The 51997-nt window shown below is 70.1% G+C and carries 72 protein-coding genes (1 of these 72 cut by a window edge); 19 read left to right on the top strand and 53 right to left on the bottom strand.

Annotated features, from left to right (window positions below; translation table 11 throughout):
- From MFF54_RS06205 to MFF54_RS05960, 51 genes are all read right to left on the bottom strand, one after another.
- Window positions 1–1388: the 5' portion of a phage tail sheath protein gene (locus MFF54_RS06205; RefSeq protein WP_238301754.1), read on the bottom strand. The gene continues 187 nt to the left of window position 1, outside the view; the window shows 1388 of its 1575 coding nt (coding positions 1–1388); its start codon is at window positions 1386–1388; the stop codon falls past the left edge of the window.
- Window positions 1389–1507: 119 nt separating this feature from the next.
- On the bottom strand, window positions 1508–5218 hold the full coding sequence (locus tag MFF54_RS06200; RefSeq protein ID WP_238301753.1) for a WD40/YVTN/BNR-like repeat-containing protein: 3711 nt from the start codon (window positions 5216–5218) through the stop codon (window positions 1508–1510).
- Window positions 5219–5229: 11 nt separating this feature from the next.
- Window positions 5230–5580 (bottom strand): phage tail protein, encoded by a 351-nt coding sequence (locus tag MFF54_RS06195; RefSeq protein ID WP_238301752.1) that lies wholly within the window; start codon window positions 5578–5580, stop codon window positions 5230–5232.
- A gap of 241 nt (window positions 5581–5821) precedes the next feature.
- A complete protein-coding gene (locus tag MFF54_RS06190; RefSeq protein ID WP_238301751.1) occupies window positions 5822–6445 on the bottom strand; it encodes a DUF4376 domain-containing protein in 624 nt (207 codons plus the stop codon).
- On the bottom strand, window positions 6445–7689 hold the full coding sequence (locus MFF54_RS06185) for a hypothetical protein (protein ID WP_238301750.1): 1245 nt from the start codon (window positions 7687–7689) through the stop codon (window positions 6445–6447). Before MFF54_RS06185 ends, MFF54_RS06190 begins: the two co-directional genes overlap by 1 nt.
- A 3-nt stretch (window positions 7690–7692) precedes the next feature.
- Complete coding sequence (locus tag MFF54_RS06180; RefSeq protein ID WP_238301749.1) at window positions 7693–8016, bottom strand: hypothetical protein; 324 nt, start codon at window positions 8014–8016, stop codon at window positions 7693–7695.
- On the bottom strand, window positions 8016–8729 hold the full coding sequence (locus MFF54_RS06175) for a hypothetical protein (protein WP_238301748.1): 714 nt from the start codon (window positions 8727–8729) through the stop codon (window positions 8016–8018). The genes MFF54_RS06180 and MFF54_RS06175 overlap by 1 nt, the downstream gene beginning before the upstream one ends.
- The gene (locus MFF54_RS06170) at window positions 8726–9775 is read right to left on the bottom strand and encodes a phage tail protein I (protein ID WP_238301747.1); all 1050 of its coding nucleotides are present in this window, start codon (window positions 9773–9775) and stop codon (window positions 8726–8728) included. The genes MFF54_RS06175 and MFF54_RS06170 overlap by 4 nt, the downstream gene beginning before the upstream one ends.
- Complete coding sequence (locus MFF54_RS06165) at window positions 9768–10694, bottom strand: baseplate assembly protein (RefSeq protein WP_238301746.1); 927 nt, start codon at window positions 10692–10694, stop codon at window positions 9768–9770. The genes MFF54_RS06170 and MFF54_RS06165 overlap by 8 nt, the downstream gene beginning before the upstream one ends.
- Before the next feature lie 27 nt (window positions 10695–10721).
- Entirely contained in the window at window positions 10722–11126 is a 405-nt protein-coding gene (locus tag MFF54_RS06160) for a GPW/gp25 family protein (protein WP_238301745.1), read from the bottom strand.
- A gap of 9 nt (window positions 11127–11135) precedes the next feature.
- Window positions 11136–11420 (bottom strand): hypothetical protein, encoded by a 285-nt coding sequence (locus MFF54_RS06155; RefSeq protein ID WP_238301744.1) that lies wholly within the window; start codon window positions 11418–11420, stop codon window positions 11136–11138.
- Window positions 11421–11423: 3 nt separating this feature from the next.
- On the bottom strand, window positions 11424–12512 hold the full coding sequence (locus MFF54_RS06150) for a phage baseplate assembly protein V (RefSeq protein WP_238301743.1): 1089 nt from the start codon (window positions 12510–12512) through the stop codon (window positions 11424–11426).
- Window positions 12509–13369, bottom strand: a complete 861-nt coding sequence (locus MFF54_RS06145) for a hypothetical protein (protein WP_238301742.1) — start codon at window positions 13367–13369, stop codon at window positions 12509–12511. The genes MFF54_RS06150 and MFF54_RS06145 overlap by 4 nt, the downstream gene beginning before the upstream one ends.
- Before the next feature lie 4 nt (window positions 13370–13373).
- Window positions 13374–13784: a hypothetical protein gene (locus MFF54_RS06140; RefSeq protein ID WP_238301741.1), complete on the bottom strand. Its 411-nt coding sequence runs from the start codon at window positions 13782–13784 to the stop codon at window positions 13374–13376.
- 3 nt (window positions 13785–13787) lie between these two features.
- Window positions 13788–14147 (bottom strand): hypothetical protein, encoded by a 360-nt coding sequence (locus MFF54_RS06135; RefSeq protein ID WP_238301740.1) that lies wholly within the window; start codon window positions 14145–14147, stop codon window positions 13788–13790.
- 3 nt (window positions 14148–14150) lie between these two features.
- Window positions 14151–15185: a major capsid protein gene (locus MFF54_RS06130; protein WP_238301739.1), complete on the bottom strand. Its 1035-nt coding sequence runs from the start codon at window positions 15183–15185 to the stop codon at window positions 14151–14153.
- A 6-nt stretch (window positions 15186–15191) separates the two neighbouring features.
- The gene (locus MFF54_RS06125; RefSeq protein WP_238301738.1) at window positions 15192–15581 is read right to left on the bottom strand and encodes a head decoration protein; all 390 of its coding nucleotides are present in this window, start codon (window positions 15579–15581) and stop codon (window positions 15192–15194) included.
- 13 nt (window positions 15582–15594) lie between these two features.
- Complete coding sequence (locus MFF54_RS06120) at window positions 15595–16857, bottom strand: S49 family peptidase (protein WP_238301737.1); 1263 nt, start codon at window positions 16855–16857, stop codon at window positions 15595–15597.
- A gap of 46 nt (window positions 16858–16903) precedes the next feature.
- Window positions 16904–18514, bottom strand: coding sequence for a phage portal protein (locus MFF54_RS06115; RefSeq protein WP_238301736.1), 1611 nt, complete (start codon window positions 18512–18514; stop codon window positions 16904–16906).
- Complete coding sequence (gene gpW, locus MFF54_RS06110; protein ID WP_238301735.1) at window positions 18514–18741, bottom strand: gpW family head-tail joining protein; 228 nt, start codon at window positions 18739–18741, stop codon at window positions 18514–18516. Before gpW ends, MFF54_RS06115 begins: the two co-directional genes overlap by 1 nt.
- A gap of 2 nt (window positions 18742–18743) precedes the next feature.
- Window positions 18744–20717 carry a phage terminase large subunit family protein gene (locus tag MFF54_RS06105; RefSeq protein WP_238301734.1) on the bottom strand — a complete coding sequence of 658 codons (1974 nt, stop codon included), beginning with the start codon at window positions 20715–20717 and terminating at the stop codon, window positions 18744–18746.
- 11 nt (window positions 20718–20728) lie between these two features.
- Window positions 20729–21403: a hypothetical protein gene (locus tag MFF54_RS06100; protein ID WP_238301733.1), complete on the bottom strand. Its 675-nt coding sequence runs from the start codon at window positions 21401–21403 to the stop codon at window positions 20729–20731.
- 372 nt (window positions 21404–21775) lie between these two features.
- On the bottom strand, window positions 21776–22342 hold the full coding sequence (locus tag MFF54_RS06095; RefSeq protein ID WP_238301732.1) for a hypothetical protein: 567 nt from the start codon (window positions 22340–22342) through the stop codon (window positions 21776–21778).
- Window positions 22343–22375: 33 nt separating this feature from the next.
- On the bottom strand, window positions 22376–22675 hold the full coding sequence (locus tag MFF54_RS06090) for a hypothetical protein (RefSeq protein WP_238301731.1): 300 nt from the start codon (window positions 22673–22675) through the stop codon (window positions 22376–22378).
- Between the two features lie 4 nt (window positions 22676–22679).
- On the bottom strand, window positions 22680–22883 hold the full coding sequence (locus MFF54_RS06085; RefSeq protein WP_238301730.1) for a hypothetical protein: 204 nt from the start codon (window positions 22881–22883) through the stop codon (window positions 22680–22682).
- A 9-nt stretch (window positions 22884–22892) separates the two neighbouring features.
- A complete protein-coding gene (locus tag MFF54_RS06080; protein ID WP_238301729.1) occupies window positions 22893–23510 on the bottom strand; it encodes a magnesium transporter CorA family protein in 618 nt (205 codons plus the stop codon).
- A gap of 86 nt (window positions 23511–23596) precedes the next feature.
- Complete coding sequence (locus MFF54_RS06075; RefSeq protein ID WP_238301728.1) at window positions 23597–24451, bottom strand: recombinase family protein; 855 nt, start codon at window positions 24449–24451, stop codon at window positions 23597–23599.
- Between the two features lie 351 nt (window positions 24452–24802).
- Complete coding sequence (locus tag MFF54_RS06070) at window positions 24803–25021, bottom strand: hypothetical protein (RefSeq protein WP_238301727.1); 219 nt, start codon at window positions 25019–25021, stop codon at window positions 24803–24805.
- The gene (locus tag MFF54_RS06065; RefSeq protein WP_238301726.1) at window positions 25018–25191 is read right to left on the bottom strand and encodes a hypothetical protein; all 174 of its coding nucleotides are present in this window, start codon (window positions 25189–25191) and stop codon (window positions 25018–25020) included. The genes MFF54_RS06070 and MFF54_RS06065 overlap by 4 nt, the downstream gene beginning before the upstream one ends.
- The gene (locus tag MFF54_RS06060) at window positions 25188–25349 is read right to left on the bottom strand and encodes a hypothetical protein (protein WP_238301725.1); all 162 of its coding nucleotides are present in this window, start codon (window positions 25347–25349) and stop codon (window positions 25188–25190) included. Before MFF54_RS06060 ends, MFF54_RS06065 begins: the two co-directional genes overlap by 4 nt.
- A complete protein-coding gene (locus tag MFF54_RS06055; protein WP_238301724.1) occupies window positions 25349–25726 on the bottom strand; it encodes a hypothetical protein in 378 nt (125 codons plus the stop codon). Before MFF54_RS06055 ends, MFF54_RS06060 begins: the two co-directional genes overlap by 1 nt.
- Window positions 25726–25884, bottom strand: coding sequence for a hypothetical protein (locus MFF54_RS06050; RefSeq protein WP_238301723.1), 159 nt, complete (start codon window positions 25882–25884; stop codon window positions 25726–25728). The genes MFF54_RS06055 and MFF54_RS06050 overlap by 1 nt, the downstream gene beginning before the upstream one ends.
- Window positions 25884–26060, bottom strand: coding sequence for a hypothetical protein (locus MFF54_RS06045; protein ID WP_238301722.1), 177 nt, complete (start codon window positions 26058–26060; stop codon window positions 25884–25886). The genes MFF54_RS06050 and MFF54_RS06045 overlap by 1 nt, the downstream gene beginning before the upstream one ends.
- Before the next feature lie 289 nt (window positions 26061–26349).
- Window positions 26350–26610, bottom strand: coding sequence for a hypothetical protein (locus MFF54_RS06040; RefSeq protein ID WP_238301721.1), 261 nt, complete (start codon window positions 26608–26610; stop codon window positions 26350–26352).
- 446 nt (window positions 26611–27056) lie between these two features.
- Entirely contained in the window at window positions 27057–28055 is a 999-nt protein-coding gene (locus tag MFF54_RS06035; protein ID WP_238301720.1) for a hypothetical protein, read from the bottom strand.
- A gap of 79 nt (window positions 28056–28134) precedes the next feature.
- Window positions 28135–28494: a hypothetical protein gene (locus MFF54_RS06030; protein ID WP_238301719.1), complete on the bottom strand. Its 360-nt coding sequence runs from the start codon at window positions 28492–28494 to the stop codon at window positions 28135–28137.
- A 40-nt stretch (window positions 28495–28534) separates the two neighbouring features.
- A complete protein-coding gene (locus tag MFF54_RS06025; RefSeq protein ID WP_238301718.1) occupies window positions 28535–29272 on the bottom strand; it encodes a hypothetical protein in 738 nt (245 codons plus the stop codon).
- A 272-nt stretch (window positions 29273–29544) separates the two neighbouring features.
- Window positions 29545–31209 (bottom strand): hypothetical protein, encoded by a 1665-nt coding sequence (locus MFF54_RS06020; RefSeq protein ID WP_238301717.1) that lies wholly within the window; start codon window positions 31207–31209, stop codon window positions 29545–29547.
- Window positions 31206–31829, bottom strand: coding sequence for a hypothetical protein (locus MFF54_RS06015; protein ID WP_238301716.1), 624 nt, complete (start codon window positions 31827–31829; stop codon window positions 31206–31208). The genes MFF54_RS06020 and MFF54_RS06015 overlap by 4 nt, the downstream gene beginning before the upstream one ends.
- Window positions 31826–32341 (bottom strand): hypothetical protein, encoded by a 516-nt coding sequence (locus tag MFF54_RS06010; protein WP_238301715.1) that lies wholly within the window; start codon window positions 32339–32341, stop codon window positions 31826–31828. The genes MFF54_RS06015 and MFF54_RS06010 overlap by 4 nt, the downstream gene beginning before the upstream one ends.
- Window positions 32342–32349: 8 nt before the next feature.
- Entirely contained in the window at window positions 32350–33471 is a 1122-nt protein-coding gene (locus MFF54_RS06005; protein ID WP_238301714.1) for an ATP-dependent DNA helicase, read from the bottom strand.
- The gene (locus MFF54_RS06000) at window positions 33468–33776 is read right to left on the bottom strand and encodes a hypothetical protein (RefSeq protein WP_238301713.1); all 309 of its coding nucleotides are present in this window, start codon (window positions 33774–33776) and stop codon (window positions 33468–33470) included. Before MFF54_RS06000 ends, MFF54_RS06005 begins: the two co-directional genes overlap by 4 nt.
- Window positions 33777–33780: 4 nt before the next feature.
- Window positions 33781–34503, bottom strand: a complete 723-nt coding sequence (locus MFF54_RS05995) for an SAM-dependent DNA methyltransferase (protein ID WP_238301712.1) — start codon at window positions 34501–34503, stop codon at window positions 33781–33783.
- Window positions 34500–34736, bottom strand: coding sequence for a hypothetical protein (locus tag MFF54_RS05990; RefSeq protein ID WP_238301711.1), 237 nt, complete (start codon window positions 34734–34736; stop codon window positions 34500–34502). The genes MFF54_RS05995 and MFF54_RS05990 overlap by 4 nt, the downstream gene beginning before the upstream one ends.
- Window positions 34733–35167: a RuvC family protein gene (locus MFF54_RS05985; protein ID WP_238301710.1), complete on the bottom strand. Its 435-nt coding sequence runs from the start codon at window positions 35165–35167 to the stop codon at window positions 34733–34735. Before MFF54_RS05985 ends, MFF54_RS05990 begins: the two co-directional genes overlap by 4 nt.
- A 185-nt stretch (window positions 35168–35352) precedes the next feature.
- Entirely contained in the window at window positions 35353–35532 is a 180-nt protein-coding gene (locus MFF54_RS05980) for a hypothetical protein (RefSeq protein ID WP_238301709.1), read from the bottom strand.
- Window positions 35529–35795 (bottom strand): hypothetical protein, encoded by a 267-nt coding sequence (locus MFF54_RS05975; RefSeq protein ID WP_238301708.1) that lies wholly within the window; start codon window positions 35793–35795, stop codon window positions 35529–35531. Before MFF54_RS05975 ends, MFF54_RS05980 begins: the two co-directional genes overlap by 4 nt.
- Window positions 35796–36439: 644 nt before the next feature.
- The gene (locus tag MFF54_RS05970) at window positions 36440–36826 is read right to left on the bottom strand and encodes a hypothetical protein (RefSeq protein WP_238301707.1); all 387 of its coding nucleotides are present in this window, start codon (window positions 36824–36826) and stop codon (window positions 36440–36442) included.
- Window positions 36827–36918: 92 nt separating this feature from the next.
- A complete protein-coding gene (locus tag MFF54_RS05965; protein WP_238301706.1) occupies window positions 36919–37086 on the bottom strand; it encodes a hypothetical protein in 168 nt (55 codons plus the stop codon).
- Window positions 37083–37205 (bottom strand): hypothetical protein, encoded by a 123-nt coding sequence (locus MFF54_RS27610; RefSeq protein ID WP_283206256.1) that lies wholly within the window; start codon window positions 37203–37205, stop codon window positions 37083–37085. Before MFF54_RS27610 ends, MFF54_RS05965 begins: the two co-directional genes overlap by 4 nt.
- Window positions 37205–37438, bottom strand: a complete 234-nt coding sequence (locus MFF54_RS05960) for a helix-turn-helix domain-containing protein (protein WP_238301705.1) — start codon at window positions 37436–37438, stop codon at window positions 37205–37207. The genes MFF54_RS27610 and MFF54_RS05960 overlap by 1 nt, the downstream gene beginning before the upstream one ends.
- 91 nt (window positions 37439–37529) lie before the next feature.
- On the opposite strand from MFF54_RS05960, the gene MFF54_RS05955 reads away from it, so the two are divergent.
- From MFF54_RS05955 to MFF54_RS05880, 16 genes are all read left to right on the top strand, one after another.
- Window positions 37530–38240 carry a helix-turn-helix domain-containing protein gene (locus MFF54_RS05955; RefSeq protein WP_238301704.1) on the top strand — a complete coding sequence of 237 codons (711 nt, stop codon included), beginning with the start codon at window positions 37530–37532 and terminating at the stop codon, window positions 38238–38240.
- Window positions 38241–38361: 121 nt separating this feature from the next.
- On the top strand, window positions 38362–38604 hold the full coding sequence (locus MFF54_RS05950) for a hypothetical protein (RefSeq protein ID WP_238301703.1): 243 nt from the start codon (window positions 38362–38364) through the stop codon (window positions 38602–38604).
- 193 nt (window positions 38605–38797) lie between these two features.
- On the top strand, window positions 38798–39130 hold the full coding sequence (locus MFF54_RS05945) for a helix-turn-helix domain-containing protein (RefSeq protein ID WP_238301702.1): 333 nt from the start codon (window positions 38798–38800) through the stop codon (window positions 39128–39130).
- On the top strand, window positions 39130–39330 hold the full coding sequence (locus tag MFF54_RS05940) for a hypothetical protein (protein WP_238301701.1): 201 nt from the start codon (window positions 39130–39132) through the stop codon (window positions 39328–39330). Before MFF54_RS05945 ends, MFF54_RS05940 begins: the two co-directional genes overlap by 1 nt.
- On the top strand, window positions 39327–39626 hold the full coding sequence (locus MFF54_RS05935; protein ID WP_238301700.1) for a hypothetical protein: 300 nt from the start codon (window positions 39327–39329) through the stop codon (window positions 39624–39626). Before MFF54_RS05940 ends, MFF54_RS05935 begins: the two co-directional genes overlap by 4 nt.
- Complete coding sequence (locus MFF54_RS05930) at window positions 39623–40297, top strand: helix-turn-helix domain-containing protein (RefSeq protein WP_238301699.1); 675 nt, start codon at window positions 39623–39625, stop codon at window positions 40295–40297. The genes MFF54_RS05935 and MFF54_RS05930 overlap by 4 nt, the downstream gene beginning before the upstream one ends.
- A gap of 5 nt (window positions 40298–40302) precedes the next feature.
- Window positions 40303–41277, top strand: coding sequence for a PD-(D/E)XK nuclease family protein (locus MFF54_RS05925; RefSeq protein ID WP_238301698.1), 975 nt, complete (start codon window positions 40303–40305; stop codon window positions 41275–41277).
- The gene (locus MFF54_RS05920) at window positions 41274–42197 is read left to right on the top strand and encodes an AAA family ATPase (RefSeq protein WP_238301697.1); all 924 of its coding nucleotides are present in this window, start codon (window positions 41274–41276) and stop codon (window positions 42195–42197) included. Before MFF54_RS05925 ends, MFF54_RS05920 begins: the two co-directional genes overlap by 4 nt.
- Window position 42198: 1 nt before the next feature.
- The gene (locus MFF54_RS05915; protein WP_238301696.1) at window positions 42199–42402 is read left to right on the top strand and encodes a hypothetical protein; all 204 of its coding nucleotides are present in this window, start codon (window positions 42199–42201) and stop codon (window positions 42400–42402) included.
- A 149-nt stretch (window positions 42403–42551) separates the two neighbouring features.
- Window positions 42552–42875 (top strand): hypothetical protein, encoded by a 324-nt coding sequence (locus MFF54_RS05910; RefSeq protein WP_238301695.1) that lies wholly within the window; start codon window positions 42552–42554, stop codon window positions 42873–42875.
- On the top strand, window positions 42872–43084 hold the full coding sequence (locus tag MFF54_RS05905) for a hypothetical protein (protein ID WP_238301694.1): 213 nt from the start codon (window positions 42872–42874) through the stop codon (window positions 43082–43084). The genes MFF54_RS05910 and MFF54_RS05905 overlap by 4 nt, the downstream gene beginning before the upstream one ends.
- Window positions 43085–43086: 2 nt before the next feature.
- Complete coding sequence (locus tag MFF54_RS05900) at window positions 43087–44991, top strand: ParB/RepB/Spo0J family partition protein (RefSeq protein ID WP_238301693.1); 1905 nt, start codon at window positions 43087–43089, stop codon at window positions 44989–44991.
- Window positions 44992–44995: 4 nt separating this feature from the next.
- The gene (locus MFF54_RS05895) at window positions 44996–45160 is read left to right on the top strand and encodes a hypothetical protein (RefSeq protein WP_238301692.1); all 165 of its coding nucleotides are present in this window, start codon (window positions 44996–44998) and stop codon (window positions 45158–45160) included.
- 31 nt (window positions 45161–45191) lie between these two features.
- Window positions 45192–45551, top strand: a complete 360-nt coding sequence (locus tag MFF54_RS05890; RefSeq protein ID WP_238301691.1) for a helix-turn-helix domain-containing protein — start codon at window positions 45192–45194, stop codon at window positions 45549–45551.
- A gap of 74 nt (window positions 45552–45625) precedes the next feature.
- Window positions 45626–46615, top strand: coding sequence for a tyrosine-type recombinase/integrase (locus MFF54_RS05885; RefSeq protein WP_238301690.1), 990 nt, complete (start codon window positions 45626–45628; stop codon window positions 46613–46615).
- A 710-nt stretch (window positions 46616–47325) separates the two neighbouring features.
- Window positions 47326–47595, top strand: coding sequence for a hypothetical protein (locus tag MFF54_RS05880; RefSeq protein WP_238301689.1), 270 nt, complete (start codon window positions 47326–47328; stop codon window positions 47593–47595).
- A gap of 516 nt (window positions 47596–48111) precedes the next feature.
- On the opposite strand, the gene MFF54_RS05875 is transcribed toward MFF54_RS05880, so the two are convergent.
- Both MFF54_RS05875 and MFF54_RS05870 read right to left on the bottom strand, forming a co-directional pair.
- Window positions 48112–48354, bottom strand: a complete 243-nt coding sequence (locus MFF54_RS05875) for a hypothetical protein (RefSeq protein WP_238301688.1) — start codon at window positions 48352–48354, stop codon at window positions 48112–48114.
- A 105-nt stretch (window positions 48355–48459) separates the two neighbouring features.
- On the bottom strand, window positions 48460–48735 hold the full coding sequence (locus MFF54_RS05870) for a hypothetical protein (protein WP_238301687.1): 276 nt from the start codon (window positions 48733–48735) through the stop codon (window positions 48460–48462).
- Window positions 48736–48971: 236 nt separating this feature from the next.
- Here MFF54_RS05870 and MFF54_RS05865 point away from each other — a divergent pair, with 236 nt between their 5' ends.
- The 3 genes from MFF54_RS05865 to MFF54_RS05855 form a co-directional block, all read left to right on the top strand.
- Entirely contained in the window at window positions 48972–49202 is a 231-nt protein-coding gene (locus MFF54_RS05865) for a hypothetical protein (protein ID WP_238301686.1), read from the top strand.
- 98 nt (window positions 49203–49300) lie between these two features.
- Complete coding sequence (locus MFF54_RS05860; RefSeq protein ID WP_238301685.1) at window positions 49301–49546, top strand: hypothetical protein; 246 nt, start codon at window positions 49301–49303, stop codon at window positions 49544–49546.
- 349 nt (window positions 49547–49895) lie between these two features.
- Window positions 49896–51997, top strand: a 2102-nt coding sequence (locus tag MFF54_RS05855; protein ID WP_238301684.1) for a PAS domain-containing protein, incomplete at its 3' end; no start/stop codon positions are given.

Raw genomic sequence — 51997 nt, 5'->3', positions numbered from 1 at the left:
GTGAGGTAGCCGATGATGTGCTCGTCGGTCTGGAGCCGCGACAGGATCACGTCGCAGTCGTTCTCGAAGGCCTGGATCCCGGTCCGGGTGATGTTCGTGATGCCGAGCCGCGCCCGCCACGCCCGCAGGATCTGCAGCAGGGCGTAATCCCGGGTGCGGGTCACGTTGAAGAAGCGGTTGAGCTTCACCGTTCCGGCATTGGCGTAGCAGATCAGCACGAAGCCGGACGACACCGCGGCCGTGTCCACGCCGGTCTCACCGCGCTGGATGATACCGATGTCGTCGGCCAAGAGCTGCTGGCCGTCGTTGGCGCCGTCCGAGAGCGAGAAGGTGTCGTAGCGCTTGAGCGCCGTGATCCCGTAGACCGCTTGGTTGGCGAAGGACTGCGAGGGCACGCCGATCTTGCCCTTGGTCTGAGCATCGACCCGGACACCGATGCCGGCCGCGACCGGGCCCGGCTCGATGAAGGTGCCCTCCGACATGCCGACCGCGGTCACCCAGGTCGAGACCGGGATCAGGCGCTCGTGGGACAGGGTCTCGCGCCAGTCGCGGTCGTCCTGCACCGTGGTCCCGGGGCCGGACACGATCGCGTTGGCCAGCAGCGCGTTGAGCACCTGCGGGAGCGCGGCGCAGATCGGGTTGACCGTGGCAGGGCCCTCGGCGAGCGTCACAGTGAGATCGAAGCCGTCGTCGACCACGAAGTCGGTCGCGCCGTCGGCGATCGTGAACTTGACGACGCCCGTGTAGGCGGTGCCCACCGTCGCGTCGGCGAGCACGGTGCCGTCCGGATCGACCACCGAGAACACGCCGCCGTTGGCCGCGGCGGTCTTGGCCCGGACCCGGTAGACGCCGGCCTTCACGCCGACCCCGAAGGCCGGGTCGGCCAGCGTCATCAGGCCGGTGCCGGTGTTGCCGCCGAACTTGGCCGCGCGGGTGACCACCGTGCTGGTCGGGCCGCGGGTGAAGACGCCGGTCAGCCCGTCGACGAAGAAGAACAGGCGGGGCGTCACGCCGAAGCGCTGGCCGCAGGCGAGGGCACCGTAGATGCCGGTGCCGTTGGCCTGATTGCCGACGATATTGGCGATCGTCTCGGCGTCGGTGGCGCCCTTCGAGACCCGGTGCACGATGATGCGAGCGGCGAGCTGGAACGGGCCGAGGTTCGCGTTGACCAGCCGGACTCCGGTGGCGAGGTTGCCGGTGCCGAGCGCCGCCAGGAACAGCGGGTCGGACGAGTTGAACATCCGCGAGGCGTTCAGCGGCAGGAACGAGGGCGTTGCGTCCTCCGAGGTGCCGACGAGGTAGAGCGTCGACATGTCGGTCTGCTGCATCGGCTGCAGATCGTCGTCGAGGGTATTGAACAGGACGCCATAATCGACGGGCGTGGCCATGCGGGGGATCTCCCAAACGGAAAGACCCCACCGGCGCGGGCCGGCAGGGTGAGCGAGGGGCCGCCGCCGGATCATCCCGGCGGCGGGTCAGGGGGGTGTCAGCTCGGAGAGGCGGGCCTTCAGCCCACGGCGCGGATCAGGACGGCGATGTACTGGCCGCCGCCGTACAGGGCCTCCGGACCCAGGCTCACCACACCGTTGGACTGGGTGAGCATGTCCCGCGTGGCCTCGACGCCGGCAGTGGCGATCGGCCGATCATTGCCGGCGAAGCCCGGCGCCCGGGCGACATCGACGAACTGCCAGGGCTCGTTCGCCCCGCCCGCGATGTCGACCCGGCGCAGCAGAGCGAACTGCACGCCCTCAGGCCAGCCGGTGTCGTAGGCCTGCACCTGCCCGTTGGAGAACGACACGCACTGCACCACGCCGTCGGCGCTCGGATCGTGCGCGAAGGCCAGGTACTCGACCGGGGTCTCGTACCCGACCGATTTCAGTGTCGTGCCGTTGATCGTGGGCAGCGAGAACCCGCCGTTGGGTCGGCTCCAGGTGAACGAGTTGATGTTGAACACCCACTCGTTCGCGTAGGACCGGTGCCAGAGATACCAGAGCGGCCCGACATACTCCGGATCGACCGGCGGCGTGCGCGGCGCGGAGACCTGTTTCATCAGCACCGCGCCGACCGTGCCGAGCGTCGAGAGGTCGGCCGTGACCACCCGCTGCCCGTTCTGATCGACCGTCGAGGGCATGACACCGGTCTTGAAGAACCGCGCCTGGTTCCGGAACACGTAGGCGAGGTAGCGCTTGCCCGCTTCGCTGAGCGCCGCCCCGGCGGTGAAGCCGGCGAGCGAGAGCCCGTTGAGGACGTCGGACCGCGACGTGTAGGCGTCGCCGACGAGCGAGAGGTCGCCGACCTGCGTCGGCTGACCGAGCTCGCCGACACCGCGCGCGGTGGAGACCAGGAAGCGGGCCGCGCTGTCCCGACCGAACGCCAGGATGGCGCCGCCCGGGGTCAGGTCGAGATCCGTTCGCACGAACTGCGGCTGGCCGTTTCCGGTCCAGAGCAGCTGGGCGTGGGCCTCCGCGATGCCGCCGGCGGCCCGCGTCCTGAACACGATCACGGGCGACCAGAGCGACCAGGCACCCGACGCCGCGCGCTGGCGGGCCCGGGCGAAGATCTGGGTCGCGGCAGGCAGCGTTCCGACGGGAAGCCGGAAGCCCGAAAAGCTTCCCGCCGCCGTCACCACGCCGCTGTCGTAGAGCGGCGCGGCGAAGTCCGACCCGGTCCCGGCCTGGATCTGGATCGCGTCCTGAACCGCGCTCGGCATGTTGAAGGCCGAGACGGTGATCTGCGGGCTGAGGCCCACGCCCGTGGCCTTGTCGGAGGGCGCCAGGATCGCGGGCTGCGCCGGACGGTTCTGCGCCCGGAACGCCACCGGGGCCAACCACGCCCCGACTCCGAGCGCCTGCCCCTTGTGGTAGGCCCGCACGAAGAGGTCGGCATCGACCGGCAGCGTCACGGCCGAGACCTGGTGCTGCAGCAGGTCGCTCACCTCGCCGCTATCGTAGAGGATCGAGGCCGCCGCGAAGCCGGAGCTGGTGGCGATCTGGTAGCGACTCGCTGCATGGGTGTCGGCCTGCCCCGTCGTGGCGAAGGGGCCGGTCTGGATCAGCGGCTTGACCGCGACGCCCGTGTCGCCGGCGGCCGGCTGCACGATCTGGGGCGCGTTGACGTAGGCGAAGGTCGCCGCGGTCGCGAACGCCACCACCTCGGAGAGCGGCGAGCGCGCCCCGTCCTGGCTGTAGTAGCCGCCCTGCGCGAACACGACCTGGTTCACGCCGAGGATACCGGCCGGGACGGTGAAGCTCGTGACCGCACCCTCGAGCCGGAGCGTGCGCTGGAACGCGCCGCCGTCGCCCAGCGCCAGGCCGTAGAGGTTCGGGTCGAGCGCGACGGCGCGCAGCGCGGCCGCGGCGCCCCCGCCCGCGAGGCGCGCGGTGAAGGTCTCACCGCCGTCCGTCGAGGTCTGGATCTGCGCGCCGGCACCGACCGCGACGACCGACCGGCCGACGGCGGCGACGCCGTAGAAGCTGCCGGTGAAGCCGCCGGCGGCGCTCTTCACGGCCCAGGTCGCGCCGCGGTCGCTCGAGGTGAAGATCGCCCCGTTGTCGCCGACCGCCACCGCGAAGCCGGCCGGCGTCATCGCCACGGCCCGCAGGGTGCCGGCATAGTTGCCCGGCAGCGCCCGCTTGATCAACGTGGCGCCGTCGTCGGCCGAGGTCTGCACCTCGCCCCCGGTGCCCACGAAGATCAGCGCGCCGGCACCGTCGCCAGCGATGTCGGTGAAGTCGCCCGTGTAGCCGTTGTCGGGGTTGATCTGGTTGAAGATCGCCCCGGCGTTGACCGAGCGCTGCACCATGCCGGCGGCCCCTGCCACCACCACGTAGGCGTTGCGGACGTTCACGCCGGAGAAGGTGCCGCTGTAGGAGGCGGCCGCCGTCCGGACGGTGTAGGTCGCGCCCGCATCGGTCGAGGTGCGGATCGCGCCGTTGACGCCCACGGCGGCCAGCAGCGCGGCGGAACCGTGCACCCGCTTGAGGTCACCCGTCACGGTGCCGGGCGTGGTGGTGATCGTGCCGTCTTGCGCGATCTGGATGCGCAGCGACACGGCCGAGGCCACGGCCAGGAAGTCGCGGGCCCCGAGCGCCAGGACGTCGGCAAAGGCCGCCGTCTGGCCCGCCACCGCGTTCCAGGCGCCGAGCAGGTCCGCGTCGGTATCGAGGATGACGTCCGTCATGGCCCGGTCGCGGGCGAGGCGGAAGCGGGCCCCGCCCTGCGGCACGCCGTAGGCGCCGCGGTAGGGGGAGAGCTGCAGGGTCGGGGTTTGGCCGACGTTGGCCGCTTGGTCGGCCGGGGCGACGAGCTTCGGCTGCAGCACCAGGGTCTCGCCGATCGCGCGGGGCGGCGGCAGCAGGACCATGTGGTCGATGCGGGCCCGCTTCGTCGCGTCCGGGTTGGCGTAGGCGAGGCGCAGCTCGAGCAGGCCGCCCTTGATCAGGGCGTAGAACTCGTCGCGGGTGCCGTCGGCGCCGGCGACGACGGCGGTGCGGACCGCCGCGAGGTAGGGCGCGCCCGCGGTAGTCGTCGGGCTGCGGTATCCGATGGTGAGCGTGCCGGTGTCGGAGGCCTGACGCCGCACCACGATCTGGCCGGCGCTCTGCGCCCGGAGCTCCGTGAGCACGCGGGAGAAGAACACGTCGCCGTCCTGCATCATGCAGTAGCCGGCGCGGATATCGAACGAGGTCCGGGCGAGGAAGGCGCTGTCACGCGCGGTCAGGGTATGCGCGAGGTTGAGGCGGGTCCGGACGCGCGTCGAGGAGATGATCGCCAGGATCTCGACCGTCTCCAGGCGCAGCGTCCCGGCATCGATCAGGGTGTAGGAATTGCCGACCTTGAGGCCCTCGGTCGAGGCGAGGTCGAGCGTGTCGTCGCCGGCCGAGGCCGCCACGACGGCGATCGGGGCGAGATCGCGCCAGGAAAAGCCGTCGGTGAACAGCTCGAAGGCGGCGCTGTCCTCCTTGTAGAGCCAGTCGAGCAGCACGGCCGAGCGCAGCGCCGTACCCGAGGCGAGGTCGATGGCATCGACGCGCGCGCGGAGCACGTCCACGTCGGCAGCGAGCGCCTCGCCCTTGGCCTTCAGGTACTCGTCGCGCTCGGCGAGTTCCCGGTGCGGGCGGTTGTCGTTGCCGTCGATGCCGCCGAGCACGGGCTCGTCGGTGGCCAGGATGGAGACGTCGCGAAACTGGGCGCCGGCGACGCTGGGCAGGTAATCCATGGGGGAGATCCTCAGACGTCGATCTGGAAGCGGTCGCCGAACTCCATGTCGGCGGTCTTTTCGATGGGCTGTCGCACCCGGCGGAACACGATCGTTCCGTCGGCGCAGGCGAGCCCGATCTCGCGGATGACGAGGCCGACGGCCCGATCTTGCGGGATGAGGAAGCGGAAGACGGTCCGGCGCGGGTTGGCGGGGTCGTGCTGCACCGCCGTGATCGGCGTGAACACCGCATCGGTGAAGGCTGCGACCGGGGCGTTGGGGCTCAGCGCCGACGAGCCCACCACAGCCTGCGTGATACGTTTCGTAAGGTCGCCATCACCGGCGAGCCGACGCAGGGCGTCGTAATAGGCGGGGTAGAGCATCGATCGTCCCGATCGGTTGGAGGCTGGGGCGGCGCGGCGAGGGGGTACCCGAACGTGCCGGTCGCCCGGGCGCCGGCCTCGAGGGCGGCGGCGACACGGGCGACCTGCTCGACCGTCAGGGGCCGGCAGTCTGCGAGGCGGGTTCGGGGCAGGTCGTAGCGGCGGTAGAGGTCGCGCAAACCGAGGCCCCGCGGCTGGTGGCGCTGGCTCGGCATGGTCTCTCGCAACGGGATGGGCGGTGTCAGGCGGCCGAGGGCGGCGCCCAGAGCGCGTCGTCGGCCACGTCCGGGATCGGGGCACCGCCGAGCAGCGCGTTCTTGATGGCGCGGGCCACGAGGAACAGCTTGCCGCGCATGGCGGCGGCCGTGGCATGCAGCCTGAGGGCCGTCGGCGCGTCCATCGGGACCAGAACGTTGGCCGCGTCGATCCAGGTGAAGTCCACGCTCGGATCGGCCCAGCGTAGATCATCAGGTTGCGCACCGGCCATGATCGCGGCGATCGCCGTCGAGGCCATGTCCCGCAGGTTGTCGAAGTCCTGCGGCCGGGTCTGGAACAGGTGCCCGAGGTAGGGCACGCCGAGCGCGATCCGCCGGTCCCGCTCGGCCTCGACGTCGCCGAGCGACGCCAGGGGCGGCGCGGGCGGCGGCGGCAGCGCTTCGACCACCCAGACCTCTCCGGCCTCGTCCCAGCGGACCGCCTCGGCGCCCGGGTCGAAAGCCGGTAGGGGCGGTGCCTCCACGAAGCCGCAGGCGGCACGGCCCTCGGCATTCTCCGCGAGGTTCGTCCAGTGATCGTTGCGAGCGTCGAAGGCGTCGAAGGGCAGCGGCGCAGGAGCGCCGCCGTTGCGGCGGTACAGGACGTCCATCAGGCCGCAATCCTCATGTAGGCGGTGAGAGACGTGGTCCCGTCCTTCGCCTTGAGGGCGGGCAGGACCGGCGGAGCGAACATCCGGGCGTTGGCCGAGCCAACCACGAGGCCGGCGGCCGCGCTCGTCTTCGGGTGGAACAGGAGCTGGCCGTTGACCACCTGCCCCGCGGCCCGCGCCGTGGCGTCCCAATCCTGCGCGCTCAGTCCGGCGCTCGGATCGGCGCTCAGATCGTAGGTCGAGAGCAGCTTGTTGGCGTTGCCTGCCAGGAATAGGAACTGCGTATTGAAGCAGAATACGGCGCTGATGACGCCGTAACTGCCTACGTTGTAGAAGTTCCAGTTAGCAGCGAGCGGGTTGGTGTGCCAGTAGATGTAGCTTGGCGCGTTGTTCGATTGGCCGACGATGAAGGTCCCATTGCCGAAAGCGATCGGGACAACGGGCTGCGTCAGGGTCGAGCCGAGTGAGGCCCGCTGCGTCCAGGCCGCGCCGTCCGCACTCGTCACGGCATAGACGTTGTTGGAGTTCGACGCGGTCCGCGTCATCACGAAATAGCCGGCCCCAAAGCAGACGTCGTGCGTCTCCGGGGCCCCGCTGAACCGCAGGTTGGCTTGGACCGTCGTCCAGGCCTTGCCGTCCGCCGACCAAGCGTAGGAGGCGCCGACAGAGGCGATCGCCACGAACACGTTGTTGCCGAAGGCGAGCTTGTTCCAGCCGATCGCGACCGGCTGGCCCGTATTCGGGTCGGTGACCGTCGCAGTCAGGCCGGACCCGAGCGTCCAGCCGCCGGTTCCAGTCGCCGACCAGACCGTGACGCCGCCGGTCCCCACCGCCGTGAACACGCCGTTGCCGAAGCACACGTCGCCGAGGTCGGCCGTCGTGGGCGAGGTGCGCTTGGTCCAGGGACCGTTGATGAGGTCCGTCGTGGTGTAGATGAAGCCGCCGGCTCCCACCGCCACGTAGACGCCCGCCCCGTAGGCGATCGACACGCCGCGGGACGCTGCCCCCGACTGGCCCGTGCCCGTTGCGGGCGTGCCAGCAACAGGAAGGAAGCCGGGGCGCACCAGCAGGGGGAAATCGGTCGCCTGCACCTCGACGGGGGCGCCGTTGCAGGGCGCGTAGCCCACACCGGGTGAAGCTGCTGCGTAGAGGATGGAGCCGAGTGCCGCGCCGACCGCTCCGGCGGCGGGAAAGCCGAGCCGCTGTACCGGGCTCGCGATCGTGCCGAAGGGCCTGCCGCGCATCGATCAACTCGTGGTCTGGGTGATGACGTCCGCCGTGAGGTCGAGCGTGTTGACGGCCGAGGCGCGGAACTTCAGGCTCCGGCCCGTCTTCAGGTAGATCTGATCGACCACGAAGGGCTTGCCGGGCGAGACCACGACAGTCTTTCCGACATAGCGGTCCGTCGTGCTGTCGTATCGGGTAAGATCGAATGAGGCATCGACCGATCCGGTGTTGCAGATCGTGAAGGCGACCCGCTTCCGCTCGTTCGCACCCGGCGCCGGGATCACGACTGCGAGCGCCGTGCCGAGCGTTGTGTCGATGTTGTCGACGTCGAGAACCTTCGCCATCAGCGCGCTCCGAGGAAGGGGCCGTAGAACTCGCGGTCGGCCAGATCATCGGCCAAGCCTGCGACGTCAGCGGTGCTGATCTGAAGCAGCGCCCGCATCGCCGCGTAGCTCGCGGCGGTGATGAGCGCGCGGGCGTCGGCCGGCACGTCGGACAGGTCGGACGCGGTGTGCTGGTGAGCGGAGGGCGGGAAGCTCGTGGGCTTGTTCGCGATCACCAGCCACTCGGGCGTGATGTCCGCGAGCACGATGTAGCTGCCGGCCTGCGTCTTATCCCCGGCCCCCGTGTAGAGGTATCGATACCCGTCCGTTGTCGTGACCACCGCACCCTTCGTCACGGCCGATTTCTGGCCGGATGTCAGGGCCGTGAGGTCGCCGGCGGAGAGCACTTGCACGCCGCTGGCGACGACGGGCAGGCGGGCCGGGTCGATCACGCCGGTGCCGATCTGCGCGGCGTCGAGCACCGGGATCTGCGCGAGCGGCACCTTGGACCCCGCATCGAGCGAGGCGACGCCGTTCGGCTGCCCTACGCCGAGGATCGGGCCGATATCCGCGTCCCGGTCGAGGGCGCCGATATCGTCCGGCGTGATCGAGCCGATCAGCGCCGCGAAGGCCTGGAACAGGGCGCGGATATGGGCCGGGCGCACCTTGCCGATCGTGTTGTCGGGCAGGGTCTCCGCCACCTGCGCGAGCAGGTCGGGCAGGGAGGGCGTCATGCGAAGCCTTCGTCGAAGCCGGAGGAGAAGGTGCCGGTGGCGTCGAAGCGCACCAGCGCCCCGTTGAAGGCGCGCCCGTAGCTGCCGTCGCGCTGGATCACGCCGTCGAAGCGGAGCGCGGGCGGCCGTGTGATGACGTCGGCCGGCTGCTCGATCACGACCGGCTCCGGTCCGAGCCGGATGATTGCGCCGTCGTGGCCGCGCCGCAGGCTGCCGTCGCGCAGCGCCGCCCCGTCGAACCGGAGCGTCGGCCCACGCGAGGCCGCGATCGTCACGCCGACCCTTAAGGAGAGGTCGATCTGCTGCACGCCGAACCGGATCGTCGGCGCGACGAGCCGGGCCCCGTCGCGGGGCACGCTGCCGTCGTGACGGTCGAGGCCGTCGTAGCGGTAGGCCTTCAGCGCTCCGCGGCGATAGCGCCCGTCGCGGGGCGTATCCCGCCGCACCGGGATCTCGAGGGCGACGCGCGCCACCGGCACGATCGCGGCCGGGGCGTCCCGCACCACGACCTGCCGGACCACGGCCCGGAGGACGTCGAGGTAGCAGGCGGCGCGCTGCCAGGTCTCGATCCCGCGCAGCACCCGGGCGCGGTCCGAGGCGTCGAGCGACTGACCGTCGGCGAGCGGGACCTCGACGTCGAACAGCGCCCAGCGCGCCGGCGAATTGTAGCGGAAGCGCCCGTTGCGCCGCCGGATGATGCCGTCGTGCAGGACCTCGGGCTTGCCCTCGACCAGCGTGGCACCGGGATAGCCGATGACGGCGAGCCCGCGCTTGATCGCGAAGGGTGTCCCCTTCTTGGCGTTCAGGGCGTAGGCGTTGGCCAGCAGCGCGCGCTGCTGCGCCTCGGTGACGGCGAGATCCCACTCCTCCTCGACGGACAGCTCGAAGGCGAGCGCCGGCAGGAAGGCGGCCGGGCAGGTCAGCGGGTCGAGCAGCCGCAGCAGGACCTGCGGCGGGAACAGCGCGAGCCGCTCGCCGTCGACGATCGAGAGGGCCTGCTCCAGGGGCGTCGCGTTCGGCGGGAGCAGGTGGTCGATCTCAGGCATCGCGGGTGTCCGCGATGTCGGTGACGATGCTTCCGCGCTGAGGCGCCTGGGTGCCGTTCAGGACGAGATCCGCGGCCTGCCCGTTGAGGGTGACCGCGAAGCCCTTCACGCCCGGAACGATCGCGGCCGCCTTGACCCCGTCGAGCGTGATGTCGTGGCCGAGTGCGAAGTGCCCATCGATGTAGGCGGCGATCCGCTCGTCCCCGAGGGCCTTGCAGGTCGCCGCGGTCGCGCCCGGGTAGAGGGTGTAGGTCCCGGCGACGTCGACGGTGATGACGCCGGCGGCGTAGATCTCCGGATCGTCGTTCTGCGGCCGGACATCCTCGGCCGAGAGCAGGTCCCGGACCGCCGCCAGAACCTCGACAGACGGCGCGCCGTTGGTCCCGAGCACGTAGATCAGCACCCGGGGCGGGCCCGGCCGCACCACGGCGGCGTCCTTGACGCCGGCAATCCGCTTGGCGTGCTCGCGGTAGCCGGCCTTGGATCCGGCGGTGCTCGGCCGCTCGAGCGCATTGGCGACACGGGGCCGGTAATCGTCGTCGGCCTCCCAGTCCTCCGGGTTGGTCGAGAAGGGTCGCGGGCTCGCGACGAGAGCTTTACGCGGGGTCGAGACCCGGGCGCCGAGCTGGTCGAGGTTCGCGCCCTTGGCGAAGGCCACGAGCAGCTGCAGCGCGACCTCGTTGATGGTCTGCGCCTGGAGCACGTCGCGGAAGGCGCCGGCCTCCTCGACAACCGGGACCGTGTCGGCCTCGATGACGGTGGAGCCGTCCTCGGTCCCGCCGACGTCGTAATCGATGCCGGCCGCTCGCATCAGCGCCACCACCCGCGCGATGCGGGTGCGCTTGGCCGCCGCGCTGTCGACGGGCTGGAGCAGGGTCGGCGCCGGCAGCGCCTGCAGGTCGGTGAGGCTGACCGTCATCGCGCGGCTCCGGCGGTCGCTGCCGCCCTAGAAGAGGATGGTCTGGCTGCTGCCCTCCGGCGTCGGATCGCCGAGGTGCCCGCGCGGCCGGTACTGGCCGTGCAGCGCGACCCCGATCCGGCCCGCCCGAATGCGCTCGGGCGAGTTGGTGGCCGGCGTGGACCCGTCGGCGCTGGTGTCGCGCGGGAAGGTGACCTGGATCAGCCGGAAGCGCGGCTCCCAGAGTTCGACCGCGACGTGGATCGCGGTGGCGAACTTCAGGAAGGTCGACGGCACGATGTTCTTGCCGAGGAGCGAGGGGATCGCAGAGCCGAACAGGCGGAGCAGGATCCGCGAGCCGATGCCTGTCGAGAACAGTACGCCGAGGCTCTGCTTGACATGCGCGAAGCCCCGCAGCACCCGGCCGGTGTTGCGGTCGATGCCGACGGACATGGCTGCTCCTCAGGTGCCGGAGATCGGCCGCGGCCGCATCTCCAGCGCCAGCACCATCGCGGCGCCGAGCGCGATCGCGCGCTCCACCGCGGTGGCGGTGACCGGCAGCACGCTCTCGATCGCCGCGTGGATCTCGATCGACTCGGCGAGGAAGCCCGCCTCGGTGCCGGCGGGATAGGCGAGCGCCGCCGCAGCCGCGAGGCCGGTGCTCACCGGGCAGACGCGCTGCACGCCCGACAGGTCGCGCAGTTCATCCCGCAGGGCGACCTGCAGGGCCGACATCAGCTTTGCCATGGATCAATCCTCGCCCTCGTACCCGCCGAGCCGCAGGCTCTTGGACATGCCCTTCACGAGGTTCTGCTGGGCATCGAGCATCCCGCCGAGATTGGCTGCGACGTCGAGCGCGCCGTTCAGGATCCCGCCGAGCTCGCCCCGCAGGGCCGCGAAGGCCGCCTCGCCGGGCGTGCCGGCGAACGCCGCCTCGATCGTGCCGAGATGGCTGCCGAGCAGGTTGTGGGCGGCGCCCGACGCGGCATCCGCGATCAGGCCTTCGGCCGCGCCGAGCGGATCGGCGATCGCGTCGGCGATGCCGTGCAGGTCGGCGAGGTCCGCGATCTGCCCGAGGATCCCGCCGATCTGCGCCTGCACAAAGCCCTGGACCATGCCCAGGACGTTGTTCATGAAGCCGTTGGTGAGCTTGCCCAGCATCTGCTGCATGGACTTGGCGACGTAGCCCTCGAGGTTCCCGAGCGCCATCTTGGCCGCCTTCTCCAGGCTCTCCGGCTTGCCGTCGAGGATGGCCTTGATCGCCTTCAGCTCGGGGATCCGGCCCTCCGCGATCTCCCGCATCTTCGAGGCGGCCTCGAAGACGCCGGCGACGTTGTTCTCGAGCTGCGTGAGGTTCGCGCGGATGCCCTGGAGCTGGCGGTTGATCTCGTGGGAGAGGTTCGCGCCGGACTTTCCCGATCCCTCGCCCTTCTTGCCGCCGTCGCCGGCCCCCTGGCTGATCTTGTTCTTCGCTTGGTGGCGCGCGTGGCCGCGTCTGACCGACTTCCGCTCGCCGTCCCGGTTGTGGTGGACCGTCTCGTCCTTGTCCTCGGCGGGGTTCGGCTTCGCGTTCGAATGCGTGAGCGGCAGGAGCGTGGCCTGGCTCCAGTCGCCGCCATGGCTCAGGACCATGACCTGCTCGCCGACCTCGGGCAGGTAGCGCGTGGCCCCGGTGCGGTCGCCCGGCTGGATCCAGGGCGAGGGGAAGGGCTTGTCGTCCGTGCCGAGATTGACCCGGATGCCCTTCTCGTGGTCGCGCTCGATCACGCGCCCGACCGGGTTGAGGTTGGCCAGCCGGTGCTCGAGGCGCGCGATGCGGGCCTCGTAATCGCGGCTCATGCCGGCACCTCGAAGGGCGCGCGCGGCCCGGCCGCGATCGTGCGGACGTCCGAGGAGAACGGCGCGCCCGACATGTCGAGGTCCAGGACGTCGACCTCCAGCGTCGCCTCGGTGAGCACGGGCGGCTCTCCGGTCTCGGTCGGATCGACCGGGGCCGGTCCGAGGTTGCGCACCTCAACGTCGCCCCAGCCGAGCATGCCCTGCAGCACGCGCCAGGACGGCAGCTCCGCCCCGGTGATCTCGGCCTCGAGGGCGTCGGCGTAGGGGGCCAGCTCCTCGTCGCCCCGCATCGCCGCGATGAAGCGGGTCCAGAACTTGTTCGGGGCCGTCCCGTAGGCCGGCTCGTTCACGTCCGGCTCGCAGGTGATGACGATCTGCCGGGCGGCGAACTTCACACCCTTCTCGGTGGAGGAGCCGCGGCGCTTCAGCATCTTCTTCGGCGTGCCGATGAGGCGCCGGCAGAGCTCGGCCCACTCGGAGCCGGGCTCGGCCAGCGCGCGCATCACGCGCCGCTGCATGAAGTCGAGCGTGATCTCCATGCCCGCATCGGTGTGCGGGATCTGGAGCTCGAAGCCCGGGACGTCGTTGCCGTCCTGGTCCTTCAGCGTGACGTCGACGGCGCCGGCGAGCACCATCTCGATCACCACGTCGAGCTCGCGGCCGTCCGCGTTGAGGTCGAAGCTCGTCCCCAGCGTCTGGTCATCGTCGGTCGAGATCACGATGAGCGGCTTCGGGTCCGCCTCGGCGAGCTCGTCGATCGGCGTGACCTTGCTGTCGAAGACGCGCTTCTCGGCGTGCGTCCGCCCGATCAGCGCCTGCTGGAGGCAGGTGCGGATCGCGAAGTTCACGAGGCTCATGGGCCTACCGCTCGCGCGTGAGGGGGAAGGTCGCGTCGTCGAGGTCGGAGGGACCGCGCTTGGCGATCGCGTAGGCGGGCTCGCCCGGCCGGTCCGTCAGCGTGATCAGGTCGCCCTGGCGGGGCACGAAGCCGATCGCGGCGAGCTCCTCGGCGGAGAACCAGATCTGCGCCGGCGCGACCGCCATCGTGGACATGCCCTGCAGCTCGGTGCCCTGGCGGGTTCCGCCGAGGCGATCGGTGCCGGCCCGGAGCGAGAACGCGCCCCAGACCCCATCCTTTTCGCCCCGCGTCGGGTCGGGGAGGAAGCCGCGCTTCTCACTCTCGACCCGGGCCAGGACCCGCACCTGCTCGCCGAACAGGCCGGTGAGGACGGCATCGGCTGCCGCCATCGCGGCGTCGAACGGCGAGGCCATGGGTCAGGCCTGGGCGCGCGACTGGCGCTTGCCGCCGGTCTCCGCGGGCGCGGCCGGCTTCTCGGCCGGTTTCTCGGCGGCGGCGTCCTCGGCCGGCGCGTCAGCCTCGCTGCCGTCGTCCGAGCCGACGTCGTCCTGGCGATCGTCCCCGTCCTCGGAGACCGCCGACGCCGCTGCGAACGCCGCCTCCAAGAGCGCGTCGGCGACCTCGTCCTCGAAGGGCTCGGCGTATCCCCCGCCGATGGCCGCCTCGGCGACCACCAGATCCTCGTCGAACACCCCGCCGGCCGGCAGGGTGCGGGTCACGCTACCCGACCGGTCGGTCGGGTAGGTGAAGTCGGAGAGCATGCGGATGCGGGCCATGCCTCAGGCCACACCCTTCACCAGGAGCGCCGGCCGCTTGCAGAGCGGCAGCGGGTTCGACTCGGTGTGCACCTCGATGCCCTTGTCGAACCGCATCCGCTCCTGCTTCGCGTAGATGAGCTGACCGGGCTTCGGGGCCTGGTTCACCTCGTCCACCGAGTCCGGCGGGGCGATGTAGGTGGTGAAGGTCTGCTGGGTGCCCTCCGGGTAGAACTGCGCGCTGCCGGGCGCGATGAACTTCCGGGTGGACGTCGAGCCGTCGCCGGCGAGGTAGGTCGCCGAGCCGCGGTACTCCTCCCAGACGATGTTCTTGAAGCGGAAGCCCTTGCGCACGTCGTTGCGCATCGGCTCCTGCTGCGAGGTGTAGAACTTGTAGGCGTCCTTCACGCTCGGATGCTTGATGAAGTCGGCGAAGAAGTCCGGGGCGCACAGGGCGCGGGCGCCCGTCATCGTCTCGCCGAGGAGGTTGTCCTCCATGTAGCCGGTGACCTCGGCGGCCTTGGTGCCGACGTCGGTGTTGACGTCGTCGAGGCCGAAATCGACGATCTTCTGGCTGACGCCGAACTCGTCGAAGAGGTCGTAGATCACCGTGCCGTCGGCATCGACGATCTGGCCCTTCAGCGCGCTGATGCGGAGGTGCTCCAGCGTGATGAAGTGCTTCGAGGTCATGTCCGAGAGCTTCTCGGTCATGGCGTCCTGCATCGGGGTCAGGACATCGTTGCTGCCGAAGGCGATGCGGTTCTGCAGGTCCTTGGCCAGCAGCGCGTCGTCGTGCGGGATGTGCGGGATGTCGAAGACCCGCTTGTTGCGGCGCCCGCGCACGCCCTGCGTGCCGGCCGAGCCGCGCTCGCGGGTGGGCAGCAGGTTGAGGACGCCGTTCTTGAACTCGATCGTCACGTAGGTGGTCGGCACGGGCCGGACCGGGAAGACGTTCAGCTCGCCCAGCCGACCGTACAGGTTCGGGACGATGTTGACCGCATCCGTCAGCGCGCGCGCCGAGAAGTGCGGGCTGCGGAAGATGTCGAGGATCGTGGACATGGGCGATCAGGCTCCCTGGCGCGCGATGAGGCCGCGGGTCGCGAGCGCGGCCAGGGCGGCAGTCTTCTGGGTGGGGTTGGCGCCGGCGGGCCACTCGATGGCGCTGGCGACGACGGTGGCGTGGCGCGCGATCACCAGGATCGGCTGCGCCGCGGCCTTCACGGCGGACTGGCTGCCGGAGAGCGCGACGACGGTGCCCGTCGAGTCGCTAGCGCCGGGCACCCACGGCACGAAGGCACCGGAGGCGTCGGCCGCCAGGGCGAGCGGGGTGCCGAACTCCAGCGCCGCGGCGCTGGCGGCCAGCGAGCCTTGGTCGAGGCTGTAGGCCGGCACGTGGTAGCGCAGGAGGTCCGAGAGGCGCTTCGGCTCGGTGGCGAGAAGGGAGGTGCTGGGCATCGGCGGATACTCCTCAGGCAGCCGTCACGCCGTGGCGCGCGCGCATGCGGTCGGTGAGGCTCGGACCCTGGTGCTCGCCATGGGCGCCCCCGGTCCCGAGGTCGGGGTTCTTCTCGTCGCGCATGGCAGCGAGGAAGTCGTTGCGCTGGCCCTCGGCCGCGGCCTTCGGCGCCTTGGCGAGCGCCGCGACGGCGTCCTCGGCCGACATGCCGGTGTCGAAGGCGAAGTGCTCGGCGAGCGCCCCGCGGTCCTTCGCCTCCTCCGAGCCGAGGATCGCCTTGGTGCGGGTGCGCTCGGCGGTCGCGCCCTCGGCGCGGCCGGCCTCACGGCCCGCCTTCTCCCCGTCGGCGCGCGCGGCGGCGACGGCGGCCTCGTGGGCCTCCGCAGTGATCATGTTCTCATCCTGTTCGGGTGGGGTGGAGAGGTCGGCCGCGAAGGCGGCCACAGCGTCGTCGAGCGCGCCGACCGCGTCGGCGAGGCCGGCGGCGATCGCCTCGTCGGCCGAGAAGCAGAGGGCCTTGGTCTCCCGGACCGCCTTCTCCTTCATGCCGCGGTTGCGTGCCACGGTGGACACGAACACGTCGTAGAGCCCGTCGATGCGGGCCTGCATCCGTTCCTTCACCGCGTCGGGGAGCGGCTGGGTCGAGTTGCCGTCGACCTTGTGCTCGCCGGCGAAGATGAAGGTGATCTTGAGCCCCGCGCGCTCGAGGGCGCCCGAGGCGTCCATGTGCGAGGTGACGACGCCGATCGAGCCGACGCCGCCGGTGCGCGAAACCCAGATCCGGTCGGCCGCCGAGGCGATCGAGTAGGCGGCCGAGTAGGCGCCCTCGTGCGCGAACGCCCAGATCGGCTTGGTCCCGCGCGCCTTGTGCAGCCGGTCGACCAGGTCGAAGTTGCCCGCGACCTCGCCGCCCGGGCTGTCGCAGATGAGCGCGATGCCCTTGACGTTGGGGTCGGCCAGCCCGCGCTCGAAGGCGCGCTGGATGTAGGTGTAGCCGGTGACGAAGCTGCTCACCGCGAAGGAGAAGTCGTGCAGCAGCACGCCCTTCACCGGGACCTGCAGGATGCCGTCGGCGACGACGTAGGGCCGGTAGGCCGCCTTCCACGAGCCGGGTTCCGGCCAGAAGCCGTCCTCGGCCGCGGCCGCCTCACGCAGCATCTCCGGGCCGTGATCGAGCGCCATGACGGCGTCGAGGCAGGCCTCGAAGCGATCGCGCCGCCCCGGTTCGACGAGGGCGGCCTCGCCGGCGAAGCGGGCCAGCAGGGGATTGGTCATCTCAGGATCTCGGCGAGCGGCGGGAGGCGGTCACGAGGCGCGCCCGTCAGGCGCGCTTCTTCTTCTTGCCCTCGCCCTCGCCCTCGTCGGGATCGTCCGAGGCCTGCGGGTTGGGCTGGCCTGGCGGCCGGGCGTGCACGTCGGGCAGGCCGAGCGCGGCGGCGTACTTCCGCTCGCGTGCGCGCTGCTGCAGGACCTCCTGCCAGTCGAGGCCCTGGTCGGCGCATTCCCGCTCGAGGGTCGAGAAGCCGTTGTTGATCCGCGCGGCGGCGGCCTCGGCCTCCCGGAGCGGATCGACCCAGCCGCGGCCCGGGCCGATCCAGCGGCCCGCGCAGTAGGCGGCCTTGAAGCGGTGGAACGGCTTGTCGGCGAGCTTTGCCGGCAGCTTGATCCGCCCGGTCTGGACGCCCTCCTCGAGGACGGCCGCGTACCAGGGCATCAGGAAGCCGGTGCCGAAGAACCCCTGGCGGGCGGTGAAGCCGCGCCAGACCTCGATCAGCGCGGCGCGCGCCGACGAGTAGTTCACCTGGCTCCAGTCGGAGGACAGCTGCTCGTACGTGGTGCCGAGCGCGGTCGCGACGTTGCGCAGCGCGACCCGCTCGAACATCTCGAAGGCCGGGTTCGGCCGGGCGGCCTCCGGCATGCTGATCTTCTCCCCGGGGAAGAGGAAGTTCAGCTTCACCCCGGGCATCTGGACCGGCGCCGCGTCCCAGTAGGCGAGGCGGGAGGTCTGATAGTCGTCGAGCTTGTCGTCGCCGCCGCTCATGGAGTCGGCGAGGGCGGCGTGGTCGTAGGGGCTCTCGATGAAGGCCGCGAGCAGCGCATTGAGCACCGCGGCCTGGACCTCGGCCTCGTCGTAGCGCCCGAGCATGCGCAGCTTCTTCACGATCTGCGCGAACTTCGAGACGCCGCGGTACTGGTCGGCCCGCTCCGGCTCGTAGTGGTGGAGCACCTTGCGGCGCCCCCACGCGGTCGAGCGCTCGATCCGCTCCCAGGCGAGGAGCGAGGTGGTCGCCTTCAGGTCGCCGGGGTGGCGAGTCCGGATGTGGTAGGCGATCGGTTCCGCGTTCGCGCCGAGCTCGACGCCGTCCTGCAGGGCCTCGCTGTCCATCTTGCCTGGCGGCGTGGAGAGCCGGTCCGGGTCGATGAGGCGCAGCGCCGTCGCTGTCGGGCCTCCCCGCTCGAGCCAGAGCAGGGTGCCGAGCGCCTCGCCGTCCCAGACGAAGTGGCGGAAGGCCAGTGCCAGCAGGCCGCCGACCGTGAGCCGCAGGCCGGCGTCGCACCAGCAATCGGGATCCGTGGCGTAGTCCTGCCAGTACCCCTCGAAGATCTCGCCGAGCTCGGCGGCCTCGTCGGGCGTGATGCCCAGCGTCCGGGCGTTCGGCGTCGATGACAGGCGCCAGCCCGAGCCGATGATCGCATCGACGAGCCGCGCGACGCCGCCGGAGGCCCAGCCGTCGTTGCGGGCCATGTCGTGGATGCGCGAGGACAGCGCCTCGCGGTCGTAGGAGATCGCGCTCTGCGCCGAGTAGTTGTACGGCGCGAAACGGGCGAGATCGGTGTGGCGGCGCGAGGCCCCCTCATAGGCCGTGTCGGAAGCGAGCACGCGCTGTGCGGGCGCGCCGTCCGGGCCGAGGATCTTCGGGACGTCGGCCACTAGAACATCACCCGGCGGGCCGGGATCCGCGCCGTCCCCGTCCAGGGCGTGACCGGCAGGCCGAGTTCCGTCTCGAGCTGGTTGATGTAGGCCCGGAGCTCGGCGATCGGCATGCGGTCCCAGCGGACCTCGCGGCCGTCCGGACCTCGGGCCTGGGAGACCCGCCCGCCGGTCAGCAGGCGGTGGTAGGCGGCTCGCGCCTCGTCGAGCATCGCCTGTTTGGTCATGGCTACCTGCGGTTCAGTCGGGCGAGCGCCATGAGCCCCCGCGGACGGCGAGCCTCGGCAGCGGGTGGCGGTGGATCGGGCGGTGCGGCGGGCGACGTGTCCGCCGCCGGATCGGGCGAGGGCGACGGGGCGGGCTCTTCGGGTACGGCCTCGCCCGGCTCGAGCGGGGCTTCGCGCTCGTCCTGCAGGCGCTGCCAGCGCCGCTCGGGCATGCTGCGCAGGCCGAGCCGGTTCGCGGCCGTCTCCGCCTGCAGGTGCGTGTCGAGCGCCTCGTTGCGCTGCCCGGGGTCAGGCACCCACCGGTAGACCTCGACGCCGAACTTCTTCACGGCGACGCGGCGCTCGGCGGTGAGCTGGCGGAAGAACTCGTCCTCCATGCCCTGCGGCAGGTGGACGTAGCCGGGCTCGCCGGGATCCTGTTTCAGCAGGTTCCGGTAGAGCGCCATTTTCAGGACGCTCGAGCCGAAGTTGTAGAACCGCTTCTGGTACTTCAGCGGCTTGCCGGCGGCGTTGCGTTCCTTGCGGACCTGCTCGAGGACCGGCGAGTGGTCGCGGTTGGCGCCGCGCACCATGATGACGCGCGAGGCCGGGTGGCGCCCGGCCCAGCCCCAGACATCCTCGGTGTAGGCGTTGCCGTCGATCGCCGCGAGGTCGATGCCCAGCCGCCGCCCGACACCGTTCGGCCAGGTCTTGCCCATCAGGGCGTCCAGGCGCGCGCGGGTGCCCGGCTCGCTGACGTGCCCGGGCACGATGTCGTAATCGATCACCCAGCGCTGGCCGTTGCGTCCGAAGCCGACGACCTGCCACTCGACGCGGTCCTGCTGGACGTCGAGCCCCATGGTGATCAGCAGGGCGCCGAGCGGAATGACGCCGCGTCCGTAGGGCGCGTCGGCGGCACGATCGCGCAGCGCTTCCCAGGGCGGGGCCTCGCCGGTGCTCTTGAAGGCCTGCCCGACGGTGTCGTTCAGGAAGGCCCGCTCGGCCTCCGGATCGCCCTTCGCCTTGAACCACTCGAAGGCGACCTGCTTCCAGGACTGGAGGAAGCTGTAGGCCGACCAGATGTAGAACGAGCGGTGGATCCGCTTCATCTTCGGGTTGGCGGCGCGCCACTCGTGGCGCTTCAGCATCCAGGCCCGATGGTGCTCCTCGATGGGCTGCTCGCACTCGACGCAGGTGAAGAAAGCCCGCTCCGGATCCTCCGGATCGAGGTTCGCCTGCATGTTCTCCCACTCGAGGCTCTGCATGTGCCCGCAGCCCGGGTGCGGGCAGGGCACGAAGAGCCGCTCCTGCGAGCCGGCCTCGTAACTCTTCGTGATCCGGCAGCCCGGCATCACCAGCGGCGTGGAGATCTTGAAGATCTTCGCGAAGGTGATGGCGCGCGAGCGGCTGTCCGCCTGGACCTCGGGGTCGCCGGCGGAGTTGGTCTCCCACTTGGCCAGATCGTCCTGGACCTGGCGCGGGACCGTCACCTGCGAGAGCGAGGCGGGTGAGTTCGCGCCGGAGATCAGGATGGCGCCGAGGCCGTCGGCGCGTTCCTTGTAGAGCGTGGAGTTGCCGCCCTCGCGGCTCTTCTCCGGGAACAGGACCTTCAGCGCCGGCGTCCCCCGAAGCATCGGGGTCAGCTTCATCTTGGACCAGCGCTCGGCGTTGTTGTCCGTCGGGTGGACGTACATCAGGTCGCCGGGGTCCATTTCCATGGACCCGCCGGTGAAGACGTTGGCGAGCACGGTGCCGCCGAGCTGCGCTGACTTCGCCAGCGTCACGATCCGGCAGGGATCGGAGGGCGAGAGCGCGCGCAGGACCTCGTTGAAATACGAGAACCGGTCCGGGTTGTAGGGCCCGGGCTCGGGGCTCTCGCGCTTCGTGAAGACGATGTTGCGCACCGCCCAGTCGAGAAAATCGACCTTGGCGGGCGGCTTCAGCGCGGCCGCGATGGCCTCGGCGGCGAGGCGCGCCGCGTTCGCCAGGACCGTCATGGAGGCTTGCCCTACCCAGAGGCGTCGATCGTCTCCGGGATCGCCGCAGCGACCTTGGCGGCCGCAGCGGCGGCCTGCTCCCGCACCTTCCGGAACTGCTCGTTCAGGTGATGGGTGACGTCGCGCGCGTCGATCTTGAACTCGGCCGCGATCGCGGTGGCGATCTCCGGCAGCGCACCCTCGAAGATGCGCATCATCTGGCCGGCGATCTTGCCCATCTCCGACCGCGCGGCCGCCGTCTCGGTGAAGACGCCCTCGGCCGCGGCCTCCTTGGCGGCGGCGATGCGATTGTCGCGCTCGGCCGCCTCGAGCTTCGCCCGCTTGAGCTTGCGGTCGATGTCGTCGCTGGCGCCGTCCGGCGCCCAGCCGCCGTAAGGGTCCGGCTCGCCGTCGTCGTCCTCGCCGACGTCGTCGCCGGCGGCGGCGATCGCCGCGCGGGCCGGCACGAAGGCGACGGGTATGTCGAGCCGGGTCGCACTGCCGTTGGCGAGCGCCTGGCCGACGTCGCGGCGGAGCTTGAGCTGGCGAAGCGCCACCTCGACCCGGATCCGGGCCGAGCGCCCCTCGCCGACGAGCGCGGCCCCGGAGATCTTCCCCTCGTTGATCCACTGGGTGACCCGACCCGGGACCACGCCGCAGAGCTTGGCGAACTCGCTCTTGCTGACGATCGCGTCGGGGTTCGACATGCCGTTCCCCGCTCCGCGAGCCTCCGCTTTTTAGGGGCGCTTTTTAGGCCCGCTCTTTAGCCCGACTTTAGGGCCCTAAAATCCGTCCCCGCGCGGTGAAATGCCGTCATATCAGGGGTTTAGGCCGCCGTTTTTCGGCTCTTTAGCCCCTAAATTTTAGGCTTTCCCATCGGGCTCAGACTGGAGAAGTGCCGCAACTCCGACCCGCAGGGGGCCAGTATGCGGGGAAGGACCCATGAACCCCGGGGGGCCTCCCCCGTCCCCCTGGCGCCCCCGCGGAGGCCCGCCAGCGGGCTGCGTGCCACCGCGAGGCCTGGGCGGCTCCCGGCCGCCACGGGCCATCCTGGGCCAACTTCCGCCCCTCCGGCCCCGTCAGGGGAGGAGGGCCATGATCCGATGCTCGACGGTGGTCAGGACCGCGGCCTGACCCCGCTCCCACGCCCCGAGGGACGCGCCCTTCACCATCTCGTCGGGGATGGCCATGTCGGAGCGGGCGGTTGTGAACCGGGCCTTGCCGGTCTTCGTCTTGCCCCCAGCGCGGCGGAAGACCTGGCCGTTCCAGCCCGGCTTGTCGACGCGGCGCTTGGCCCACCAGCCGGCCCGCATGAACGTGCCCGGGAAGGTGGAGCGGGCGTTGCGCGGCGCGGCGGAGACGCCGGGCTCTGTCTCATGCGGCTTGAAGAACTTGAGGCGGACGTCGCCGCCCTGCGTCCGGAAGGTCAGGGACAAGGCCCCGCCCTTGTAGGTCACCGCCCGGGCGATCGTGCCGGGGAGCAGGCCGGTCTGCGGCGTCAGGGCGTCCTCGAGCGCCCGCTCCATCTGTGGCGCGGCGCTCATCAGGGCCGTCGTCATGATGACGGGCGCCTGCGTGCCCATGGCCTGCAGCTGCTTGGCGTACCGCTCCATCACGCCGTCGAGGCGGACCGTAATCGCCGGCATGGCGTCAGCTACCGATGATGATGGTGCTCGACATCAGGACCTCCGGATCCGGAAGCGGGCGCCCGGCCGGCGCAGCGGCGCCAGCTCCTCGCGAACCTTGCGCGCGAACGCGGCCAGGTCCTCATCATCGAAGGGCGTCGTGACGACCACTCTCACGGGGTCGCGGCAAGCCATGACGAAGAGGCTCAGCAGCGCGGCCGCGGTGGCCACGAAGAGCAGGGCGTAGAATGGAGCGACCGCGGCCGAGACGTCGAGGAAGCGGTCCAGCGCGGGGTGATAGGTCAGGGCGCCGAAGGCGGCGCCGAGGAAAGCGGCGAGGGCGGAGCGCAGCACCGGCTCAACCCCGCTTCATCTGGGGCGTGACGATCAGCGGCTCGCGCAGGCGCTGGTGCTGCATGGCGGGCACCGGCGGCTCGAGGCTGCGCAGCAGGTCGACCGTGCGCCCGACGGCGGCCGGCTTGTAGAGGGTGACCCGTCCCGCATCCCGCTCGAGGGCGGCGAGAGCCCCGCCCATGTACGGCGTCGCGTGCTTCGTGAACATGGGGAGACCTCAGCCCTCGTGCGGCAGGCGCGGCTCGGGCCGCTCGATCGAAAGGTCGCTGCAGGCGTCGAGCACGACCGGCGTGACGAAGCGGATGCCCGAGCGCCGGGCGATGCTCTCGACCATGTCGACCGCGGCGTCGGCCTCGTCCTGGGTCAGCTTCTTGGCCGTGCGGAGCACGAGGACGTCGTGCTCCTCGATGTCCAGGCGCTTCACCTGCAGCTCGAGGTCCGCGATCGTGCCCTCGCCGATCATCTGCGGCGCGATCAGCCAGAGCTGGCGCAGCTTCTCGAGCGTGTCGTCGAGCTGGCGGCGTATGCCACCGACCGCGTTGATGCAGTTGCGCACCTCGGCGGCCAGATCGTCGCGACTCTGCGCCTGCACGCCCCGCGACCGGACACGATCCTCTGCGATGGCCCGTAGACGGTCGAGCGCGCGGCGCGTCTCCCGCTGCAGGGCCTCGAGGCCCTCGAACGTGACGTCCCGGGTCAGAACCGCCGAGGAGGCGGCCGAGGCGGCCGCCGGCAGCTGGCGCATGAGCGCGAGCGTTTCGCGGAGCTTCGCGTTGAGGGCGTGGAACACCTCCGCGTTCACCCGCACCGTCAGGGTGGCGTCCGTCTTTTCCATCTGAAATCCCGGGTTTGGACGTGGCGAGCGCCCGTGCCCGGGGCTTCGTTTTGGTTCCGCTAAGGGCGGTTTCCGGAGGCGGAGGCCTACGGGACGATCGGCTCGTGACTGCCGACGGCGACGACGTGCGTCTCCGCCCCGTTCCAGCGGAACAGGTACTCGACGACGCCGCGATATTTCGGGTTGTCCGTGATGTAGGCGACGGTCGAGACGCGCCACTGCCCGCCCTTCGGCGAGGGCACACCGTCGGCGTTCAAGCCGTCGGTGATCGCCTGCAGCGTGCTCTTCCGGCGCCGCTCTTTCACGATGCGCTGGACGATCCGGGCCTGCTCGGGAACGACCTGTAGGCCGCCCTGCAGATCCTTGGTGTAGCCATAGGGCGCCTTGCCTCCGGCGAAGCCGCCCTTGCCCGCCTTGGCGACGCGGCCGCCGGCGGTGCGGTCCCGGATGACGTAGCGCTCGTTCTCCGCCATGCCGGCGAAGATCGCGAAGAAGGTGCGGCCCATCGGGTTCGACGTGTCGATTACCGACTCCGTGACGGACCGGAAGGCAACCTCGTGCTGCTCGGCCAGATCCGACACGGTGGTGAGCGCGTGGCGGATGTCGCGGGACAGGCGGTCGATCTTGGCGACCAGCAGGACGTCGAAGGCGCCGGACGCGGCGAGCTGCAGGGCCTGCCCGAAGGCAGGGCGATCGGCGGGCCGGGTCGCGCCGGACACGCCGGCGTCGGTCAGCACGTCGACGAGCTCGTAGGCCTGACTCTCCGCGAACGCCCGGACCGCCTTCTCCTGAGTGTCGAGGCCGTGGCCGCTCGAAACCTGCTCGTCGGTCGAGACGCGTAGGTATCCGAGCGCCCGCGTCGCGCTGGCAGCCTTAGTATCGGCCTGGACTTTATTCCGGGCCCGCTGGCGGCCCACGCGGCGCGAGCCAACGACCACCATAAGACCCTCAGTTTGTTGCGTTTTTCGCGCTGTTGTCCGGCCAGATGTCCAGAATTTCCAAGATCTCAAAAGACCTTGGAAACACCGACATGCGCGGAGGGTTTGGACCCCGGGTCAGGCCGCGACGGCGATGGCGAGATGGAGCACCGCGGGCTCGCGCCGATGCGCGATGTCGAGGCTCACGGCCAGTCGTTCACAGGCCTGTGGCATACAGTGTGCTATGGCTGGCCGCCCCTCCCAGGTCTCAACCCGAGGATGGGGCCGCGGGTCGGCCGGTAAGGCTTCGTCTCCTCGCCCGGTCGACCCGTCGCGCGAGCGCACGGGCTACGCGCCAGACCCAGGACCGGAACATCAGCGCCTCGCGACCTGGGCGCGGTCGCCGCAGCGGACCTTCGGGTACCGGCCGTCGCCAAGCAGCTGGTGATGGGCCGGCGCGAGCTGGCCCGCCATCATGCAGGCGAACAGGGACGGCACCGGCGCGGTGATGACGTCGACGGCGGTCGCGCGAGAGCAGTCCGGCACGGCCGTGGTCGCGGCGCAGATCAGGATGGTGGCCAGCAGCTCGTTCATCGGCGCGGGCCCTTCTTCGGGGCGACCGTGTCGCCGATCGCGAGCAGCACCAGGATGACGAGCGCCATCAGCACCACCTTCATGGTGAGCGGCGACACGACCATCGGCAGCGCTGCGGCGGCTGCGGCCGGGATCTCGAAGCCGCCGGCGAGCATCAGGTCCTCGATCATCGGTCGCCGCCCTGCGAGAGGACGCGGCCGGTGCGGATGACGAGGCCCGGCACGGAACCGGTGTGGACGGCCGGGCGCGGCTCCGGCACCGCGCCGCCCTCGGGGCGGGCGAGCAGACGGCGCAGCAGCGCGATGTAGGAGGACGCTCGCTCGACCATCACAGCCTCCAGGCCTGCGCGAGGGCGCGGCGATACTGGCGCTGCTCCTCGACGAGGGGAGCGCGCACGACCGGCAGCATCAGGTTGCGGGTGAGCGCCAGCTCGTCCCGCAGCGCCGGCGCGGCGAAAACCTTGGTGGCCGCGGCGATCACGGGACCGCGCAGGTCCTGGATCAGCTCGCGGTACGCGCCGACGACGGTCGGCGAATGCACGATGACGACGCTGCCGCCGGCAGGCAGGCCTTCGACGAGGCTCCGGACCTGCGAGGCAGCGGCGAGCTCGGCCTGGGTCGGCTCGGCGTCGTCGAGGCGCTCCGCCAGCGGCGTGCGGACGTCGGCGCCGAGACCGACGACAAGTTCAGGGATGAGCCCACGCATCAGCGCCGCCGGAAGATCAGGATGATGGCCGACGGAGTCGGCTGGTCGAGCCGGTCGCGGAGATCCTGCGCGCGGGCGCGGATACCGACCGAGGCTTGATCGACCGCCAGGATGGCGTCCATCATGCCGACGAGGGCGGAGCGCTGGCGGGCCGTCATCAGGCGATGCCCAGGCGGCGGTGCGTGATCCGGCGCCAGCCCTTGGTCGGGTGGAGCACCATGATCGCGTCCGCGAGGTAGCGGATGGCGGCGATGCGCTTCGGCGCGATCGCGTTCCAGGCGGCATCCACCCGCGCGCGGTGCATCTCCGCGACGGTCGGCATCTTCGAGGGCATGGGCGCTTTCCAAAGAAAAACCCCGCCGGAGCGGGGTTGGGAATAGATCCGGAATGTTCCGACCCGGTTTGGCCGGGTCCTGCGGACGATGGGGTGATGCGAGAGCTTCCGTCCGACGTGTTGATCCCGTGTCCCCCGCCCACTACGGCAGGCGCTGACCGCTCTCCCGAGCTTCCGGCACGTCCCCGACGATCCCCAGCAGGCTGTCGGGCCTCCGCCCCCTATGGGGGCCTCGCATCAGCCGATCGGCCGATGGTGGTTGGTGATGATGCGGGCCGGACGAAGCCGATCAGGCCCGGGCGCGCAGTCGCCGCGCCCGGTCGCGGATCAGCGCCGCGGGCACCTGCAGGCCGGTATGCCGCAGCGAGGCGGTATCGTGAGCGGGCCGCGCGGAGCGGGGCAGGTCCTGGCCGGTAAGCTCGCGATGGAGGCGGCGAAGGCCGGACCGGATCTCGTCCTGGGCGGCCATGCACTCCTCGGCCGAGCGCCGGTGTCCGGGCATCCGGAGATTGTCGGCGAGCCCGACGAGCGCGGCGACGCGCTCTGCCACCTCGCGATCCGTCACAACGGTGCGTCCGACATTGGGGCAGACCTTAGCAGATCACAGGCGCGCCTGCTGAGAGATAGGGGCCGGGTAACGCGCCGGCACGCGCCCTTCCGGGATAGATGACGATGCGCCGGCCGGACTGCCGCTGATGGGCAGGCGGTGAAGGCTCTATCGTCGGCCGCCCGCGAGAGCGGCCATTCGGCACGAAGGCCGTCGGTGAGGTTCGGAAAACATGCGGCATGCCGACCCAAGCGCGCACATGGCTCGGGCTCCGCGTGTGAGGCCGCTATCGGTCGAAGAGTGGAAGCGTCGGGAAGGGCGCGCCGAGTTACATGGCCGCCTCCCCCGAACGTTGGTCGTCCGGAAACGAGAACGGCCCCGTGCGGGTGTCCGCCGGGGCCGTTGCTACATTTCTGCGTCATCCGGTCTAGTCAAGCGACAAACCGCAGTCAAGCCCCGGTCTGGCCGACGGCAACAGGAGCGGCCTGGGCCGGCCGGGCGGACGCCTTGCGTCTGGTCGACCGGCGACGATGGCGGAGCAGGTAATCGACGCAGCGGTCCTCCCGCATCTCCCGCAGCCGACGGCGGCTCTCAGGGTTGTCGAGGACCCGTTTCGGCAGGACCGCGTCGGCCTCGCCGGTCCAGGGGCGCTGCGCCGCCGACGGCGGCAGGACGCCGATCGTCTCGAGCTTGCCCGCGAGCTCGTGCGCCAGGAGGTCGATGCCCGCCCACCAGGCCGCGTACTGCGCGCGCTCGATCAGGATCGAGGTCGGGTTGTCCCAGTGGAGCGGGCAGTAGGCGCCGCGCGGGTACCGGTCCTTGCCCTCCGCGCTGCAGGGCTCTTCCTTCGTGCCGCGCATGATCATCACCTGCGGGCGGCCGCGGTTGTCGACGATCGCTGCCGGGAGCGGGGAGGCCGCAAAGGTCGGGCGGCTGCCGAGGCGGGCCTTGATCCGGACGAGCTCGACGATCTGGCCCATGGCCGCCGTCATCGCGGTATGCTCGTCCAGGTCCTGCGGCAGATAGGTGAGCAGCCCGAGCGACCCCTCGAAGCGGTGGTCGGCGAACCGGGCCAGCCCCTTCACGGCCTCCTCGACGATCAGGGCATCGGGATGGGGGTCACCCATGGCGAGCGGGAAGCCGGGCTCGCGGCTGAAGTTCTCGACCCGGCCCCCGAGCGCGGCCATCGCGAACATCGGGCTGATCGAGCGGTACTCCCGGGGCATCCCGTCGTCGCCGTCGCGGCGCTTCGGAAGCTCCTCGCGGAAGGCCCAGGTCAGCAGCGCCTCGATGTCCATGAGGCGCTTGCCCGGCGCCTTCGGCTTCTGCGCGGGCGGGAGCATGTAGACCCGGCTCGCGCGGGCGCCGCCGGCGTGACGGCCGGGCGCGGCCCGGCGCTCGGGGGCGAAGGTTCGGGTGGTGCTCGTCGACGAGGCCGGCGCGGTCACGGTGGTCCCCTGTGCCTGTCCCGCTTCGAAACAAACGGGCAACACCGCGGGGGTCGGACCGGATTGGCACAGTTGTCAATCACGGATTGCCGACCCGCTCGTTCAGGTCTTGGTAGATCATCACCAGGAACAGGTGGGCCAGGGCGAGGTCCACGTGACGCTGAGCCGTCGTCCGATTCCAGCCGCGCAGCCGGCAGGTCTCGCGGAATGCCCCGTCGTCCATCTGCGCGCGGCACCAGGCCTTCAGCTGCTCGCGATGCTCGCGGTCCGGGATCTCCCGGTCGACCAGGCGCCGCATGCGCATATCGAACGGGACGGGCCCCAGCTCGGGCAAGGGGGGCTTGTCGGTGAGGCCCGAGATGATCCAGGCGACCACCTGCCGGTGGCTGTAGCGCGGCGGATATGCGGGCGGGTCGGGTCCTGCTGGGCGATCCTGCATTCGTACCTGGGTGATCTACTGGACCGGGACGATCACGTCCTCAGTGTTGAGGGTGTCGTGGGGTTGGGGCTGCGTTGGGACGCAGCGTAGAAAGCTGCCCGGCGCTCGCATCTCGATGTTGCAGGATCACGGCTTCGGCCTGCGCGATATCGTCCACTGCGGAAGGACGCACCCGCATCGCTTCGCCGATCATGGCCCGGTGCGCATCAGGGTCGAAATGCCAGCGCGCCATGCCATAGCGCTGGGCCACATGCTCTGCAGGCTGCCGACCCCATACGTCCTCGACCGAGCCGTCAGGGTGCACGACGACGGCGTGGAATCGGTCGCCGGTGAGATCGTGGCCGTCCAGAAGCCCGTCCAGGATCATGGTCGCGGCAGGAAGTCCGGTCACACGGGACAGGGCCTCGGCGTAGACGGCGCAGCCGCTCCAGGAATACAGCGCGAGCGTTTTGGCCGGCAGGCGCGGTTGAGGCCGTTCCGGGACGAGGTCCAAGTAGACGGAATTCGACTGCAGCAGAGCCGTCGCCTGCTCGATGGCAGCTTCGTCGAGGAGGCCGGCTTCAGCGATACCTTCCTCGCCCAGGCATTTCGTTCCGATCCGCAGCTGCCCGTTCTGTAGGGCGTCCGACGGCCAGTCCCGGCGCAACCTGACCAGCGGGACGACGACCATGTTGCTGAACCGTTCGGACGTGAAGATGCCCCGAGGGTCGAAGACCTGATCGCCGCTGCTCTCAGCTTGGTACCGCACCACCGTTTCGCCGACGTAGGTCGCGTGCACCGGCCAGCCGCGAAGGCGCTCAATCGCAACGGCGAAATGGAGCGCCTGGTCTGCCTCGGCCTGAGCCAGAGCGCGAGACACGAAGCGCCCACGCCCGGACGTCGTGATCGCTGTCGGATTCGCTTTCGAAGCTCCCACTAGGAGGACTCCATCTTCTGTTCTTTGGGGGGGATTGGGGGGATTGGGGGGGATTATTGAACCACTGAACACATGACCCGAACGTTTGCGCATGCGCTTAAAATACCCCCCCAATCCCCCCAATCCCCCCCAGATCACGGGCTCACGGTCTGTCGGGCATCGTCGTCGTCCGACGCGTGGAGCCGCATAAGGGCGTACCGATTGCCGCGTTTCTCGTCGGGATGGTCCACAAGCCGATGCCCGGCCATGACCTGGCCGCTGAGGGTCTTGAACCACTTCCCGATGGAGACCGTGGACGGCGTTGCCGCTCTGGCCCCGGTGCGGACCATCAGGAGATCGCGGAACAGAGGCCTGCGGTACTGCTGGTCGAACTGGTCCGTCTCGCATGCGACCGCCACGACCTCGGAGACGCTGTAGAAGCGCCCCTCGTCGAGGTGTTCCTGCCAGTGCTCGAACAGCTCGCGTTGCTGAGAGAGGTTCGGGTCCTCGGCCCGAGCCGTTTCCATGCTGGCCGTTGGATCGGCCTCGCCGAGCCAGATCAGGGCGGATCGAACGGTCGCCGACCAAGCCCCGTAGGAGCCAAGCGGTCCGCAGACCCGGGGTGAACTGGCAGCGCGGTAGGCCAGCAGGATCGTGAGCGCGGCAGCCACGTATCGCCCGCGATCGGCCATCGCGCGAAGGACGGGATCGAAGTCGAAGTTTCGCAGCTCGGGGCGCTCGACCTGGGCGTCCAGTGAGCAGAGCACGGCCCGTCGGGTCATGTCGCCGACGAGCGTGAGCTTGTTGCCAGTCGCGAAGGGCATCGAGCGGCACTCGATCTCTGGGGATTCGCTCCGCCCGAGCACGCGCACCCGCACCAGCGGTCGCTCCGTCATCTGGCAGAGCATGTCGCCGCCGAGTTCGCCGTTGGCGTTGTCGATCGAGATCAGCGGCGCGCCGTCGAGGAGCATGGCGCCGAGGCGCTTCTCGGTCTCCTCCTCTGTCTTCCCCGCCGTGATCACCGGGCACGGCCGCCCGGCGGCGATCGCCGAGAACAGGTCGACCAGATAGCTCTTGCCCGTCCCGGGGCTGTGGGCCCGGATCGCGTGCAAGGGCACGACTGGCAGTGCCGGTCTCAGCACGGTCGTGAGGATCCCCGACAGAGCGACGGAACGGTCTGCGGGGCCGACGAAGGGAAAGCCTGACACGATGTCGGTGAGCAGCTCCAAGGCGCGCTCGGCGTCGGCACGGGTCGGCCGTGACGGTATGTGGGGGAGGCGGAAACCCGGATCGAGCAGGACGAAGAGGCCGGTCGCCTCGTCGTACCCTGCGGTGTCCAGGAGGCTTCCGTCAGGCCTCAGCGTCGGCGTGGTGATGACGCCCGACAGCCTGGGAAACGTCCACATCCCGGCGCGGGCGAGCAGGTGCTCGGCCACCCATCGCGGCGGGTCGGTCTTGATCCACGTCTGGCGCTGCTCCGAGTACCGCTTGAAGGTCACGGCGCGGCCGAGCAGGTCTGTGAGCGAGGCCGAGCACAGCTCCTTGATGCGGCCGACCACGGTCGCCCGCCCGCCCGAAGCCAAGGTCTCCTCGAGGATGGGCTGCACCAGGCGCCCGGCACGCACGTAGACCGGGGCGCCCATATCGATCAGCGCCGTTTCCGTCTCGTCGACGACGCGCGGCTGCTCCGCGGCTTTGATCTGGATGACACGGCGTGAGCCGTCCGGCCCATCGCCGTCGTCGTCCGGAGCGTGCGCCCCGTTCGTCTTCGCACGCTTCTGGAGCCGCTTCGCATCGTAGAGCTGGGTGACGCTGGTCATGCTGCTGCTCGCGCGATGCTGTCCGTGGGCACGACGATGCGCGGCAGGCGCACCTTCGCGAGCATGGCCTGGAGGGATTCGCCGTGCGCGACGTCCGCGGCCTGGAGCGCGGGCTGGTCCAGCAGGAAGGGCCGGGCGAGGCTCTCGTGCACGATCACCGCGCCGCGCCGGCACACGGCGAGCCACGCGAGCGGGTCCGGGAAGACGAGCAGCGGCTCGTCGACTGTGGGCGCGACCGGACCGATCAGGACCCCGACATGCCGGTTCAGGGACGCGAGCCGGCCCGTCTTCGGATGCCACGCAACCAGGTCGAGCAGCTCGTCGTCCTCGATCGCGGGGATCACGAAGGCCGGCACGAGCGCGTCGGGATCGGCCCGCTTGTCGTCGGCGAAGACGAAGCGGCTACCGCGCAGGAACTGCACCCGGGCCTGCCGGACCTCGAAGCCGAGCGTGAACGGGATGCGCCCGCGCCAGACGAGGTGGTGGGCGGCGACGCCGACGGCGGCCGGGTCCGCGAGGTAGCCGAGCAGGGCGAAGCCCGAGACGCCGGCGGCCGCGAACCACTCGAGGTGCACCTGCCGGAGCCGCGCGCAGCTGGCATAGATCTCGGCGGCGCTCATGCCGTCACCTCGGCACTGACGCCATAGAGCATCAGATCGGCGTCCCCCGGCTTGCCTCCCTTCGGTACGAAGAGCGCATCGTGCGCCGACCAGCCGCGGTGAAGCCGCATCGACGTCGTGTCGTAAGAGACGGCGCCCCAGCGCTCGACAGCCTCGACCAGCAGCATCGGGTGATCGCAGACGTCGATGATCCGACCCCCGCGCGTGTTCCGAGCCTGTTCCGTCCGGGTTGCCCAGACGCAGTTGTCAGGCCCGTACCCATCCTGGTTGCGGCGTCGTTCGAGGCTGTGACCGGGGCTAGGCTTCGTGCCCATGTCGACGAGGAAGCACTGGAAGCCGGTGAGCTCGCCATCGCCGTGGAGCCATCGGCTGCAGATGCCGATGCCGCGCGCGCCATAGTCCTTGTACCGGGCCTGGTTCCTGTTCAGGCACCGGTTCTTCATCGCCGCGTAGGCGCGGTACTCCGGTGAAGGTCGACCTTCCGGCGAATGCCCGTGAATGACGCGTCCCATCGTCGTTCTCACGCCACAGCTACAGTCAAGCGCTCTGCAGCGCGGGTAATTCCAGTATAAAGATGACGGGATCTGTTATCCCGGAAGGTCGAGCTCTCATCGATGAGCAGGACGTTGTCCCACTGCGAGCCCTGCGCCTTGTGGACGGTGAGCGCGTAGCCGTAGGTGAACTCGTCGCTCTTCTTCCGGATCTCCCAGGGGATCTCGTCGGCCCGGGTGTCGAAGAACAGGCGGTGGACCTTCACCCGGGCGGTCAGGCGGCGCACGTCGATCGAGGCCAGCTCCAGGGCGAGGAAGCCCTCATCGCGATCCTCGATCGAGGACACGGTCCAGAGGCCGCCGTTGAGCAGCGCGCGATTCCGGTCGTTCTTCAGACATACCAGCCTGTCGCCCACCTCGGGCCGGTTCGGGTCGCGGCCCTGCAGGTGCCGGACCTTCGCGTTCACGGTGCGCCGGGTGCGGTTGAGCCCGACCAGAACCTGGTCGGCGCCCGTGACCATGCGCTGGCCGAGGCTGCGCAGCTCGATCACCCGGCTGTCGCCGTAGCCGCCCCGGCTGAGCCGGCGCCCCTCACGCACGTCCATCGACATGCGGATGATCGGGTTGTCGGCCGCCTGCCGGTGGATCTCGGTGAGCATGAAGTCGGGCTCGACGCGGGTGAAGAAACCCTCGCCGCGCACCGGCGGCAGCTGTGCGGGATCGCCGAGCACCAGGACCTTCGTGCCGAAGGAGAGCAGGTCCTCGCCCAGCCGGTCGCCCACCATCGAGCACTCGTCGATCACGACGAGGTCGGCCGTGGTCACCTCGGAGAGCGGGTTGAGCCCGTAGCGCCACTCGACGCGCAGGATCTCGCCGGTCTTCTCGTCGATGTCCTCGTGCTCGTAGGCCTTGTAGATCAGCGAGTGGATGGTCTGCGCGCCGGTGCAGCCCTTCGACTGCAGCACCAGGGCGGCCTTGCCGGTGAAGGCTGCGAAGAGAGCGTTCTCGCTGACGCTGGCGGCCGCTTCCTTGGCGATCGTCGTCTTGCCCGTGCCGGCGTAACCGCCGAGGTAGAACACTTGGTCGTCGGAATCGCGGTGCCAGTCGCGGATGGCGAGGAGCGCCGCGTCCTGCTGCGGGGACCACGTCATGGCCGGCCCCCGGCGCGCGCGGCGGGCTTCGGGCGCCGGCTGGGCTCCTCGAGGAGGTGCACCCGGTCGAGGTTGGCCTGGTGGTGCTTCACGATCTCCAGCACCTGCCGAAGGTCGTTGGCTTCCTGGAGCCGCGGGGTGCCGTCGCAGTTCGGGGTGGCGGCGAGTACGCGGGCGGTCTCGTCGGCGCGCCGGACCAGCGCCTCGACGCGATCGATCACGCGGTCGAGGTCGGCGAAGCGGTCGATGACGGCCTGCTCGGCGCGCTGCTGCTCGGCGAGCCACTGGGGGGAGGGCTGACCCATGCCGCTACTCCACGCACGCGAGGAGTGGGGCATCGGCCTGGAAGCCGAGCCGCATGGCGTCGTCTGGCCGGGTCAGCGCATCCCTCTGGCCCGGTGGAATCCAGATCAGATCCGTGCAGCGCGCACGCGGGTCGTGTCCGGCCGAGCCGCGCCGGACGGTCCAGATCACCCAGGCGTAGGCCGTGGCGGTGCTGGCCGTCGGATCCCAACGGCCCTTCACCATCGGCACGCGCTCGCAGAATTGCGCGACGAAGGTCGGCGGGTGGGCGTTGAAGATCCGCTGGTACCGGTCCGCGCCTTCGATCCAGGCGGTGCGCACCAGCATGGCGACGCCGGCCTGGGCGAGCTCGAGCGCGCGCAGCACGAACGCGTCTGCCACCTTGAACGGCGGGTTCGTGACGATCCAGTCGACGACGGGCGTCTCGGCCTGCTCGTCGAGGAAGTCCTGGACGCGCAGCCAGGCGGCCGGCCACGGCGTGCGCACGCCGCCGTGCTCGAACACGTCGGTCGCAACGACCGGGGCGAAGTACTCCTCCAGGACCGCGGACATATGGCCGAGGCCGCAGGCTGGATCCCACGCGCTCTCCCAGCGTCGGCAGAGCAGGCGCGGGCGCAGCACGCTCTCGATGAGCGCGCGCGTGGCCCACGGGGGCGTACAGAACAGGTCGAGGCTGTCGGGCGCCTCGCAGCGCTGCGCCATGACGGCGGTGTGGCCGGCCGGGATCATGCCGCCCTCGCGAACAGGTCGTCGGGCATGCGGTAGCGCGTGCCGCGCGCGATCGCCGCGCGTGCGAGCTTCTCCGGTACCGGCGCCGGGCACGGACCCGGCCCACGCAGGCGGTGCGGCCCCTCCAGGAGCCATACGCCGTCGGCCAGGACGAGGCCGCACCCGGCTGCGAGCCAGAACGCCACGCGCGTCTCGGTCATGCCGAGCCGGGCCGAGGCGAAGCCGATCTTCACCGCACCACCTCCGCGGCGAAGCGGGCGATCAGAGCGGCCTCGGCCCGGCCGTGGTGCTTCTTGAGACGGAAGTCGGCCGAGCTCGGCCACGTCTGGATCGCGAGCGCCCGCGCCCGCTCCTTGTCGGAATCGAGCCGGAAATGCCGCTTCCAACGACCCGGGGTCTCCTGGCGGAGCGGCAGCTCGAGCACCGCCACCGCGGCCAGCACCGCCCCGTAGGCCATGCCGAACTTGAAGGTCGAGGAGACGCCTTGCTTGGGCATCGCCGAGACGCGCTCGACGATCGCCTCCGTGGCGCCCGACGCGCGGATCAGGCGCGCCAGCTCCGGCACGTCGAGCTGCTTGTCGACGATGGGCGCGTCGTACACCTCGATCCGGGCCGGCTGATCCGGCCGGTAGAACGCGAGCGCGCCCGAGGCGCCTGGATCCACGCCGAGGATCACCCGAGCCGGGCCCGTCGTGCTGAGGGCAGTATTCGAGTCGGAAAGAACAGCCGCGGCATCTTGCGCCGGGTGGAGACTTATGTCTTCCATGTCGCGCTCCAACAAACTTCGACCTTCCGCCCGGTCCTGTTCCAGCAGGCCGGGCGGTTCTCGTTTCGGGATCAGTCTCGGTGCTAGGGCGGACCGCGGCGGCCGGTGCGATCCCAGAGGCGCGGGTTCCACTCGCGGGCGCGCTGCTGCCAGAGGCGGGACGAGGCGAGGACAGGGTTGGCGAGATCGCCGATCCAGGTCAGCGCGTAGGCGAGGCCGCGTAGGATGTTGGCGGTTAGCTCGGCGAACTGAACGCGGATCACAGGTGCCCCTCCCGCATGTCGGTGAGACGCTGGCGGATCTGCCGGGCCTTCGCCTCGAGCCGCTCCTGCTCCTGCATCCGGGCGACGTGCGCGAACCAGGCGTCGCGCGTCTCGGGATGCACGCTGCAGAGGAAGGGCGCGCCGTAGCGGCGCACCAGCGCGTCGTAGGCCGGGCCGCTGGGCGCGTTGCCCTGGTCGAGCCACTTCCGCACCGTGTGCGCGGAGATCCCGGTCTCGGCCTCGACGCTCTGGGCTGTCTTCACCGGGTGCTGCTCGCGCAGGAAGGCGCAGACGTGTTCCGCTAACGTTCGGCCATCGACCTGAGAAACCTTTCGCCGAATCTGACCGGTCTTTCCCATCGAACTCCCCGATGCTGTGAGCATCAAGGAGGGGGCATCGGAGGAGAGGCCGGAGGCGAGGCTGGTAGCGAAGGAGGCAGCGGTCATCTCAGCAACCTCCAGCCAGTTCGGTGGGGGACGCAGGCACAGCAGCGCGATCGCCGACAGCTTGGCGGCGGAGGCGATCACGCCGGGAAAGGGACGCGCCGGCCGGGCCCCGAGACACGGGTCGGCCGGCGCGCTCGCATCCGGGAGCCGTGAGGCTGCGACCGGTGCGATCCGGGGAAGAAAAGGCCGGCGCCGCGAGGGCGCCGGCAGTCGGGGAGGAAACGCCATCCAGCGTTTGCACCCGCAGGTGCCCGGGGACGCGCACAAGGCGCGAAACTTGGACGCCGGCCCGCCGATGAGGGGCGAACGACGGACCGGCGCTCGGCCGCGACACGCGACGCGAGAGGGAGACAGATATGCACAGGGGCCCGGCGCGCAGTAACCGCATGAGCGGCACGTGCGCAGTACAGATTTCGCGAACCGGGGCGGGACCGACCGCTATGATCGCGAGCGACGACATCTCACGCCACCTGCCGGAGGCGCTGGCCGAGCTTCATCAGCAGGTGCTTCAGCCGCACCGGCTGGGCGGTGCGACGCTCTTCGTCGGCAACGACGACACGCCCGGCGCCGTCTGCCTGCTTGCAGAGGACCACCCCGCCCGCCGCGCGGTGCGCGAGCCAGCCCGGAAGGTCGGGATCGTGCGCCTCGCCCTCGAGGTGGTACGCCGCCTGTTCCAGACGGACGCCGAGCGCGGCCATGTCGGCACGGATCCGCGTGACGTAGGTGGCCGATCCGATATCGGCGGTGTCCCGCTCGAACACGCGGGCAGCAAGGAGAGCATCAGCCGAGGCGAGCCGGCAGGCGCCGGCAAGATCGAGAAGGCGCAGTCGAGCGGTGTCGTGCGGCATCGGACGGTCCGGACAGGAGGAAGCCGGCACCGGACCAGGGGCCCGACGCTGGTAGCCGGCAGACGCACGCGGTGAGAGGGGAGTGGGCGCGCTCATCGGGACGCGCCTCCGAACGAGGCCAGGAGCAGGCCGTCGCCGGTCGATCGAGCCTGCGCCCAGACGAGGACGGGCACGCCGTCGGCGGCCACCAGCCAGAAAGTCTGAACGCCGCGGCGGGAGCGAACCCGGAGCAGCACGCGGTGATGGCGCCGGGCGCTCACGGCTGGCCCCCGAGATGCAGCACTGGCAGCGCGCCTCTCGACGCGGCGCCCGAGGCGTACGCCCAGGCCGCCGCGTAGAACGGCACCATGATGAAAAGGCCGATGACGATGCCGCGCATCACGCGGCCCTCTGTGGGTCGGCGGCATCGGTGTTGGCTGGTAGCGGAGCTGCGATCAGCTCCGCCGCCGTCACCTCACCCCCCGTCCCCTCGACGATCTTGCGGATCGTGCCAGCGCGCGGATCGCGCTCACCCCGGAGGATGCGCGTGATCGTGGATGGCGGAACGCCGATCTCGGCCGCGAATGCCGCGGGCCTGATCTTCCGCTCGGAGAGGTAGGCAGCGAGGTCCATGCCTCATGATTTTGCCATATGGCAAGAAATGTCAAGCAGGGTTTGCCAAATGGCTCTGGTCCGTGCGAGGCCTTCCCAGCAACTTCGCCGTATGGCGATGCCCGAGCTGAAACGACGTCGGAAGGAGCTCAAGCTCTCCCTTGAGAAGCTGGCGAACCTCGTCGAGCTATCAACGTCTCAGATCCAGCGATTCGAGACAGGTGAGCGGCAGCCGCGCCTCATCGATCTGCAGAACCTGGCCCGCGCGCTCGAGTGTCGTGTCGAGGACCTGACGGGCGATGAAGCCCCCGCATCCGAACAGCGTCAGCCTGGCCCACGCCGCGGGCTACTGCCGGTGCCGATCATTGGCCGCACCGCAGCTGGCGTGTTCCGCGAGGTTGTAGAGTTCGCGGATGCGGAGCCGGAGTACGTGTTTGAACCTGAGGATGAGGAGTTTCCGAAAGCGCGGCGCTTTTCACTGCTGGTGGAAGGCGACAGCATGAACGCTGCCGATCCGGCGATACCGGATGGCGCCCGGGTCGTGTGCGTCGACTTCGAACAGACCGGCCTCCCCTTCATGGAGGGGCTGATCGTCGTCATCGAGCGGTTGCGTGAGGGCGGCCATCTCAGGGAGTGGTCCGTGAAGGAGATCGAGCTGCACGATGACGAGGTGTGGTTCTGCCCGCGGTCCGCGAACAAGACGCACAAGCCGATCAAGGTGGTGAACGATCCGGCTGCCGATCAGTGGAACTCCCTCTCGGTAATCGGCCTCGTACGCGATGTGTCCCTGAAGGTCCGGCGGCTCGGTAAGGCCAAGCCGTAGCACGCGATTTGGTAGCCATCCCCAGTCATCCACAGGCTGCCATAACAACCTCAACGCACCCCTCGACGGGCGAGTACGTACTAGAACATTATAGGAACATCTAAGACGGAGGAGCGCCTGGATGTTCGCTGAGGTTTCGACCGTACGTGCCCGGTTCACAATGCGGTTGCGCTGTCACAACTGCCACCACACGACACTCCGTACGATCGAGTCTCCCGATCTCGAGGATGCTCCCTGCACCGTCGAGGAACTGCTGGAGAGCGCCTGGCTGCAGCGGCAGAACTTCAGCTGCTCCCAGTGCGAGACACCAGTCGCCACGCTTGTCAGCGTGAAGCAGGAGGAGACCGTCCCGGCGGCGGCGTAGGCACGACACCGATCTTGCCATATGGCAAAAAGCTCTTGACGTCGTTTTTGCCATTTGGCTAAATTGCTCCATCGCCACCTGCGATGGAGCCGCTCATGCCTCTTCTGGAAGCTTTCACCCTTGTCGCCCCGCTGACCATCGGCGGCTTGCCTTGGTGTGCCGGTCAGGCGCGCTTCGGCTGGGGCCGCTGATCATGGCCGGCCTCAAGTCCACTGATGCCGACGTCCGCATGGGCGCCCGGCTCACCGAGGCCCGCCGCGCCGCCGGCCTCACCCAGCGCACCGTTGCCGCCGCGATCGGCGTCTCGGCCGCCCAGCTGCAGAAGTACGAGAAGGGCACGAACCGGCTCAGCGCGACGTCGCTGCCGGTCATCGCCGACCTCGTCGGGAAGCAGATCAGCTGGTTCTTCGGCGACGAGCCTGAACTGACCACCGAGGAATCGGCGGAGATCGAGCGCGCCGTGCTCGGCGCCGTCCAGGGCATCGTCGACCGCCGCCGCGGCGTTGGTGCGGAGGTGCGTCATTGATGGCGGCCCATCTCCCCCGCGCCGCCCAGCCCGCGGTGCACGCCAAGCTCTCGCAGGCTTCCGGGCTGCTCATCCGACTCCAACGCTCGGTGACCAACCCGGCCGCGGCGGGCTCGCCCGAGCACGCGGCCCGCTACGCTCGCGAGTTCGCGACGAAGGCCGAGGAGATCGCGCAGCTCCTCGCAGGGCGCGTCCGATGAACCGGCCGCTCTCCCATGTCCTCGCCGGCATCGCCATCGCGCTGGACGAGATGGTGCCGGTCCCAGTGCCGAACAGCATCGCCGCTACGACGCAGGTCCGCTTCGGCGAGGCCATGGACGCGGCGACGTGGAACGCCGCGCTCGAGGCCGCCGAGCGCGCGATCGACGCGCAGGGTGGCGCCTACGATCCCCGCGACGAGCGGGCGGCCGCCCGGGACGAGGGCTACGACCTCGCTATCCGGGCCGTGCGCGCCCTTCGCCGCCCCACCCCCGTCAGCACCCGGAGGGCCGCGTGAGACCCGCTCGCACGTCCGACACCGCGTTCCTGCGCGAGACCTGCCCTTCCCGCCCGCGCTCGCCCGATCCGGCGATCGCCGCCGTCGGCACGGCGCTGCGCACCGCGCGTGCCCGGCGCGGGATCGCCCAGCGTGAGGTCGCCGCTCACGCCGCGGTCTCGCTCCGCACCGTCCAGGCTTGGGAGAGCGGGCGCGAGCGGATCCCGTCCGACCACCTCGAGACGCTGACCGGCTTCCTCCAGCTCGCGCCGGACGCCCTCGACGGCGCCACACACGTCGCCCGCACCGCCGAGGAGCGCGCCCTGCTCGCGGCCCACCGCATCGCAGTCGCAGAGGGGAAGGCCATGACGTTTCCGCCCGCCACCGACGCCGCGCTGCAGGAGGCGCAGCAGGCCTACGACCGGGCCGGGATCGATCCGGACCCGCGGCCGGATTCGGAAGGCGGCCCCCCACCCCAGCCGCCAGCGCAGGTCTTCCCGCCCGCCATCAGGCTCGGCGCCCTCTTCCTCGCGATCGCGGGCCTGATCTGGGCCGGCGTCACGAGCCCCTGGGTCATGGCGGCGCTGGTGCCCGCCGCCCTCGTCCTCGGCGTCGGGGTCGCACAGGCGATCCACGATCTCGCCCAGGTCCGCGGCGCCTCGCGCGACCGCTCAGCCATCGTTGCGGAGTGACCACCATGAAGATCACGCCCCACCTCGCCGGCTTCGTGCGCGGTCCCGGCCTCTTTCAGATGCCGGCCAGCGTCTACCATGCCGACTGCGCGCCAGAGCCGAGCCTGTCGTCGTCGATCGCGCGCACGCTCGTCGAGCAGAGCCCGCAGCACGCCTGGATCGCGCACCCGCGCCTCGGCTGCACGATCGAGCGCCAGGACGACCCGAGCCGCCCCAAGGAGATCGGCACGGCCGCCCACAAGCTGATCTTGGGGCGCGGCACCGACATCGTGGTAATCTACGCCGACGACTATCGCACGGCCGCCGCCAAGGCGGAGCGGGCCCGGGCCTACGCTGAGGGCCACTGCCCGATCCTGAAGCCGGACGCCGAGCGGGCCGACGCCATGGCCGACCAGGTCGTGGAGCGGCTCGCCGCGATCCCCGAATGCGCGGGCTTCGGCGGGGCGCCGTCCGAGGTGGTGGCCGTCGTCCGGGACCGCTCCGGGGCGTGGCTCCGGGTGATGATGGACCGCGTCGAGATCCACGACACCCACGCGGTGATCTGGGACCTCAAGACCGGCGACAGCTCGGCCGCGCCGCAGGGCCTCGGCCGCCGCATCGAGAACATGGGCATGGAGGTCCAGGCCGCGCTCTACGTGCGCGTACTGGAGACCCTGCTGCCGCGGCTCGCTGGGCGGATCAGCTTCCGCTGGGTCTTCGTCGAGAACGCTTTCCCGCACGCGCTCAGCGTGGCGGAGGCCGACAACGTCGGCATGGGCATCGGCAGCCGGAAGGTCGACGCTGCGATCCACCTCTGGAACCGCTGCCTGCGCGCCCAGGACTGGCCCGGGTATCCGGCGCAGATCGTGCGCGTCGACTTCCCCGAGTACGCCGCTCGCCGCTGGAGCGAACGCGAGGAGCTCGACCCGCAGCTCGCCGGCGTCGCCTACGACATCGCGCGCAGCCCGCACCGTCCCCTCGACTGGGAGAACGCGGCGTGAGCTTCACCTTCGCCCCTGCCGCTTCGTTCACTGAGCGGGCCGGACTCTTCGTGTCGCTCACCGGCGGGACGAACAGCGGCAAGACCTTCTCCGCGCTCCGGCTCGCCCGGGGAATCGCCGGCCCTCAGGGCAAGGTCGCCGTCCTCGACACCGAGGGCGGCCGCACCCTTCACCTGAAGGAGGCCTTCGCCTTCGACGCCAACATCATGGAGGCGCCGTTCCGGCCCGAGCGATTCGGCGAGGCGGCGCTCGCGGCCGAGAAGGCCGGCTACGACGCCCTGGTGATCGACAGCTTCAGCATGGAGTGGGTCGGCGTCGGCGGCGTGCTCGACTGGCAGGCCGAGGAGCACAGCAAGCTCGGCGGAGCGGACCGAACAAAGGGCCAGTCCTGGATCAAGCCAAAGATGGCCCACAAGGCCATGGTCTACTCGCTGCTGCAGCGGCGCATCCCGATCGTGTTCTCGATCCGAGGCGAGGAGACCTTCGTCCCGCCGAACACGAAGCTCTTCAAGTCCATCACGAACAAGATGTTTCCGTTCGAGGTCACGGTCTCGTTCCGGCTGGAGACCGAACGGAAGGGCTACATCGACCTTTCCGACCCGAAGTCCTTCAAGATGGAGGGGGCGCACCAGGAGATCTTCCGACACGGCGACCGCATTGGAGAGGAGCACGGTGCTGCCCTCGCGCGCTGGTCCTGCGGCGGTAACGAGGGTAAGCCGAAGGGTAAGGCCACTCTGCAGGACCTCCTCAACGCCGCGAGGATGAAAGCCCGATCCGGGCGGGAGGCGTTCGAGGCTTGGCACCAGCGCCTGAAGCCGGCGCAGGTCGAGGCTCTCGTCCCGATTCAGGCCGAACTCGACAGCCTACTCACCGACGACGGCTTCCCGGGCTTCGCCCCGCCGAACAGCGAGGCCGCCTGAGATGTGCCTGGCCTGCTCGTTTCACTGCTGCGGCGCGCCACGCTTCAACGCCTGCGGGTGCGCCTGCGAGGATCCGGACTGCTGGCCGGCCGCCGCGCCGGCCTGGCCCTCGCGCCCCGCGAACGATGACGGCGAAGAGGACGGCGCCGAGCGCCTGCCCGTCGCCGCCCGCCCGCGCTTCCGCTGCGAGGAGATCCGGGTGTGACGGACGTGTTCTGCGCCGACTGCGGCACAGAATGCCGCCTCGTGGACGGTCGCGACGTAGACCCTCGCGACCCTGAGATCGCCGACGTCCGCGTGTGGGGCTGCCCAGTATGTCCGGCTGCCTGGGCTCACCACGCGCCGAGCGTAGGCGTGCCGGCAGCGGCGCCGGCCGGACTGGAGACCCGCAACGCGCGCGAGTTGCTCGCAGAGCGGATGATCTACCCGCTGATCCACGAGGCGACCGGCGGCCAGGAGAACCTGCAGCCGCTCGCGATTGACCGCCTGACCGGGTTCCTGGCCGACCGGATGAGCATCGAGCCGGAGGCCTGCGAGGTCGTACGCTTCGACCTCGAGCAGTGCCGCGCCGCCTGGAAGGCGCTGCGCGGCGTCACCTTCGACGACGTCCGCCAGTGGGCGCAGCGGCATCGCCGGATCCGTGCACCAGCCCGAAGCGGCGCGGGAACGGAGGCATGACCGGCCGCGAGACCCTGATCGGCGTCGCCATGGCGCTCCTCATCCTCTCAATCGTGGTCGCGATCATCCTGATCCCGATCCTCGACGAGCAGCTCCGGCGCACCTCCGCGCGCCGCCACGCCAACGACAACCGGCCGGCTCGCCCGCCGGGAATCTCATCCAAGGCCGAGGTCGCATGTCCCGCGACCGCTGACAGGAAGGTGCTGTGACGATGACCGAGCGAACCGGAACGCGCGCCGCTAAGGCCAAGCCGCAGAAATTCCCGCAGGCCGGTACCAGCACGGTGCCGCTGTCCAGCCTGCAGTTCGGGCACACGGACGACGCAGTCGGCGTCAACGCCCGCGTCGTGGACCGCGACCAGGGCCTCGACGAGCTCGCGGCCTCCATCCTCGCGCACGGGCTAATCCAGCCGCTGATGGTCCGGCCTGACGCCGGTGCGAGCTTCACGGTCGTGGCGGGCAACCGCCGGCTCGCGGCGCTGCGCCAGCTCGTCGAGGCGGGCAAGCTCGCCGATGCCGATCCTCGGGTCAGCGTCGTAGTGCGCGACCTGCAGGACGGCGAGGCGCTCGAGATCTCGCTCGCCGAGAACCTCGCCCGCCTGCCACTTCATCCCGTCGACCAGTTCGAGGTCTTCGCCCGGCTCGGCACCGGCCCTAACGCGATCGGCGAGGAGGCGATCGCCACTCGATTCGGCATCGAGCGGAAGGAGGTGCGTCAGCGCCTCGCGCTCGGTCGCCTCGCTCCGGAGATCCTGGCGGCGTGGCGGTCCGGAGAGATCCGCGCCGAATCCGCCCAGGCCTTCACCCTGGCCCGGAACATGGACCACCAGCGCGAGGTCTTCGAGAAGCTGCAGCAGGGGGATCAGCTCCAGAGCTACCATATCCAGGCTGCGTTCAGTCAGAACGTCGAGCGGGCGGACAGCCGCTTCGTGAAGTTCGTCGGCCTCGACACCTACACGGCCGCCGGCGGGACCGTGCGGGCTGACCTGTTCAGCGACCGCCAGGACCTCACGCGGCCGGACATCCTGCATCGCCTCGTCCAGCAGAAGATCGAGACGATCGCCGAGCAACTGCGCGCCGAGGGCTGGTCGTGGGTTTCGCTGAGGGATGACCTGGCCCAGGACCACTACCGGTGGGAGCGCCTGCAGCCGGCTGACCTTCAATTCACAAAGGAGGAGGAGACCGAGCTGGCGCGCATCCAGGAGCGCCAGGAAGAGCAGGACTGCCATGGCGCCGAGTACACCCGGCTGAACCAGCGGGCTCGCACGATCGAGTCCGAGGTCGAGGCCCGGGCGTTCACGCCGGAGGAGCGGTCCCGCGCCGGCGCCATCATCAATATCGGCTACGACGGTGACGTGGGCATCACGCGCGGCGTCGTCGCGCCGGGTGCCGCACCGGCGGCCACCTCGGCAGCGGCCGAAGAGGTTGAGGCTGGGCCGAAGCCGATCAGCGCGGCGCTCGCGCAGGGCCTGTCCGAGCAGCTGTCCAACGCGATCGCCGCCGGCCTGGCCACGGATCGTGACCTGGCCTTGTCCGTGGTCCTCGCCTCGTTCCTGACGACGCTCGGGTCGCCCTGCATCGTGCGGCACAACGGCCGCGGCGCCGGCCCTCTCGAGGAGCGAATCGGAGACCTCCGCATGGGGAAGTTCGGCGACGTCCTCCAGACGCTGTCCGCCATGCCGACGCCGCACCGGCTGGACGTGCTCGCGGCCGTCGCCGGCGCGGCGATCGACGCCTCGGTCTCGGCGCGCGGCGGCAACACGGCCAGCGCGAAGGGCGTCGACATGCGGGCGATCGACGCGATCGTCGGGAGCATCGACGCCGACGAGATGCGCCAGCAGCTCGCCTGCCAGTTCGACGCCGAGGCGTACTTCACGGCCGCCACCAAGGCGCACGCGATCGCCGCGCTGGTGGAGATCCACGGCCGGAACACCTGCATCTCGCCGAAGAAGGGCGACATCGCCGGGCTGGCCGCGATCGAGGCCAAGAAGCACGGCTGGCTGCCGCCCGAGCTACGCACCGTCCACTACGATGGTCCCGGCGCCGCTAAGCCGAAGGCCAAGAAGACGACCCGGCGCAAGGCCGCGGCCGAGCCCGTTCTGCAAGCCGCGGAGTAGGGCGATGGCCGGCGCCGTCTTCCTAATGGGCCTTGCGGCCCTCTTCACCGAGCGAGCCTACCGCGCCGACGCGGCTGGGCTCGCCGTGCCCGCGCCGGCCATCGCCGCGATCGGCTGCCTCCTCGTCGGCTCCCTGATCCTCTTCGTTCTGGCGCTGATGCGTCTGTGATGACCGATCCACTCAGCACTGCGGAGACGGCATGAGCGCGCTCGCGAACGTACCCGACCGGATCGCGCGGGCCTTCACCGACCGGACGAGCCTGACGCTCGCCGAGACGGCCGACGCCTTGGAGATGGATCCGAAGACGCTCCGCCGGGAGGTGGGAGAGGGCCGAATCAAGTACGTTCTGCGCGGCACCGGTACAAAGCGGAAGCTGCGCCGGTTCCTGCTAACCGACCTCATGGAATACCTCGAGGGCCAGAGGCGCCAAGAATGTCCGTCTATAAGCGTCCCGACGCGTCGGCCTACTGGTGCGAGTTCCACATCGACGGTGATCGGTTTCGCCTCGCTACGGGCCAAACTGAGCGGCGCGCCGCCCAGCTCTCCGAAAAGAGGCTGAAGGCGGAGATCCAGGCGCAACGCGCGGCCGAGGCGAAGGCGCGGGCGAACTGGGGTGGCAAGGCGGCGCCCACGATGGGCGCGCTCGTCGTGCTCTACTGGGAGCAGGTCGGCCAGTATCACGCAGTGCCCAAAACGACGTGGCGGGCGCTCGAATGGCTGACCGAACACTTTGGTGAGGAGACGCTGATCACCGAGATCACCGGCCAGCGCATAGCCGAGATGGTGGCCCGCCGCCGTGGCATCCGCGTGGTGCGCGACAAAGCAACGCACCGCCTGCGGGAGATCGCTTCGGACAACGTCCAGAACGCGACCGTCAACCGCTACGCCGTCGACCCCCTGCGCAAAATCTTCCTGCGGGCCCGCGACGTCTGGGGTTACCCGGTCATGTCGCCCAAGTGGGGGAACTACCGCCTGCGCGAGCCGGAAGAGCGGGTGCGCGAGGCCGCGCTCGTCGAGGAGACGGCGATCATCAAGGCGCTCGGGCCGGACTATGGGCGGCTGTTCCGCTTCATGATAGCGACCGGCTGCAGGGCGTCGGGCGCGCTGCTGACCTGGTCGCAGATCGACCGGCACAGCATGCTCGTGCGGGTGAGAAACAAGGGCAAGGAGGGCCAAGCCCGATTCTACACGATGCCGCTGACGGCTCGCCAGCTCGCGATCCTCGACGAGTGTCAGGGGCATCATCCGACCCACGTCTTCACTTACGCGCCCGCCCGGCCGGGCAAGACGGCGGACGGCAAACCGCGCGAGGTCCCGCGCCGGGCGATCACCGACAGCGGTTTCAAGACGCACTGGCGGCGCTACGTGCGCAACGCCGGCATCGCTGAGGGCTTCCGTCGCCACGACACGCGCCACACGCTGGGCACGCGCCTCGTGCGCACAACCGGCAACCTTAAGCTCGCGCAGAAGCAGCTCGGCCACGCCCGCATCGAGACGACGATGCGCTATGCCCACGTGCTGGTCGAGGACATCCGCGCCGGCGTCGAGGCGATGGAGAATGCCCACGTCGCACGCGACACCCACGTTTTCCACCCACGTTCGAAGGTGTATAGAGCTAAGTGACTGTCAGAGAAGGCGTAACAGACATGGCATCGGGGTCTGGGGGACTAGGGGTCGGAGGTTCGAATCCTCTCGCTCCGACCATTCAAGCCTTTGACCGGAAGGGCCGTTGAGTGAGCGTGCTTCGCAGCATGGCTCAGCACGGGGGAACGACGCGAGCTACGCGCGCCCACCCTCCTCAGTCACCTCGTTCTCCGCTACTGTCCCGTCCGGGCGCGGTTCGTGTCCTTCCATATCCAGCGATTTCCGCGCCGACAGGCGAACAGATCGCGATGCGGGTTGCTCCAGCGCTGATCACGCTGAATGAAAACGGCCCGCCGCGGTGAACCGGGCGGGCGTCTCAACTTGGTCGCGGGGTAGCCCGACAGTGGATCAGGCCAGGGTCGGAACGGGCCCCGAGAAGCCTTCGGCAGGGCGGTCGCCGTCCGTGTATCGCGCTAGGGCGATTACCAGAGAGATATGGACGCCAGCGGCGACCGGAAGAAGCGCGAGGGCAGCGAAAAGGGTCATGGCGCGAAGCTGTTTGATGCGATGCGATGGATGGTATTTCGCACTGCGCCTAAATTTTTGGCATGCCACATTCCATAGGGTGGCCATGCGGTTTGCGCATGGTGCGGTGCGGCGTGTCGCGGGCCGCCGATACCGTCCGGGCGACGTCTAGGACCATAGCGCGGTCACGCGACATTCGAACCGTCGCCGTGATAAAGGGCGGCATGATCCGCATCGTGAAGCACGTCATTGTTGAGACGACCGAGGAGCGCGATCGGCAGGTCGAAATGGTCGAGGCAGCAATCCGGTCGCGGTTTCCAGACGCGACCACGGAGGTTGTGCAGGGCCTGCTGGACGAGGACCGTGTGGTCGAGGCGCGGCTGCCACTGCACCAGCTCGCGGAGTGGCGGGCGCAACGCCCGCGCCTTCTCTCCGAAGCGCCAGCGACCGGCTCTGGCACGGAGGAGTTCACCGACCTCGACCGGCAGGAGTGATGCCTGCGGCCGGCGCCGTTGCCCTCAGGCCGAAAGAAGCCCGCCGCGGCAAAGGACCGGGCGGGCTTGAAGTGAAGATCGAACCTGCCGAGGTGGTCGGCCAGGCGCCGGGCCCCGAACGAAGGGCCTGAGCGGAGGCGCTGCTAAAGACGAAATGTGGCGGCATCTCTACCGATGCCCCGCAATCCGACCCTGGTGCGCCCCAGCCGGCCCTTCGGGGGCACTGCACCGGACAGGGAGCACACGGCGACCGCTCGCCGGACTTGATGCCAGCAGTCTAAGAGATTTCGAAGGCAAGTCCAGGCCTGCCAGACGGCACCTCCGGCGCTAAAGTTGGATCGTCGTCGACGCATTGGAGTTAAGTCTGTAGAAATCACGCGACAGAGCGCGTGTATAAACGAATACACGCGTCATCGTCGCGCTGGTCCGCACCAAACCGTGGCGGCATGGGGCTTCGCCCTCCGCAGTCTGCGACCATGTCCGACTTGGCGGAGGCTCCAGCACCAGCGACCGGTTTCAGTCGGCACGGCTGGACGGTGCCTGCCAGATCGCACCGGGATGTTCGCGAACGTCGCCGGGCTTCGTACCCGTGTCGGCGTCGCTGACCCAGGCGCCGGGTTCGGCGATCTCCGCGACCGTATCCTCCGGATAGGCCGCTTCCAGAAAGAGGCGGGCCTCGCCCTCTGCCGCGGCTCGGACCGTGATGAGAGGCCGCTCGCCGCCCGCTCCGGTGAGCCGCGCGATGAAGAGTTTCGTCATGGTCGCCCTGCAGGTTCCGGCTCGTCGTGCACCTTTGACAAACGTCCGATCCCCAGGCGCGCTCCCATCGCGCATGCCGACGCGGCCGAGGTGTTGAGAGCCGCGTCAGTTCGGCAGCAGGTGGAGACCTTCCCGCGCCACCGGCCCGGGTATGCCTCGGCGCATCAGCCGCGCGGTTCGGGCCTGCCGCTCCTGCCAAGCCTGCATCTCGGCGCTCGCCTGCAGGAACGGGCGCGCCCAGAGATCGAGCCACGCCATATGCGCGCCGAGCGTGAGGAGCACCAGTTCATCGGCAAGACCCAGGGCGGCCTCCTGGACACGCAGCACCTGGGCGCTCAGCAGATCCGGGGACCATCCCGGGGGCTCGGCATCGTTGCGCATCAATCCTCCTTGAATGTCCGGCTCACCAACGGGAGAAGACCGTGCCGGTTCATCCCGCTCGGGCGCGGCAGGTCGCAGCGTCCGGAACGCAACGCCAACCTGCCGATGCCGGGATGAAGCAGGCCTGAACCCGTCCTCCGCCAGATGCCGCCGTTCAGCCGGCGCTCAGTTGCGGGGCTGCAGAAGGCGCGGTGCGCCCCCCGGAAGTGGGGTCGTGCTGTCCACGAGCGGTCTCCATGCAAGCCCACGCCCATGCTCCCTGGTGCTCGTCCAATCCGGACGCCGACCTGCTGCCGTGGTTCGGCCTCGAGCCGGAGGCTTTGGAGGATGCCGCCCGCAGCCTGTGCGCGGTTCGTCCGGGCAACTGCGACGCCGAGCGTTTGATGGAGCGCGCAGCCTATCTTCGGGCGACCCGCATCGGTCATACGGAAGCCCCGCAGCGGGCGAGCGCGCTGTTCCTCGGCTGAGTGGGGCGCCGGGCGCGCGGGGGGATACTCTTGCCCCTGATTCTTCATACATCCTGTGAGAGACGGCGGCGCGGCGGCGACGGACCGGTGAGGAAGCGATGAAACGTCTGGAGGAACTCAAGGGTGATCCGGCCTTTCGTCAGGCAGTCCTTGCCGTGAAGGGTGCGGCCAGCACCCTGAGCGGACGTGCGATGACGCAGGACGAGGCCGAGCTTCTAGTCAGCTTCGCGCTCGCCACCTTCGCGAATGCCGGCGGCCTCTCCGAACCGAGCCTGAGCCGCATCGCGCGCTTCGCTGGCAAGATCTCGCCCCTCGAGAGCGTCGAGGGGCTGATGAAGCACTGATGATGCCACCTCGGTGGTTCACGCCCGGGCGGCGCGGTGATGCGCACAAAAGAATGCCCGCCGCGGCTGGGAGGCCGGGGCGGGCTGAAGTTCCTTCTCTAGGCGCCCCCACCATAGCCGGTCGAGGCCGCGGCGCGAGGGCGCAGAAGTAGTACTCCTCTTCGCGTGTTCGGCGTTTCCTCGGGGACACCTGCGATTGCGCATGCTACGGCAGGACCATGCCCGCCCAGCCAGCAGGATATGCCATCCCGATCCCGTTCAGGCCGCACCGGATGAATCCCCGATGTGCTCGATTGCTGCAGGTCGGTGAGATCGGAGGAGCACGGCGGCGGCGATGACAGGCGGCCCCATGGGAGCCGGTGACTGCCCGCCGGCCTTCGATTTGCGTGATCTCGGCCGCCTCGCGGCCCTGCAGTCCTACGCGATCCTCGACACGCCGCCCGAGGCGACCTTCGACGACATCGCGCAGATGGCGGCGCAGGCCTGTAGCGCGCCGATGGCCCACATCAACTTCATCGACGCCGACCGGCAGTGGATCAAGGCGGCGGTGGGCCACGCGGCGCGTGAGATGCCGCTGCATCTCGGTTTCTGCACGCAGGCGCTTGGCGAGGACGATGTCCTGATCCTGAAGGACCTCGCGGCGGATCCAGAGTGCGCGGCCGATCCCCTGGTCGTGGGCGAGCCGCACATGCGCTTCTACGCCGGTGTGCCGCTCATCACGCCGGAGGGCTACGCGATCGGCACGCTCTGCGTCCTCGACCGTGAGCCGCGCACGCTCACCGAGCCGCAGCTCTTCATCCTGAAGGCGCTCGCCCGCACCGTGATGGCGCAACTGGAGACCCGGCGCAGCGCGGCCGCCCTACGGCGCCGGGAGGAGCATTACCGCTCGCTCTTCCAGTCCATCGACGCGGGCTTCTGCCTCGTCGAGATGCGCTTCGACGCGGCTGGACGCGCCGTCGATTACCGCTTCCTTGAAATCAACCGGGCGTTCGCCGATCAGACGGGGCTACCCGACGCTGCCGGGCGTTGGATGCGCGAACTCGCCCCGGACCACGAGCAGCACTGGTTCGATACCTACGGCGAGGTCGCGCGCACAGGTCAGCCGACCCGCTTCGAGAAGGCCGCGAACGCGCTCGGCCGCTGGTACGATGTCTACGCCTACCGGGTGGACGAGCCGGCGCTGAACCACGTCGCGATCCTGTTCAACGACATCACCGAGCGCCGCCGGATCGAGACGACCCTGCGGGCGAGTGAGGCGGAGCTGCGCCTCGTCGCCGACGCCATGCCGGTCCTCATCGCCTTCGTGGACCGCGGCCTCGTCTACCGCTTCGCGAACGCCGCCTACCGCCTCTGGCTCGGGCAGGCGCCGGAGACCGTGGTCGGGCGCAGCATCGCCGAGGTGCTGGGTCCCGCCGAATTCGCGGTGCGACGCGAGGCGCTGATGCGCGCGCTCGCGGGCGAGGAGGTCCGGATTGAGCGCGAGTGGCGCTGGCCGGACGGGCGGGTGCGCATCGCCGACATCCGCTACATGCCGCGCCGGGCCGCGGAGGGCGACGAGCCGGACGGCCTCTACGTCTTCGTACACGACGTCACCGACGCAAAGCGCGCCGAGACCCGACTTCAGTCCCGGACGGAACAGCTCGAGGCGCAGGTCGAGGCGCAGGTGCGCGAGCGCGACCGGATCTGGACTCTGTCGCCGGTGCTGAAGGTCGTAGCGGACCGGGAGGGCCGGATCCGCACCGTGAACCCAGCCTGGAGCCGCGCGACCGGCTGGGGCGAAGGGGAGGTGTGCGGTCGCAGCGTCCTCGATTTCGTGGGGGCAGAGGATCGGGCGGCCGCCGAGACAGCCCTGCAACGGCTCGGCGAGGGCCGAATGATCGAGGACATCGAGCTGTCGAGCCTCGTCGCCGACGGCGGGCCACGCCGAGTGCTCTGGACCATCGTGCCGGACGACGGCGTGCTCTACGGCTTCGGCCGCGACCTCACCGAGCTCCGTCAGGCTGAGGAGGCTCTTCGTCAGTCTCAGAAGATGGAGGCTGTGGGCCAGCTGACGGGTGGGGTAGCGCACGACTTCAACAACCTCTTGACCATCATCCGCTCCTCGGTCGAGTTCCTGCGCCGGCCCGATCTGCCCGAGGCGCGCAAGGCCCGCTACCTCGACGCGGTCTCCGACACGGTCGATCGCGCCGCCAAGCTCACCGGCCAGCTCCTCGCCTTCGCCCGGCGCCAGGCGCTCAAACCCGAGATCTTCGATGCCGGTGCCCGTCTGCAGGCGATCGCCGACATGCTCGACCAGATCATGGGCGCGCGCATCCGCGTCAGCGCGGACTTGCCCGACACACCCTGCTTCGTGCGCGCCGATGCCAGCCAGTTCGAGACCGCGCTGGTCAACATGGCGGTCAATGCCCGCGACGCGATGAACGGGGAGGGCAACCTGACCCTGCGGGTCAC

The organism is Methylobacterium gregans, assembly GCF_022179245.1.
GTDB lineage: Bacteria > Pseudomonadota > Alphaproteobacteria > Rhizobiales > Beijerinckiaceae > Methylobacterium > Methylobacterium gregans.
The sequence above is the reverse complement of the archived record's forward strand: the minus strand, read 5'-3'. Positions and strand labels throughout refer to the sequence as shown.

What these genes read in the sequence shown, in the direction of transcription:
- MFF54_RS06200 (WP_238301753.1), bottom strand. Translation starts at nt 5,218, where the DNA reads ATGGATTACCTGCCCAGCGTCGCCGGCGCCCAGTTTCGCGACGTCTCC.
- MFF54_RS06195 (WP_238301752.1), bottom strand. Translation starts at nt 5,580, where the DNA reads ATGCTCTACCCCGCCTATTACGACGCCCTGCGTCGGCTCGCCGGTGAT.
- MFF54_RS06190 (WP_238301751.1), bottom strand. Translation starts at nt 6,445, where the DNA reads ATGGACGTCCTGTACCGCCGCAACGGCGGCGCTCCTGCGCCGCTGCCC.
- MFF54_RS06185 (WP_238301750.1), bottom strand. Translation starts at nt 7,689, where the DNA reads ATGCGCGGCAGGCCCTTCGGCACGATCGCGAGCCCGGTACAGCGGCTC.
- MFF54_RS06180 (WP_238301749.1), bottom strand. Translation starts at nt 8,016, where the DNA reads ATGGCGAAGGTTCTCGACGTCGACAACATCGACACAACGCTCGGCACG.
- MFF54_RS06175 (WP_238301748.1), bottom strand. Translation starts at nt 8,729, where the DNA reads ATGACGCCCTCCCTGCCCGACCTGCTCGCGCAGGTGGCGGAGACCCTG.
- MFF54_RS06170 (WP_238301747.1), bottom strand. Translation starts at nt 9,775, where the DNA reads ATGCCTGAGATCGACCACCTGCTCCCGCCGAACGCGACGCCCCTGGAG.
- MFF54_RS06165 (WP_238301746.1), bottom strand. Translation starts at nt 10,694, where the DNA reads ATGACGGTCAGCCTCACCGACCTGCAGGCGCTGCCGGCGCCGACCCTG.
- MFF54_RS06160 (WP_238301745.1), bottom strand. Translation starts at nt 11,126, where the DNA reads ATGTCCGTCGGCATCGACCGCAACACCGGCCGGGTGCTGCGGGGCTTC.
- MFF54_RS06155 (WP_238301744.1), bottom strand. Translation starts at nt 11,420, where the DNA reads ATGGCAAAGCTGATGTCGGCCCTGCAGGTCGCCCTGCGGGATGAACTG.
- MFF54_RS06150 (WP_238301743.1), bottom strand. Translation starts at nt 12,512, where the DNA reads ATGAGCCGCGATTACGAGGCCCGCATCGCGCGCCTCGAGCACCGGCTG.
- MFF54_RS06145 (WP_238301742.1), bottom strand. Translation starts at nt 13,369, where the DNA reads ATGAGCCTCGTGAACTTCGCGATCCGCACCTGCCTCCAGCAGGCGCTG.
- MFF54_RS06140 (WP_238301741.1), bottom strand. Translation starts at nt 13,784, where the DNA reads ATGGCCTCGCCGTTCGACGCCGCGATGGCGGCAGCCGATGCCGTCCTC.
- MFF54_RS06135 (WP_238301740.1), bottom strand. Translation starts at nt 14,147, where the DNA reads ATGGCCCGCATCCGCATGCTCTCCGACTTCACCTACCCGACCGACCGG.
- MFF54_RS06130 (WP_238301739.1), bottom strand. Translation starts at nt 15,185, where the DNA reads ATGTCCACGATCCTCGACATCTTCCGCAGCCCGCACTTCTCGGCGCGC.
- MFF54_RS06125 (WP_238301738.1), bottom strand. Translation starts at nt 15,581, where the DNA reads ATGCCCAGCACCTCCCTTCTCGCCACCGAGCCGAAGCGCCTCTCGGAC.
- MFF54_RS06120 (WP_238301737.1), bottom strand. Translation starts at nt 16,857, where the DNA reads ATGACCAATCCCCTGCTGGCCCGCTTCGCCGGCGAGGCCGCCCTCGTC.
- gpW (WP_238301735.1), bottom strand. Translation starts at nt 18,741, where the DNA reads ATGACCAAACAGGCGATGCTCGACGAGGCGCGAGCCGCCTACCACCGC.
- MFF54_RS06105 (WP_238301734.1), bottom strand. Translation starts at nt 20,717, where the DNA reads ATGACGGTCCTGGCGAACGCGGCGCGCCTCGCCGCCGAGGCCATCGCG.
- MFF54_RS06100 (WP_238301733.1), bottom strand. Translation starts at nt 21,403, where the DNA reads ATGTCGAACCCCGACGCGATCGTCAGCAAGAGCGAGTTCGCCAAGCTC.
- MFF54_RS06095 (WP_238301732.1), bottom strand. Translation starts at nt 22,342, where the DNA reads ATGCCGGCGATTACGGTCCGCCTCGACGGCGTGATGGAGCGGTACGCC.
- MFF54_RS06085 (WP_238301730.1), bottom strand. Translation starts at nt 22,883, where the DNA reads ATGTTCACGAAGCACGCGACGCCGTACATGGGCGGGGCTCTCGCCGCC.
- MFF54_RS06080 (WP_238301729.1), bottom strand. Translation starts at nt 23,510, where the DNA reads ATGGAAAAGACGGACGCCACCCTGACGGTGCGGGTGAACGCGGAGGTG.
- MFF54_RS06075 (WP_238301728.1), bottom strand. Translation starts at nt 24,451, where the DNA reads ATGGTGGTCGTTGGCTCGCGCCGCGTGGGCCGCCAGCGGGCCCGGAAT.
- MFF54_RS06070 (WP_238301727.1), bottom strand. Translation starts at nt 25,021, where the DNA reads ATGAACGAGCTGCTGGCCACCATCCTGATCTGCGCCGCGACCACGGCC.
- MFF54_RS06065 (WP_238301726.1), bottom strand. Translation starts at nt 25,191, where the DNA reads ATGATCGAGGACCTGATGCTCGCCGGCGGCTTCGAGATCCCGGCCGCA.
- MFF54_RS06060 (WP_238301725.1), bottom strand. Translation starts at nt 25,349, where the DNA reads ATGGTCGAGCGAGCGTCCTCCTACATCGCGCTGCTGCGCCGTCTGCTC.
- MFF54_RS06055 (WP_238301724.1), bottom strand. Translation starts at nt 25,726, where the DNA reads ATGCGTGGGCTCATCCCTGAACTTGTCGTCGGTCTCGGCGCCGACGTC.
- MFF54_RS06050 (WP_238301723.1), bottom strand. Translation starts at nt 25,884, where the DNA reads ATGACGGCCCGCCAGCGCTCCGCCCTCGTCGGCATGATGGACGCCATC.
- MFF54_RS06045 (WP_238301722.1), bottom strand. Translation starts at nt 26,060, where the DNA reads ATGCCCTCGAAGATGCCGACCGTCGCGGAGATGCACCGCGCGCGGGTG.
- MFF54_RS06030 (WP_238301719.1), bottom strand. Translation starts at nt 28,494, where the DNA reads ATGCAGGATCGCCCAGCAGGACCCGACCCGCCCGCATATCCGCCGCGC.
- MFF54_RS06020 (WP_238301717.1), bottom strand. Translation starts at nt 31,209, where the DNA reads ATGACCAGCGTCACCCAGCTCTACGATGCGAAGCGGCTCCAGAAGCGT.
- MFF54_RS06015 (WP_238301716.1), bottom strand. Translation starts at nt 31,829, where the DNA reads ATGAGCGCCGCCGAGATCTATGCCAGCTGCGCGCGGCTCCGGCAGGTG.
- MFF54_RS06010 (WP_238301715.1), bottom strand. Translation starts at nt 32,341, where the DNA reads ATGGGACGCGTCATTCACGGGCATTCGCCGGAAGGTCGACCTTCACCG.
- MFF54_RS06005 (WP_238301714.1), bottom strand. Translation starts at nt 33,471, where the DNA reads ATGACGTGGTCCCCGCAGCAGGACGCGGCGCTCCTCGCCATCCGCGAC.
- MFF54_RS06000 (WP_238301713.1), bottom strand. Translation starts at nt 33,776, where the DNA reads ATGGGTCAGCCCTCCCCCCAGTGGCTCGCCGAGCAGCAGCGCGCCGAG.
- MFF54_RS05995 (WP_238301712.1), bottom strand. Translation starts at nt 34,503, where the DNA reads ATGATCCCGGCCGGCCACACCGCCGTCATGGCGCAGCGCTGCGAGGCG.
- MFF54_RS05970 (WP_238301707.1), bottom strand. Translation starts at nt 36,826, where the DNA reads ATGCCGCACGACACCGCTCGACTGCGCCTTCTCGATCTTGCCGGCGCC.
- MFF54_RS27610 (WP_283206256.1), bottom strand. Translation starts at nt 37,205, where the DNA reads ATGCGCGGCATCGTCATCGGCCTTTTCATCATGGTGCCGTTCTACGCG.
- MFF54_RS05960 (WP_238301705.1), bottom strand. Translation starts at nt 37,438, where the DNA reads ATGGACCTCGCTGCCTACCTCTCCGAGCGGAAGATCAGGCCCGCGGCA.
- MFF54_RS05955 (WP_238301704.1), top strand. Translation starts at nt 37,530, where the DNA reads ATGGCGATGCCCGAGCTGAAACGACGTCGGAAGGAGCTCAAGCTCTCC.
- MFF54_RS05950 (WP_238301703.1), top strand. Translation starts at nt 38,362, where the DNA reads ATGTTCGCTGAGGTTTCGACCGTACGTGCCCGGTTCACAATGCGGTTG.
- MFF54_RS05945 (WP_238301702.1), top strand. Translation starts at nt 38,798, where the DNA reads ATGGCCGGCCTCAAGTCCACTGATGCCGACGTCCGCATGGGCGCCCGG.
- MFF54_RS05940 (WP_238301701.1), top strand. Translation starts at nt 39,130, where the DNA reads ATGGCGGCCCATCTCCCCCGCGCCGCCCAGCCCGCGGTGCACGCCAAG.
- MFF54_RS05935 (WP_238301700.1), top strand. Translation starts at nt 39,327, where the DNA reads ATGAACCGGCCGCTCTCCCATGTCCTCGCCGGCATCGCCATCGCGCTG.
- MFF54_RS05925 (WP_238301698.1), top strand. Translation starts at nt 40,303, where the DNA reads ATGAAGATCACGCCCCACCTCGCCGGCTTCGTGCGCGGTCCCGGCCTC.
- MFF54_RS05915 (WP_238301696.1), top strand. Translation starts at nt 42,199, where the DNA reads ATGTGCCTGGCCTGCTCGTTTCACTGCTGCGGCGCGCCACGCTTCAAC.
- MFF54_RS05905 (WP_238301694.1), top strand. Translation starts at nt 42,872, where the DNA reads ATGACCGGCCGCGAGACCCTGATCGGCGTCGCCATGGCGCTCCTCATC.
- MFF54_RS05900 (WP_238301693.1), top strand. Translation starts at nt 43,087, where the DNA reads ATGACCGAGCGAACCGGAACGCGCGCCGCTAAGGCCAAGCCGCAGAAA.
- MFF54_RS05895 (WP_238301692.1), top strand. Translation starts at nt 44,996, where the DNA reads ATGGCCGGCGCCGTCTTCCTAATGGGCCTTGCGGCCCTCTTCACCGAG.
- MFF54_RS05890 (WP_238301691.1), top strand. Translation starts at nt 45,192, where the DNA reads ATGAGCGCGCTCGCGAACGTACCCGACCGGATCGCGCGGGCCTTCACC.
- MFF54_RS05885 (WP_238301690.1), top strand. Translation starts at nt 45,626, where the DNA reads ATGGGCGCGCTCGTCGTGCTCTACTGGGAGCAGGTCGGCCAGTATCAC.
- MFF54_RS05880 (WP_238301689.1), top strand. Translation starts at nt 47,326, where the DNA reads ATGATCCGCATCGTGAAGCACGTCATTGTTGAGACGACCGAGGAGCGC.
- MFF54_RS05875 (WP_238301688.1), bottom strand. Translation starts at nt 48,354, where the DNA reads ATGACGAAACTCTTCATCGCGCGGCTCACCGGAGCGGGCGGCGAGCGG.
- MFF54_RS05870 (WP_238301687.1), bottom strand. Translation starts at nt 48,735, where the DNA reads ATGCGCAACGATGCCGAGCCCCCGGGATGGTCCCCGGATCTGCTGAGC.
- MFF54_RS05865 (WP_238301686.1), top strand. Translation starts at nt 48,972, where the DNA reads ATGCAAGCCCACGCCCATGCTCCCTGGTGCTCGTCCAATCCGGACGCC.
- MFF54_RS05860 (WP_238301685.1), top strand. Translation starts at nt 49,301, where the DNA reads ATGAAACGTCTGGAGGAACTCAAGGGTGATCCGGCCTTTCGTCAGGCA.